Annotated in this window: 49 protein-coding genes, 2 tRNA genes and 1 pseudogene (2 of these 52 running past the window's edge); 21 read left to right on the top strand and 31 right to left on the bottom strand. The window is 40.5% G+C overall.

Annotated elements, in window-relative coordinates; genetic code table 11:
• A protein-coding gene (locus ACNQO6_RS09755; protein WP_440208851.1) for a potassium transporter Kup crosses the window boundary here: on the bottom strand, positions 1–1,396 show its 5' portion. Its footprint begins 485 nt before the window's first position; 1,396 of the gene's 1,881 nt are visible here — the first part of the coding sequence; its start codon is at positions 1,394–1,396; its stop codon lies off the left edge, out of view.
• Positions 1,397–1,519: 123 nt separating this feature from the next.
• On the opposite strand from ACNQO6_RS09755, the gene ACNQO6_RS09750 reads away from it, so the two are divergent.
• Positions 1,520–1,609: transfer RNA gene (locus ACNQO6_RS09750), tRNA-Ser, on the top strand.
• A gap of 183 nt (positions 1,610–1,792) precedes the next feature.
• Positions 1,793–2,974: a tyrosine-type recombinase/integrase gene (locus ACNQO6_RS09745; protein WP_440208850.1), complete on the top strand. Its 1,182-nt coding sequence runs from the start codon at positions 1,793–1,795 to the stop codon at positions 2,972–2,974.
• A gap of 257 nt (positions 2,975–3,231) precedes the next feature.
• On the opposite strand, the gene ACNQO6_RS09740 is transcribed toward ACNQO6_RS09745, so the two are convergent.
• The 8 genes from ACNQO6_RS09740 to ACNQO6_RS09705 form a co-directional block, all read right to left on the bottom strand.
• Positions 3,232–5,124 carry a hypothetical protein gene (locus tag ACNQO6_RS09740; protein WP_440208849.1) on the bottom strand — a complete coding sequence of 631 codons (1,893 nt, stop codon included), beginning with the start codon at positions 5,122–5,124 and terminating at the stop codon, positions 3,232–3,234.
• A complete protein-coding gene (locus tag ACNQO6_RS09735; RefSeq protein WP_440208848.1) occupies positions 5,121–7,673 on the bottom strand; it encodes an ATP-binding protein in 2,553 nt (850 codons plus the stop codon). The genes ACNQO6_RS09740 and ACNQO6_RS09735 overlap by 4 nt, the downstream gene beginning before the upstream one ends.
• 9 nt (positions 7,674–7,682) lie before the next feature.
• Positions 7,683–9,011: a DNA methyltransferase gene (locus ACNQO6_RS09730; RefSeq protein WP_440208847.1), complete on the bottom strand. Its 1,329-nt coding sequence runs from the start codon at positions 9,009–9,011 to the stop codon at positions 7,683–7,685.
• A gap of 170 nt (positions 9,012–9,181) precedes the next feature.
• Entirely contained in the window at positions 9,182–9,409 is a 228-nt protein-coding gene (locus ACNQO6_RS09725; protein ID WP_440208846.1) for a helix-turn-helix transcriptional regulator, read from the bottom strand.
• A 49-nt stretch (positions 9,410–9,458) separates the two neighbouring features.
• On the bottom strand, positions 9,459–10,388 hold the full coding sequence (locus ACNQO6_RS09720) for a recombination directionality factor (RefSeq protein WP_440208845.1): 930 nt from the start codon (positions 10,386–10,388) through the stop codon (positions 9,459–9,461).
• Between the two features lie 210 nt (positions 10,389–10,598).
• Positions 10,599–11,642, bottom strand: coding sequence for a YqaJ viral recombinase family protein (locus ACNQO6_RS09715; protein WP_440208844.1), 1,044 nt, complete (start codon positions 11,640–11,642; stop codon positions 10,599–10,601).
• Positions 11,643–11,813: 171 nt separating this feature from the next.
• On the bottom strand, positions 11,814–12,851 hold the full coding sequence (locus ACNQO6_RS09710; protein WP_440208843.1) for a DUF932 domain-containing protein: 1,038 nt from the start codon (positions 12,849–12,851) through the stop codon (positions 11,814–11,816).
• 58 nt (positions 12,852–12,909) lie between these two features.
• Complete coding sequence (locus ACNQO6_RS09705) at positions 12,910–13,197, bottom strand: hypothetical protein (RefSeq protein ID WP_440208842.1); 288 nt, start codon at positions 13,195–13,197, stop codon at positions 12,910–12,912.
• Positions 13,198–13,556: 359 nt separating this feature from the next.
• Here ACNQO6_RS09705 and ACNQO6_RS09700 point away from each other — a divergent pair, with 359 nt between their 5' ends.
• From ACNQO6_RS09700 to ACNQO6_RS09670, 7 genes are all read left to right on the top strand, one after another.
• Complete coding sequence (locus tag ACNQO6_RS09700) at positions 13,557–15,410, top strand: NUDIX hydrolase (RefSeq protein WP_440208841.1); 1,854 nt, start codon at positions 13,557–13,559, stop codon at positions 15,408–15,410.
• Positions 15,403–16,137 carry a hypothetical protein gene (locus tag ACNQO6_RS09695; protein WP_440208840.1) on the top strand — a complete coding sequence of 245 codons (735 nt, stop codon included), beginning with the start codon at positions 15,403–15,405 and terminating at the stop codon, positions 16,135–16,137. Before ACNQO6_RS09700 ends, ACNQO6_RS09695 begins: the two co-directional genes overlap by 8 nt.
• On the top strand, positions 16,134–16,694 hold the full coding sequence (gene dcd / locus ACNQO6_RS09690; protein WP_440208839.1) for a dCTP deaminase: 561 nt from the start codon (positions 16,134–16,136) through the stop codon (positions 16,692–16,694). Before ACNQO6_RS09695 ends, dcd begins: the two co-directional genes overlap by 4 nt.
• Positions 16,695–17,250: 556 nt before the next feature.
• The gene (locus ACNQO6_RS09685) at positions 17,251–17,505 is read left to right on the top strand and encodes a hypothetical protein (RefSeq protein ID WP_440208838.1); all 255 of its coding nucleotides are present in this window, start codon (positions 17,251–17,253) and stop codon (positions 17,503–17,505) included.
• Between the two features lie 2 nt (positions 17,506–17,507).
• The gene (locus ACNQO6_RS09680; protein WP_440208837.1) at positions 17,508–17,636 is read left to right on the top strand and encodes a hypothetical protein; all 129 of its coding nucleotides are present in this window, start codon (positions 17,508–17,510) and stop codon (positions 17,634–17,636) included.
• Entirely contained in the window at positions 17,637–17,861 is a 225-nt protein-coding gene (locus tag ACNQO6_RS09675) for a hypothetical protein (protein ID WP_440208836.1), read from the top strand.
• 15 nt (positions 17,862–17,876) lie between these two features.
• Complete coding sequence (locus ACNQO6_RS09670) at positions 17,877–18,521, top strand: hypothetical protein (protein ID WP_440208835.1); 645 nt, start codon at positions 17,877–17,879, stop codon at positions 18,519–18,521.
• Between the two features lie 59 nt (positions 18,522–18,580).
• Here the strand turns inward: ACNQO6_RS09670 and ACNQO6_RS09665 are convergent, their stop codons facing one another.
• Entirely contained in the window at positions 18,581–19,891 is a 1,311-nt protein-coding gene (locus ACNQO6_RS09665; protein ID WP_440208834.1) for a hypothetical protein, read from the bottom strand.
• Between the two features lie 86 nt (positions 19,892–19,977).
• Here ACNQO6_RS09665 and ACNQO6_RS09660 point away from each other — a divergent pair, with 86 nt between their 5' ends.
• The 3 genes from ACNQO6_RS09660 (at position 19,978) to ACNQO6_RS09650 (ending at position 22,649) form a co-directional block, all read left to right on the top strand.
• Positions 19,978–20,202, top strand: coding sequence for a helix-turn-helix transcriptional regulator (locus tag ACNQO6_RS09660; protein WP_440208833.1), 225 nt, complete (start codon positions 19,978–19,980; stop codon positions 20,200–20,202).
• A gap of 286 nt (positions 20,203–20,488) precedes the next feature.
• Complete coding sequence (locus tag ACNQO6_RS09655; protein WP_440208832.1) at positions 20,489–21,577, top strand: YagK/YfjJ domain-containing protein; 1,089 nt, start codon at positions 20,489–20,491, stop codon at positions 21,575–21,577.
• Between the two features lie 79 nt (positions 21,578–21,656).
• On the top strand, positions 21,657–22,649 hold the full coding sequence (locus ACNQO6_RS09650) for a hypothetical protein (RefSeq protein WP_440208831.1): 993 nt from the start codon (positions 21,657–21,659) through the stop codon (positions 22,647–22,649).
• Positions 22,650–22,680: 31 nt separating this feature from the next.
• Here ACNQO6_RS09650 and ACNQO6_RS09645 read toward each other — a convergent pair whose 3' ends face one another.
• From ACNQO6_RS09645 to salA, 4 genes are all read right to left on the bottom strand, one after another.
• Positions 22,681–23,412: a Fic family protein gene (locus ACNQO6_RS09645; RefSeq protein WP_440208830.1), complete on the bottom strand. Its 732-nt coding sequence runs from the start codon at positions 23,410–23,412 to the stop codon at positions 22,681–22,683.
• Positions 23,413–23,747: 335 nt separating this feature from the next.
• Entirely contained in the window at positions 23,748–24,638 is an 891-nt protein-coding gene (locus ACNQO6_RS09640) for a LysR family transcriptional regulator (RefSeq protein WP_440208829.1), read from the bottom strand.
• 89 nt (positions 24,639–24,727) lie between these two features.
• Entirely contained in the window at positions 24,728–26,083 is a 1,356-nt protein-coding gene (locus ACNQO6_RS09635) for an MFS transporter (RefSeq protein WP_440208828.1), read from the bottom strand.
• Between the two features lie 43 nt (positions 26,084–26,126).
• Entirely contained in the window at positions 26,127–27,404 is a 1,278-nt protein-coding gene (salA, locus tag ACNQO6_RS09630) for a salicylate 1-monooxygenase (RefSeq protein ID WP_440208827.1), read from the bottom strand.
• Positions 27,405–27,979: 575 nt separating this feature from the next.
• On the opposite strand from salA, the gene ACNQO6_RS09625 reads away from it, so the two are divergent.
• Positions 27,980–28,055, top strand: a tRNA-Thr gene (locus tag ACNQO6_RS09625).
• Between the two features lie 9 nt (positions 28,056–28,064).
• Here the strand turns inward: ACNQO6_RS09625 and ACNQO6_RS09620 are convergent.
• The 4 genes from ACNQO6_RS09620 to ACNQO6_RS09605 form a co-directional block, all read right to left on the bottom strand.
• Positions 28,065–28,487 (bottom strand): GFA family protein, encoded by a 423-nt coding sequence (locus ACNQO6_RS09620; RefSeq protein WP_440208826.1) that lies wholly within the window; start codon positions 28,485–28,487, stop codon positions 28,065–28,067.
• Between the two features lie 7 nt (positions 28,488–28,494).
• On the bottom strand, positions 28,495–29,322 hold the full coding sequence (locus ACNQO6_RS09615) for an SAM-dependent methyltransferase (RefSeq protein WP_396514094.1): 828 nt from the start codon (positions 29,320–29,322) through the stop codon (positions 28,495–28,497).
• Between the two features lies 1 nt (position 29,323).
• Positions 29,324–30,622 carry an FAD-dependent oxidoreductase gene (locus ACNQO6_RS09610; RefSeq protein WP_005282532.1) on the bottom strand — a complete coding sequence of 433 codons (1,299 nt, stop codon included), beginning with the start codon at positions 30,620–30,622 and terminating at the stop codon, positions 29,324–29,326.
• Positions 30,623–31,053: 431 nt separating this feature from the next.
• On the bottom strand, positions 31,054–31,920 hold the full coding sequence (locus ACNQO6_RS09605) for a pirin family protein (protein WP_440208825.1): 867 nt from the start codon (positions 31,918–31,920) through the stop codon (positions 31,054–31,056).
• A 286-nt stretch (positions 31,921–32,206) separates the two neighbouring features.
• Between ACNQO6_RS09605 and ycaC the strand changes: the two genes are divergently transcribed.
• Both ycaC and ACNQO6_RS09595 read left to right on the top strand, forming a co-directional pair.
• Positions 32,207–32,833 (top strand): isochorismate family cysteine hydrolase YcaC, encoded by a 627-nt coding sequence (gene ycaC, locus ACNQO6_RS09600; RefSeq protein WP_004657244.1) that lies wholly within the window; start codon positions 32,207–32,209, stop codon positions 32,831–32,833.
• A gap of 69 nt (positions 32,834–32,902) precedes the next feature.
• Positions 32,903–33,828: pseudogene (locus ACNQO6_RS09595) on the top strand (LysR substrate-binding domain-containing protein).
• 8 nt (positions 33,829–33,836) lie between these two features.
• Here ACNQO6_RS09595 and ACNQO6_RS09590 read toward each other — a convergent pair.
• The gene (locus ACNQO6_RS09590) at positions 33,837–34,757 is read right to left on the bottom strand and encodes a LysR substrate-binding domain-containing protein (RefSeq protein WP_005227817.1); all 921 of its coding nucleotides are present in this window, start codon (positions 34,755–34,757) and stop codon (positions 33,837–33,839) included.
• Positions 34,758–34,893: 136 nt separating this feature from the next.
• Here ACNQO6_RS09590 and ACNQO6_RS09585 point away from each other — a divergent pair, with 136 nt between their 5' ends.
• Positions 34,894–35,571: a hydrolase gene (locus tag ACNQO6_RS09585; protein ID WP_005282519.1), complete on the top strand. Its 678-nt coding sequence runs from the start codon at positions 34,894–34,896 to the stop codon at positions 35,569–35,571.
• A 108-nt stretch (positions 35,572–35,679) separates the two neighbouring features.
• Here the strand turns inward: ACNQO6_RS09585 and ACNQO6_RS09580 are convergent, their stop codons facing one another.
• A complete protein-coding gene (locus ACNQO6_RS09580; protein ID WP_440208824.1) occupies positions 35,680–37,128 on the bottom strand; it encodes an NAD-dependent succinate-semialdehyde dehydrogenase in 1,449 nt (482 codons plus the stop codon).
• Complete coding sequence (gabT, locus tag ACNQO6_RS09575; RefSeq protein ID WP_440208823.1) at positions 37,125–38,417, bottom strand: 4-aminobutyrate--2-oxoglutarate transaminase; 1,293 nt, start codon at positions 38,415–38,417, stop codon at positions 37,125–37,127. The genes ACNQO6_RS09580 and gabT overlap by 4 nt, the downstream gene beginning before the upstream one ends.
• A gap of 153 nt (positions 38,418–38,570) precedes the next feature.
• Here gabT and pdxR point away from each other — a divergent pair, with 153 nt between their 5' ends.
• Positions 38,571–40,070: a MocR-like pyridoxine biosynthesis transcription factor PdxR gene (gene pdxR / locus ACNQO6_RS09570; protein WP_005282511.1), complete on the top strand. Its 1,500-nt coding sequence runs from the start codon at positions 38,571–38,573 to the stop codon at positions 40,068–40,070.
• A gap of 69 nt (positions 40,071–40,139) precedes the next feature.
• On the opposite strand, the gene ACNQO6_RS09565 is transcribed toward pdxR, so the two are convergent.
• From ACNQO6_RS09565 to ACNQO6_RS09550, 4 genes are all read right to left on the bottom strand, one after another.
• Positions 40,140–41,573 carry an amino acid permease gene (locus ACNQO6_RS09565; RefSeq protein WP_343581265.1) on the bottom strand — a complete coding sequence of 478 codons (1,434 nt, stop codon included), beginning with the start codon at positions 41,571–41,573 and terminating at the stop codon, positions 40,140–40,142.
• A gap of 428 nt (positions 41,574–42,001) precedes the next feature.
• Positions 42,002–42,574 carry a single-stranded DNA-binding protein gene (gene ssb / locus ACNQO6_RS09560; RefSeq protein ID WP_005227828.1) on the bottom strand — a complete coding sequence of 191 codons (573 nt, stop codon included), beginning with the start codon at positions 42,572–42,574 and terminating at the stop codon, positions 42,002–42,004.
• 51 nt (positions 42,575–42,625) lie between these two features.
• Complete coding sequence (locus tag ACNQO6_RS09555; RefSeq protein WP_343581262.1) at positions 42,626–43,987, bottom strand: MFS transporter; 1,362 nt, start codon at positions 43,985–43,987, stop codon at positions 42,626–42,628.
• A gap of 157 nt (positions 43,988–44,144) precedes the next feature.
• Positions 44,145–45,227 (bottom strand): DUF475 domain-containing protein, encoded by a 1,083-nt coding sequence (locus tag ACNQO6_RS09550; protein WP_343581261.1) that lies wholly within the window; start codon positions 45,225–45,227, stop codon positions 44,145–44,147.
• A 172-nt stretch (positions 45,228–45,399) separates the two neighbouring features.
• Here ACNQO6_RS09550 and tenA point away from each other — a divergent pair, with 172 nt between their 5' ends.
• Positions 45,400–46,080: a thiaminase II gene (gene tenA / locus ACNQO6_RS09545; RefSeq protein ID WP_440208822.1), complete on the top strand. Its 681-nt coding sequence runs from the start codon at positions 45,400–45,402 to the stop codon at positions 46,078–46,080.
• 37 nt (positions 46,081–46,117) lie between these two features.
• Here tenA and ACNQO6_RS09540 read toward each other — a convergent pair whose 3' ends face one another.
• The 4 genes from ACNQO6_RS09540 to ACNQO6_RS09525 all read right to left on the bottom strand — a co-directional run bounded on the left by ACNQO6_RS09540 (position 46,118) and on the right by ACNQO6_RS09525 (position 49,174).
• The gene (locus ACNQO6_RS09540; protein ID WP_440208821.1) at positions 46,118–46,849 is read right to left on the bottom strand and encodes a hypothetical protein; all 732 of its coding nucleotides are present in this window, start codon (positions 46,847–46,849) and stop codon (positions 46,118–46,120) included.
• A gap of 318 nt (positions 46,850–47,167) precedes the next feature.
• Positions 47,168–47,521 (bottom strand): DUF1304 domain-containing protein, encoded by a 354-nt coding sequence (locus ACNQO6_RS09535; protein WP_343581726.1) that lies wholly within the window; start codon positions 47,519–47,521, stop codon positions 47,168–47,170.
• A 68-nt stretch (positions 47,522–47,589) separates the two neighbouring features.
• A complete protein-coding gene (locus ACNQO6_RS09530) occupies positions 47,590–48,567 on the bottom strand; it encodes a zinc-binding dehydrogenase (protein WP_440208820.1) in 978 nt (325 codons plus the stop codon).
• Between the two features lie 4 nt (positions 48,568–48,571).
• Entirely contained in the window at positions 48,572–49,174 is a 603-nt protein-coding gene (locus ACNQO6_RS09525) for a TetR/AcrR family transcriptional regulator (protein ID WP_440208819.1), read from the bottom strand.
• A 244-nt stretch (positions 49,175–49,418) separates the two neighbouring features.
• Here ACNQO6_RS09525 and uvrA point away from each other — a divergent pair, with 244 nt between their 5' ends.
• Complete coding sequence (uvrA, locus tag ACNQO6_RS09520) at positions 49,419–52,250, top strand: excinuclease ABC subunit UvrA (RefSeq protein ID WP_440208818.1); 2,832 nt, start codon at positions 49,419–49,421, stop codon at positions 52,248–52,250.
• A 109-nt stretch (positions 52,251–52,359) separates the two neighbouring features.
• The gene (locus ACNQO6_RS09515) at positions 52,360–53,214 is read left to right on the top strand and encodes an AbiJ-NTD4 domain-containing protein (RefSeq protein WP_440208817.1); all 855 of its coding nucleotides are present in this window, start codon (positions 52,360–52,362) and stop codon (positions 53,212–53,214) included.
• A 17-nt stretch (positions 53,215–53,231) separates the two neighbouring features.
• On the opposite strand, the gene ACNQO6_RS09510 is transcribed toward ACNQO6_RS09515, so the two are convergent.
• Positions 53,232–54,953 (bottom strand): GGDEF domain-containing protein, encoded by a 1,722-nt coding sequence (locus ACNQO6_RS09510; RefSeq protein WP_440208816.1) that lies wholly within the window; start codon positions 54,951–54,953, stop codon positions 53,232–53,234.
• Between the two features lie 529 nt (positions 54,954–55,482).
• Complete coding sequence (blaOXA, locus tag ACNQO6_RS09505; RefSeq protein WP_440208963.1) at positions 55,483–56,319, bottom strand: OXA-294 family class D beta-lactamase; 837 nt, start codon at positions 56,317–56,319, stop codon at positions 55,483–55,485.
• 689 nt (positions 56,320–57,008) lie between these two features.
• Here blaOXA and omp33-36 point away from each other — a divergent pair.
• Positions 57,009–57,671, top strand: partial view of a porin Omp33-36 gene (gene omp33-36, locus ACNQO6_RS09500; protein WP_440208962.1) — the 5' portion only. The gene runs 306 nt beyond the window's last position; the window shows 663 of its 969 coding nt (coding positions 1–663); its start codon is at positions 57,009–57,011; its stop codon lies beyond the right edge, outside the window.

The following is a 57,671-nucleotide window of genomic DNA, read 5'->3' as shown; positions in this document are numbered from 1 at the left end:
TTTTAATAAATAACTCGATCGGCAAGGCATTGGTTTCCATGCGGTTATACACGATTTCACGACCACGTTTCCAGGTCATCAGAATGGTATATACCACCACACCAATCAGGATCGGTACCCATCCGCCAGAGAGGATTTTTAATGAGGTTGAACCGACAAAAATCAGATCTATGATCAGGAATGGCACCGCAAACAACGCCACTTTCCATGCAGGCCAACGCCACACCCCATAGGCCAGTGTCGAGATCAGGATAGTACCGCAGAGCATGGTCATGGTCACCGCAACGCCATAGGCACTGGCCAGTTCGGCACTGCTTTCAAACAGCAGAATCAGAATCACCACCGAGATAAACAACACCCAGTTAATGAAAGGCAAATAGATCTGGCCCTGCTCTACATCAGAGGTATGGTGCACGGTAAGGCGCGGTAAATAACGTAACTGCATGGCCTGATTGGCCATCGAGAACACACCGGTAATCACCGCTTGAGAGGCAATCACCGCCGCGGCAGTTGCCAGTCCGATCATCGGGAATAAGGCCCAGTCAGGCACCAGCAGGTAAAACGGGTTTTCAATCGCCTTGGCATCACGCAACAGTAATGCGCCCTGACCTGCATAATTCAGCAGCAAGCACGGCAAGACCACGATAAACCAGGCCAGCTTGATCGGCATCCGTCCAAAATGGCCCATATCCGCATACAACGCTTCACCACCGGTCATGGTCAGGATCACCGCACCCATGGTAATAAACGCAACTGTCGGCTGGTCGTAGACAAAATGCAGCGCCCAGTAAGGATTGACCATCATCAACACATACGGGGTCTGAATGATGCTCCATAGTCCAATCAGACCAATGGACGCGAACCATAATAAGGTGATCGGCCCGAAGAATTTACCCATGGTGGCGGTACCATGTCGTTGCACCATAAACAAAGCGGTTAAAATACCCAGCGCAATCGGCACTAACCAACGATCCAGTGCCGGTGTGACCAGACTCAGGCCCTCAATCGCCGACAGTACCGAAATGGCTGGCGTAATAATGCCATCACCAAAGAATAGCGATGCCCCGATAAAGCCCAATGCGATCAGAAAGATTTTATTCTTGTTGCTAAATACGTTAGAACGCAGGTTCAACGCCAGCAAAGACATGATCCCGCCCTCGCCATTGTTGTCTGCACGCATGATCATCGACACATATTTAAAACTGATGGTCAGGTTCATGCACCAGAAGATCAGGGACAGGATGCCGAGAATCGATCCTTCACTGATATCCACATGTCCTGTGACAAAGCATTGCCGTATCGCATAGAGCGGACTGGTCCCAATGTCTCCAAATACCACCCCTAATGCTGCCAGCGTCATCGCGGGCAATGCGGCTTTTTTTGCAGTACTTTGCATATTATGTCGCTTCAAACTAAAACGTTATATGGCGCAATCTTATCATTAGCCAAAAAGTTTTTCTGCAAATCTGTTCATCACAACTTGGCAGCCCGCATTTTTTTGGTTACTATCGCACACCTTGGTGAGGTGTCCGAGTGGCTGAAGGAGCACGCCTGGAAAGTGTGTATACGTTTGCGCGTATCGAGGGTTCGAATCCCTCTCTCACCGCCAAGATTCTGTTTTAAAAATACCGAAGCATACCTAAAAGGCTTAAATCACAATGATTTAAGCCTTTTTTAATGTTCTTTTAAATCCTTGGCTATCCTTGTACTCCTGAAACATCATGGGGGACAAGTGGGGGATGATTTGGTTATACTATAAATCGTCCCCCAAATTCCAAAGAAATAGCTAAAAATGCTGACAGATGCTCACGTTAGAAAAATAAAACCGCTTGAAAAGAAAAAGCGTTATGCCGATGAAAAAGGGCTGTACCTTGAGGTCACGCCTTCAGGTGGAAGGTTCTGGCGATTAAAGTATCGCTTCAATGGTCGTGAAAGTACTTTAACTATTGGAAGCTATCCTGAAATCTCATTAGCTCAAGCTCGTCGCACCCGTGATGAAGCTCGTATTCAGCTTTATAAAAATATTGACCCTAATGCCATAAAGAATGACCGCCTTCAGCAAACTGATGAAAGTAAGCTATTCAAAGTCCTTGCGATGGAGTGGATGGAGGATCGTAAAGCCGTTATTAAAGAAGCAACTTATCTACGTGATTTATCTGTTTTCGAAAAAGATATATTCCCTGCATTGGGTAATATGCCCATTGATCAGATCAAAGGGAAAGATGTACTGGCATGTGCTAAAAAAATTGAAGCACGTGGTGCGCAAGAAATGGCTAAACGCTCCATTCCTTTAGCTGGGCGTATTTTCCGTTTTGCGATTCGTAAAGGATTGATTGAGAATGATCCAACACCTCATCTTCACGAAGCCTTAAAGCCTCGTAAAGTAAAGCATATGGCTCGATTGGATATTTCGGAGTTTCCCCCTTTTCTTGAACGCATGGATCGTTACCATGGTAATCCAGTGATCAAAACTGCACTTCAGTTGATGACTCTTACTTTTGTACGGACTGCTGAACTCAGAATGATGGAATGGAGTGAAATCGATTTTGAGAACAAGATATGGCGTATACCAGCCGAAAGAATGAAAATGGCTTTGCCTCATCTCGTTCCACTATCTAGGCAAGCAATTGAACTACTAGAGAGTTTATTACCTCTTACAGGCAGAAAGCAGTATGTTTTTTATAATCACAGCACAGCTAACCCTATGAGCAGTAATGCAATTTTGTGCGTGATCCGTACGATGGGCTATAACGGCAAAATGACTGGACATGGTTTCCGTGGACTTGCTTCTACAACATTACATGAGCAAGGCTATATGCACGATGCGATTGAAATTCAGTTAGCACATAGGGTTGGTAATGCTGTTTCACAAGCATACAACCATGCTCAGCATTTAGAGTATCGAACGAAGATGATGCAGGAGTGGTCTGATTTTATTGATGGGCTGAGGAATAAAAATTTACGTATAGAATGAATCAGCTAAAATATTATCAACATCCTTAACAATCTGCTTAAAGTATATACCTAAAATAAGAAAAAATAAAATTCCTAAATATTTAAAATTAAGGGGTTTTCATATAATCAGCTTAATATCTGCTGAATTGAATCAGCAGACATTAAGTTATTATCCTAGGAATATTTTAAAGATATTTCTCCAAAATTAAACTAACCCGCCTTATATTTATTCAATATACAAACATGAATATATACAAAAAATATCACAAGAAGGTCTTAAGCAGTATAATCTAATTCATAGGCTGTTCTACTCATTACATGCATATATTTTTTTAATATTTCTGAAGCATAAGGTTCTGCAATATTACCAATCCTTTGGATTGGCCAAGAAATATTATATTTTTTACTTCTAAACTTAAAAGTAGGTAATATATCTAAAAACAATGACAATTGTAAATTTTTATTGCTTTCTAAATAGAATTTACGATTTTTTCCTTTCAAACCTTCTAGAAGATTAAAATGATTATCAAATATAACTCTCTGATTTTTGAATTTTTTCTGTAAAGCAACAGTAAATTGATGATTATAACTTTGTGAGCTATTAAAACTCAGCAAACCATGATCATTAAATGACACCAAGTCCAAAACCTCTAAGTTAATATTTACTGCATTAGAAAAATTGACAAAATATTGCGTATTATCAATTAAAAAATCTAATTTCATTTCTTTTAAAGCGACATATCTTTTTTCTAGATTATAATTCCGCTCTAATGCTTTTTCTAAACTTTTAGAAATTTTTAAGTTTTCAGATTTGGTAGACTTTAGTTGCTTATAAATCAACTCATAAGCATCATAAATATCTGATGAGTTCAATGGGTCTCTCTGAATAAATTTTGGGATTTTTTCATCATTTAAATTAAAATTCGTTAATTGAATATTTTTAGTTCTAAGGGGAGCAAAAATTGCTTCTTTTAAAACTCTATTGCCATCTATCCCTCGAAGGGCAATATCGCAGGGCTGTGCTAATAGAACAAATTTTTCCTTCCTCCCATGAAGGTCAACTTCAAAAATATCTCCACAAGATAATGGGCTAAAGTTTTTATTGACTAAATCTTGATCATTAAAAATTTCTAATTTTCTAAAAAACTCTAAATTAGGATGAATTTTAAAATCATCATCAAGCTCAATAGGTATATGCTTAAGCTGTCTAAGCTTCTCCAATGTCGTTTGATGCTTCCCTAAATTAAAGAAATTTTTGATATTAAATTTAGTATTAGAAATAATTGCCCTTTCTATTACATGAAGTTCTGACACACCTTCAGTTTCACCTTTTTCGAAGATGTACTTGTCAATATCTTCTGGTCTTAGCTCCAAAAGCATTTTATGAGTTTCAGAATAAACATCATTTAAATATGGTCCAATTTTATTAAGAATATCAACTAAATTTTTCCTTAAAGTAACTTTTTTTAATGCAGATTTTAGTGAGTTATCCAATAAAAATTCATCGTATAGTTTCTCTTTAGCTATAACAGAAAATACTATATTATCTTTAAATTCCTCCCTTTCTGAATATTCTTTTTCATACACAGCCTCGGTTTTTTTTGTAACATTGTAACTCAGAATAAATGCCGTGCCTTTTGATTTTTTTCTGACCAAGTGTAATAAAATCTCTAACCCTTTTAAGGGGTTACTTTCCCCCTCACTTAAATCTATCATATAGAGAATATCTTTATCATCTGGTATATTAGATATAAAGTGATAAGCGTTGTTAAAATTCAACCGATTAGTTTCATCAATATCCAAAATATCACACACTCTATTAATTATATTAGGTGATAACTCTTTTTGGTGTTCAGAGTTCAAGAGTGTTTCTTGCTCTAATACTATATTTTTAATTTCCAGCAAGTCATGTGTAGATTTACTTTCCAAAAAGTCCATTAAATCATTTCGAAAACTTTCGAGAAATACTTCATCAGAATCTAAATCTTTTAAAGCCGCATAGTTTGCCAGTATTTCATTTATTCTACTATCAGCAAAGACATATTTTAAAGAGGTTTCAAAATTATTAACAATTAAATCTGCGACCTCTTTAGAGGTAGTATTGAAATGATCATCAATCCAGACAATTTTATTATACCCTAAAAATTTTGCTGTATCTAAAGCATTCATATAATTACCCCACTCAAATCTACAAAAAATTTATAACGATTTTCAAATTGATTTCTTTTTTTAAGAAGTTTTATATCACACCCCTCATCAATTAATAATTGTTTAGAAATAAAAAGCCCTAGACCTTGACTCTCATTATCATCATGAGGCTTAGCCGATACAAACATATCAAATAGACTATCTTCTATTTTACTATCAACACCAATTCCAGTATCCCAGAGGATGAATCCTTTATCGGTAAATTTAATATAAATCTTCTTAGGTGTATAAATTTTAAATACACTCTCACTTCTTCTTAACCAGTAGACACTATTACGGACTAAATTATCTAAAACTTGTAATATTCTACTTTGATTACATCGAACTGTGAGCGAATCTTCAGGATTAAGTAATTCAATTTCTATTTTTTCATGTACCAGACCAAAAGTCCGAGAATCAATATATTCATTCATGAAATCTAGTAAAAAAATATTTGATTTTATACGTCTAGCCCTTGGAAGCATTGGATCAATTAAACCAACTGTATTTGTCATACTTGCACATGCACTACGCACAGCCCGCAATTCTGGCAGGAAATCTTTTTCTGTTATATTTTTTAGTTTACTAATTTTTTGTATGTTATTCATACGCATACGTATTTCTGTTAAATGTATTCGCATTTCATGAGCTAGACCTCTGGCACTTAATCCTACCGCAGCACTTTCATATAAATTTAGCTTCTGTTCATTAGATATTTCTATATCATTTTTAACTTTTTCAATAGCTTCTTTTAATAAAGGTTGTTCATCTAATATACTATGGATTTGGTCCATTGATTCAAGTGTTGCATTAGTCAGCTTTTCTACTTTAGAAAGAATATCATTTTTATCTGATAGTTGGTGAATTTCATCTTTAAATTCGTAGAACTCATTTCGTAATAGGCTAGATGCAGACCTAGCTATTTCCTTAGATTTTTCCTGATTTTTTGCTGAGGTTGAAATACGCTCTAATGCAGGTATATTAATCACTGAAGCTTTATTAACTTTATTATCAACATATTCTTTATATAGTTCATCCAAACCACGTCTAGTATTATTTAAACAGTCATTAGCAAACTTTTTGCATCTTTCTGCAATAATATAAAACCCATTGTATACACTATTTTCTACAAAGCCTTCTCGATCAGATTTCTCAGTTAACTTATAGTTTTCTTCACCAGTTAAGGCAAAGTATCCTATCGTATTCTGTGGGCGCATATGATATGCACTTCCAGATGTCGCACTTGCAGATAGGTTCAACCAATCTCCATGAGAACGAATTAAGAAACCATCTCTAAGAATGGAAACCCCAGACATCTTTTTTACTAAATCTTTATTAAATTTTAGTCCGCTTACATCTAATGAATCATCATTAAAATCAATGTGAAAAAAGTAGAAATTGCCCATAAAGTTACCAGGTAAATCGACTTCATTATGATTATTTACTATCTCATTCCAACTAATTTTCTCTTTCAGTGTAATGAAATACTTAGAATTATTATTTTCCACCCATTCAAACCGCTTCATATTGGATGCTTTTTTTAGATAACTTAAAAAAGACTCCCCATCATCAGGCATAAATACTGTATCAATTTTTTGCTGCCTATTTTCATTACCCCTAGCTTCTGTATAGAGTTGTTTTCTAATTTTTGCTGTTGCTTCTAAATATGAATTCCCATCCTCTTCTTCTTTCCATTCAAAAGAAAAATCAGCAACGGTGCGTTTAAAAAGTTCCTCACCTATCGCTGTTAAATTTTCTGTTTGATTATCAATTGTAATCCCAACAGGAAAGGTAGATGTTGCTTCGAATGGCGATATCAATTTCATTAAACTTTGGGATAATTCAAATATTCGTGTATTTTTCTTCCAATAATTTAGGTCATTTAAACCAAGAATAGAAACACGAGTACCTTTAAATTTTTCAGTATTAGGCCGAGATTCTAAGATAACGGGAATTTTATCAATAGTTTCCGCTGTCTCACAATCCTGCCATCTAAATCGAGCAGAGTATATTTCTGATGTAATAGATGTAGCAGATTCAATCAATAAAATATCCCCCAACTTCATCGTAGATAAACGTCCTAATCCCTTGTCACCAAGAGGAGTACGGCCTAACTTTGTTTTTTCCTTAGGACCAGTGTCTAATGATCTTTTAACAGATGTACTAATTACTAACCAAGAACTTTGAATTTTTTCTGCGGAAAGCCCATCCCCCCGATCTTCAATAGTTATTTTACCCTTATATTTTAATAACCTCTTATGAATATCTTTGGGATCTTCTAATACAGCTACAACACCTTCTGATGATTCCAAAAAATCGGTAAAATCTATATTTGTTTTGTAGTCGACTATAGAATCTTCTATTTTGGTATCAACGTTAATTAAACATAATGGTGAATCAGCATCATAAGCATTTTTTACACATTCTAGTATTGCTTGCTCGGTATCAGTAATAAGCTCACGTCCAAGTTGTATAAGAACATGAGTGCTTACCCTTAAAAAAGCATTATTACCACTTTGTAATTCAGACATTACCACCCCTTATTTAAATTCTGCAATTAATGTCACTTCATTATTAATTGTTTTACTAAAATTATTACGTGCAGGCATTCGCTTACCAGGTAACTTCCTAGTAATTGAGGTAACAATCTGCCCCCCTAATGCCCTAACCATATCTTCTAATATTTCATCAAAGGGTACGGTTATATTAGCTACTGTTCTGTTACCTGTTGTAAATATCCAATGTGCTGTTTTACTTGTACTTTTAATATGGATTAAAGCCTGATAGAAATCATACATAAAACTAGTTACTTTACGATAACGATCAATTTTCTCTTGTTTTTTTACATACTCAATTAACTCTCTATATGTTGGAGATAAATCAATTAAAAATTCCTCTTTTAAAGAAATATCTTTTAAAGCTCCTCCTAAGCTATCTTTATCAATACTATTACTATTTAGAAAAGAAAATTGACTCGTTCCCTCTGGTAAATCTTCTAAGGGAATCCATTTTAATGATAGAAATGAGAATTGCCCATATGGAATAGTTGTTTGATTATCGCCATAAGGTGGTGATGTAACTAGAATTTGATGCCTATTCTGATATGTTAACTCTGCTGTGCGAATATCGCTCAATATTAAATTTATATTTGAACTTTCCCGAAAATCCACCTTATTTTGATGATACTCATCAATCTGATTTAAAACATTATTTAGATGTTCTTCAAATATTTTTATAATTTGATCAGCTGGAATGTATTTTTCGATTTTTCTAATATGGAGTTTATACGTACTCGTTCTACTATTAGATGTCTGACGAATTGTTTCAGAAAATATAACCCATAAGATTTTACGAGCTTCTAATGAGTCAATTGCTTGGATAGCTCTTCTTAATTTTGATAATACAATAGCACTACTATCTAAAAACCATTTTTCTCTTCTTGGAAAGTCTACATCTATTAAATGACTAGTATCATTTTTAAAGTTTTCTACTACCTGTTCTGCAATATTCTTAAACTCAATTTTCTGATCAATAATTGCTTTTACTTGACAAACAAGAATCGCTAAAGGATTAATATCTACACCTACAAAATCCAAGCAACGCAACGTAGCTTCTGTCAAAACTGTCCCAGAACCTACGAATGGATCAAAGATATAACTATTTTCGGGAACATAATTTAAAATGCAATCTAAAATATTACTTTGCATACTTGGCATCATCATAGCAGGATATCGCAATAAACTATGAATATTAGGTCGTGACTTAACCCCCATTTTTCGCCAAGAATCTGGTTGTTCTATAGATAATTTTTTTAACTCGTCTTGCAATGAAAGATCTGAATTTAGAATGTCCTCCTTTAAAGCTAACATTGAAAATGTCCTGTAAACCAAAAATAAAATCTAATAGATTGTATGGTAACAGCATAAAAAAAGCTATTAACACATTCAATATAGTTTAACAATCATTTTCAAATAATAAAATTTCATTGCCCCTCAATTCTTTCAATTCTACAAAAAATAAGGGAGCTTTCGCCCCCTAACTATCGACTTGCCAACCTTCGCTCAATCCATTGATTTACCTCAAGTGCCGACCAACCAACACAATTCACACTCAACTTAATTGGCTTAGGAAATGTTGCATCGTAGCACTTAGATTGAGGGTTAAGTTTTTCATATATAACTGAATGGCTTACGCCCGTAACTGCAATGACTTCTTTAATCCTAATGATTTGGTTCATGTGCAACATCTGATCATCCGATAAATACATTTAATTTCTCCTACTACTATTAAAAATCGAACCAAGCTTAGAAAATGGACTAATTCACCGCCCTCACACTCTTCTGCAAACCTTGCTGAATATCCTGAACAAAACCATCTGTTTGATTTAATTTATATTTAGCTTTGGTTTTCGTTTCACACTGCACTTGCTCAACTTCGGTTGCCTCATCCATATAAAACTCCTCCACTAAATCTAATCCTTCCTCACTATTCACCTCAAAACCAGCATTGGCGAAACCTTGCCGTGCTATTTGGTCGAGTGCCTGCTGATTAAACCCATCCTGCTTACTTTGCAGATCAATGTCTTTCGCCATCTGAATGGCGTGTTGAAGATTGACACCTTCTCTCAAAGTTAAATCCACGTAATACACAGGGGTTCGATAGCTTTGTGTGGTTGATTTTCCCCTCAAAGTCAATTGCAGTGGCAAACATGAAAGTAAGCCATTAGAAGCAGCATGGTAATAACTCAGTCTCGCTGCCAAAGTCCGAATGCTATTAAAACCAGTAGTTCTAAAAATGAATGTGCCAAGTTCATCGGATTCATCTAAATTGACATGTAAACGTCCATAAGGCTTACAGTTGCCGCCTTGTGCCAAAGAACATAAATTAGGTGAAGGGCATGGATGTTGTTCTACACCTTGATTGGTCAGTCGCTGGCAGGTTTCACCATTCCCTACACAGATCGGGCGACCTGTTTGACGATCAAATAAGCTGTATTCAGCACGCAAATTAAGTTCAGGATCATTAAAGATCATGCGTACTGGAATGGTTCTGAGTTTTTGGTTTTGTGCTTTGGCTCTGAGCTGTTCATCTAGGGGATGTTTGATCCATCCCTCCTTACCTTGGATTTGACTGGTAATAGTAAACTGATCATCTTTTTCAGGGAGTCGTTTACCGTTCTTTTCGACCACTTTACCGATACTAATTCTGCCAAGTATTGGCGGTGTAATTGCTAAACCTTTGATCATGTTGTTTGTCCTATAAATAAAATTTTACTGATTACCCCTTGCTATGTAAGTAAACAGAAATATGAAAAGCTACGACTTCGCAAAAACCGCCATTGTTGGTCTACCACTCCTTCGGGAGTCGGTAGATCGGAGGTGGTTTTTTTGCGCTTTTGGGAAGAATGGATATTTCATCTATATAGTTAGCGATATAGACGCTTGGTTTCGATAGGGTCAGTCATCATCGCTATAAATTTGAAAACGCCGTGAACCCACTTTATTTTGTGGAAATTGATTGATCAGCTCAGGATGAAGTTTCAGTAACGCTTTGCTATCTAAGCCGATGGAATCTTTAGATCGTTTCCACGTCACTGAACCATTGGCAAAAGTGGCTCGCTCTGCATCCTTCATTAACATTTGGATTTGATGCTTGGTCTCGTCAAAATTGTTTTGGTGAACTTCGATATGATGCTTCTCTTGAAGCAGTTGAGTGAACAATTGATTGGCTTGTTCGTTTTGAGTGAGGTCTTCCACGGTTAATGGCACATGTTGTGGGTAGAGCTGTTGAATGGCTCTGGCTGCCGATTCACTGGCATCGATATCAGGCGGTGTATCTTTTTCGACACATTCCCAAAAGTAACGTTCAGCATTGATAATGTGTTTGATCACGGTTTCACTGCGTGTGACTTTATAGATACGAGTTTCATGTCCACAGATCAGCACACATATATGTGCTGCCTGTTTACCTGTCACAGCCAATTGATGTTGTACTTGGCAGAGTACATATAAAGGCACACCATCTCGCCACAACTTAGCACCATGTTCTCCTGCGGTTTTACATTCTAAAATCTGGACTTCATCACTGCCAACCACCGAGTAGTCCAAATTTGCCAGCATAAAATGCTTATCTGCCTCGGGATGTTGCAGCACTGCATTGATGCGACGTACCTTATTGTTGGTGTGCATGCTGTAGTATTCAGCCACTAACGGTTCAAGCTGTTTACCCCAATATAAAGGTGCATGTCCTGAGCTTTCATCTTCAATAGATTGTTTGACTCGTCCCGTTTTGATCATCCATAGTTCAAGCATCGACATATAGGGATTGAGTCCACACGCTGCGGCACAATCACTACTACCGATGCCTTGGCGACGTACATCAAGCCATTCTGCTTGGGTCATGTTTTTGGTATTGACTAAGCGTTTGGCGGTAAACAATTTTGGTGCGATAAAGGGTGTGCTTGCTTGTTGTATGGATGGGTTTAATATTACTGTATTCATGTTTTATTCCTGATTTTTAATAAGGGGGGATTCGATTCAAATGACAAATTTCGGGCATAAAAAAACCACAGCCGAAGCTATGATTTTCATAATTTTTAAAATTTAAGATTCTCTTTAAAAATGCTTAGTTAGGTCTAACTTTCCATGACTGAAATTTAGTTTTTCACATGATCAAATCATGCTTAACGCTTGTTCCAATCCTCGTTGTTTGATTGATGCACCTGCACCAAACCAAGCTGAATCAAGTCGATGATCAGTGCTCATAGCACGACGTTCATGGTCGATAAATTCAGTGATCGAGCACAGTAATCCATAGGCGGTATCTTTGGCTGAAGAGAGATTTGCTCCTCGTCCCTGACCATTAAACATCTCCATGGCTTTACTCATCGACTTGGCATTCGGTTCAGATTTTTCCTTGCCCTTAGCTTGTGCTTGAGTGGCAACATCTCGATAGAACTGAATAATGTTGTCTTCTTGGTCAGTGATGCTCATCGTGGTGTTATTAAATACCGCATCGAAATAAGCAGCAGCTTCATACTGGGTGACTTTACGTTGACTGAGTTGTTTCATCTCATACATGTGCTCATCCCATGTACGGACTGAAATACCCAATTGCTGTTTGACCTTATCTGCATCAAACTTGGTACTGTGGGGAACTTTAACCACGCCTGCACTGCTATTTTGTCCTTTTAGTGCAATCGCCAACGTGTTATTACACACCACTCGAATGGATGTAAATTGTGCAGTGGTGGCGAGTGTTCCATCACAAGCTGTAGCCAAAAGAATATAGCCATTGCTGACATCCTTACCCTTTAACATGGATGTTTGTCCTGTACGTGCCAGTGCCCAGAATTTCTTCCCTCCTTTGAGTACACCTGCGGTTTCAAGCTCAAAGCCTGATTGCTCAGTCAGATCACGATAGAATTCTAAAATTTCTCTGGGCTGGACTTCCTGAAAGCGTTGGCTGACGACTGATAGTGGTGCATGGGTATCAGAGCGATATAAAACACGTTGTTCTTCATAGGGCATGATGATGCTTTGTCCTCGTTCATTCTGTGCCATATAACTGACATTGGAGGATTCAATGCGCCAGTCCATGCCTGCTTGCTGTGCCCAAACTTCGATGGGTTGGTTGTGAGTCAGTTGATTGCCGAGTCCATGCCAAGGGGTTTCACCGACATGCGCCATTTGTTCAAGTTGATGTGCCATCGTTTTATTCCTTTTAATTTGAAAATGAAATTTGAATATGTGTTAATACTGACAATCTTTAGTGCAAAAGATGCGTTGGAAACTTTTGGTAGCAGTTGTGGCAGAAGCACAAATTGTGTTGTGGTGGCGTGCTTGGTTCAGTAAATGAATTCAACACACTGCCCAATATTGTTCCTGCGATTCCACCGACAATCGGCGGTAGATTGAAAGACTTCGCTACCGTAGCTCCAAATGCAGCTAATGTGGCTGGTGTTCCAATACTAGATAAAGCGGTATTTGGTTGTTGTGTAGTTGCCTCAATCAACATCACATTCGTTGAATGACAAAATGGACAGCTCAAGTTCATGGCTCGACTCCTAAATTTTGGGCACAAAAAAGCCTGCTTGATGGCAGGCTCTGTTTTCATATTTTCATGTAATCTCAAAAGAGCTTCATGATTCTCATTATGATGTTATGGTTTTAAAATTATTTGAAATAAGTCAAATAAGAAAAAAGATAATTTGAGTAGTATAATTTTTCGGTTTATGAATGTTGATATGTTTTAAGATATTTTACTTTCATGAGCAGCCCTACAATTATTGTAACGATCAAAACCCAAAATTATTTCGCATTAAATCTTTAATTTGCTTTTCTTTACATGTGTTTACGTTATAATCAACCTCTATCAAAGACTTTTTAACAAACAAATCATCTATAGAGCAAAAAATGAATTTCTCAATTCGTCAACTTTCTATTTCATTATTTGTTATTATTATATTAATAACAGTTTTCCATTCAATATTAAAATCTGGTGACTTCACAAATGCTATTGTTGCCATAACGATCGCAGGATATTTTTGGCTTTTCACAGGAACAGATAAAACTGAATTATTTTTCTATCATTCTTCTAGATATAAATTAAGACGTGATATTTCTAAAGTAATTAAGGAGTATGAAAAGAATAAATCCTTTGATAACCTAACAGTGAAAATTAAAAAAATTATTAAAAATTATTTTAGAAAAAGAGTTCTTGATGAGAAATTCATAGATTCCGCCAATAAAGAAGAGTGTTTTGCACTAATGATTGCATTACAAAGTGAAGATAAATACTTTAAAACAACTGATACTTTAGATCTAGAATATTTCAAGAAAATTGCTCATAATGCGGCACAACTCGAAAGTTATAGGGAAGCATTATTAATAGAATCCCTTAAAGGAATTAAACATTATATAAAGGATAACAAACTTATTTTAGATAACAAAAGATATTGCATTGGTGATGAATTAAAAAGTCAATCTGATTATAAGTTTAATCAAAAACTCCTTAAAGCAAATCAGGATGAGCTAATAATATTCAGCACCACCTCACAAATATCTTCAGATATAATAAAGATAATAACTCATCATAACAAAAATCTAGAAAAAGTATCTTTTTTTATATGTAGCCCATTTACAAGAAGACATCAAGCGATAAAAAACATGTCAACAGAATATCAAAACCCTAAATTTTCGACACCTATAAGTCAATTTATAGAAGACAATAATGGTACAATAAATCCTAAACTAGATACAGTAAGAAGAGTATTAAAAATTACTAGCTCTATAAAAAATATTGTAAACATAACTTCAAGAGAAAAAATAAATCTTGATTTGTTCCTTTTTAAAGAATCATATCCTGGTATAAAAATTAAAATGATTTTAAAGCAATGCTACGTACAGCTACAACCTGGCACATTATCATATGCAAACAATCTTTATCGTTTTGGTATAGATAGTGACTCAGCTGATCTATTCCAAAAAATATTAACAAGCATAGAAAGTTACAAAAATGATAACGAACTAATTGAACCATTAAAAACAAATACATTTAATATCAAAAAATTTGAATCAGATGTTATTTCAGAATTATGCTTATGGTTATTTGAAAATGGGGTTACCCATTATGATATTATTTCTCACAAAGAAAAATTAAATACTAGTATTGATGATAAAGCATCTAACTACTGGCTTGATCTAATAGCATCTACGCTATTCACATCAAGAATAGAAGTGAAAAAAAATTTGCTAACTGCCCAAAATTATATTAATGACATTTCCGAAATAAAATCAGATAGCAGACATAAAGAAGGTCTCTTTCAAGGTTTAAAAGAAACTGGCAGTGAGTTCCACATCACAGTAGCAATCCTATTTAAAAACAAAGATAAATACTTATTTATTAAAAAATCAGACCCTGCTTATAATAAAAATTATAGTCTTGTTGCTGGTCATTTAGAGAATAATGAGACTCCATTAATGGCTATACAAAGAGAAGTAAAAGAAGAGTTAAATATTATTGTCAAATATCCACAGCTTCTTCAAAAAGAAGCCAATATAAATGAAACATGTAGATATGGTATTAATATACATGATTGGTATATATTTACTTCTGAACAGATTGAAATTGGACAAAAAATCACCCCTGATAAATCTGAGATAGAAAATATCGAATGGATGACAATTGAAGATATTAAAATGAATAAGAATGAATTTACTAAAGGTGCTTTTTTTATATTAGATAAAATGGGGTTTTTTAATGACTAATGTAATTATTCGCCTCCCAGGAGGTGGTAGAATAAAGAAAAGTGATGAAAAACAACTCATCGAATGGTGGGACTATAGAAATCATTTTATTGAAAATAATTTCTATAGTGAACTCAAGGAGATTATACAAAAAAATCAACATGCTAAATTTTACTTTATTTCTGGAGGGGTTGGTGCTTTTATTTATACAGATTTATGTAAAAAACTAAATAACTCTGAAACTTTAAGAGCACAGATTGGTTGTGACATTGTAAGTATAATGCACAAGATTTTAATTAACTCTTTAATAGAAAATAGAGTTGACGTTTTTCCGAATGAAATTAGCATTAAGGATCTAAACTCTCTATCTCATAAAAAAAATAGAGTTTTTTTTATAAAACCTGATATTAATTTTTTATCCACAGATAGTTTAGCCGCTTCTGTCGCAAACATGATTTCAGCCGAGATTATCATTTATATCAAAGAAGGATCTCCTATTTATCATGCTGGCTTCAACGAACCCACCATTATGAACCAATGGAGAATAGCTGACATTAAAGAAAGAGCTAAAATTATCAAAGGAAACTATATCATAGATAGTGAAGCATTAAACACAATTGAAAGTTTAATCAAAAAAAACTGTTCAAAAGTTTTGATATTAAATCCATCACAATTGATAAAACTGGATTTAATTAATAAAAATTATGGTTTCGGTCAATCAGAAGATTTTTGTGAGGTAATAATATGATTTTTTCAAATACTGATATTAAAAACAGCATAAATAGTGGTAATTTAATTATAGAAAATTTCAATGAAGAATGTATTAGACCTTCTAGTTATTTATTGAGAATTGACTATAAATTTTTAAAAATTAAAGAAGGTAATGAAGTTATAGATACAAAGAATGATGACACTACTATTTTCTTTGAAGAAATATTGGCAGATGAAAAAGGAATGATAATTTATCCTGGAGAATTTCTCCTTGCATCATCAATTGAAAAAATATCTTTTGACGAATCCATTTGTGGAGATCTATTTCAACTATCGTGCTATGCAAGAATAGGGCTTCAATTAAATTTTAGTTCTTGCCATGTTGCAGCAACTTTTGGAAAAAACAATCCTTCATCTATTACATTTGAAATATTTAATAGCTCAAAGCGACCTATAAAAATCTATCCAAATGTTAAATTTTGTCATCTCCGTATCCAAAGACAATTATCTCCATCTTCCATACAATATAATGGAATATATTCTGGAAAAAATGATGCTATGCCATCCAACTTTAATAGAAAACCTGCAAAATAGTTTTTATTAAATAGTAATGTTAAACTTTTTAAATTAGAAAATATTACCAAATTCTTTAGATGTCGATTTCTAATATTGAAAAGCTTGATTGACTAAACCCTCCCTTAATTTTATCATTCGACTGCTGACCTACATCGTCAGTCGGTTTTGACAGACCGTATAGCCAACACACTAAAAAGTTTATCTTTTTGGTGGGTATCCTTGCGTGCCCCCCTCTGCGGCGGAACGGGAGGGGGACACCTTCAGGTGTGCTGAGCTTTGGCTATCAGTCTGTCAACCCTCTTTCGTTTCGCCACCATTATTTGACAGTAATGTGGTGAAGCTTCTTTCATAGCCAAAGGAGTCATTACCCATGACTAAGTTTTTTCTATCTTTATTGTTTTCCTTAAAACGATTTTCTCTTCCTTTGTTGCATTAGCAGCTTTCATAAGTTTTTGCTTATTTGACTGATCTAAACGCTATCTAGCCTTGGAAGGCTTTGTCGCATCTACACTTCAGTTCATTCAGCAAAATTTATTACACATTAAATAACACAATAAAAAATTAAGGGGACATGATGAAAATTCAAACTTCACTCATTGCTGTCTTAGTTGCGCTTCTAGCATCAGGCTGTGCCAGCAAAACAGAACGTCAGTTTATCAGTGGTTGTAAAACAGGTGGCATTGATGGCAGTACCTGTTCATGTATTTACGACAAACTTGAAAATAAATATGGAGAAGATGGACTTAAAGAAAATCTCTATACCTTGCAACAAACTGAATCCTTCCAGAGAGATATGGTCAATATCTCCTATCAGTGCATGAAGGAATAACCATGAGAACACTTGCAGGCATCATCTGCGTGATTGCAGTGATTTGCTTTTTAGGCTTGCCATTTATTGGCTTCATGATCGTGATGGGAATTTTTATCGCATTGGCAAAATATGCAACTAGGGGAAAGTAAATGAATTCAAATGTTAAATCATGGGTGATCAGTGGCTACTTAGTGATTGGTTCTTTCTTTGCCATCTATCAACAGTTTTGGGGGCAATACAACTATAAGCCATTTACCTACAATTTAGGGCAAGGATTATTCTGGCCTGCGGTAATGTTTCCCACTGTAGGCAAATTCATTGGTGGCATTTTGATTCTATGTTTGGTCGGATTTCTGACCATGCGTTCTAAGTAAGTGGGTAGCTAGAATATGAAAAAAATATTTCCAACGTTGGTACTTTCTACCCTACTCATAGCGTGCAGTCAGAACAATCAGCCAACTCAGAAAACTACAACGGATCAAACATCCAGTTCACCTGTCCAGACAGAGCAATCCAAATATGCTCCATATAGCAAGGAAGAAGTAGAAGCCAAAGTAAAAGCCTTAACTCAGATTGTAGAAAATGATACCGAGTATCTGCCTGCGGCAGTTAAAGAAGCTCAGTCATTACTTGAGAGTTGGGAGAAATATCCTGAAGCTCTTAAATCCATGATGGAGTCTGATCTTGATCCAAACAATCCTTATTACAGCAATAATATTCCCATGGAAACGGAACAGCCTGCATTATCTGTTCGTGCTCAAATTACCAGTCGTGAGTCTCAATCTGCCTTTAATGTACAAGGAGCTATTGAATATATTTTAGAAATTCAGTCAACTAACGATCAGCCTTTTGTTTTACAAGGTATGAGCATTAATCGTGGTCGTTGTGGTTATTACACCGCTGACTTTCATAGCAAGATGCCTGTACAAATGAGTTATAGTTCAACGGTATCCTATTTACTGAAATGCCGTGGTGATCAGGTACTTGAAGCGGAATTGATAACCGATCAAGGGAATGTGAGTTTGTCTTTCTAATGTCAGGCTATAAAATATAGGGAGCACGGCTAATGCTCGTGTTCTCTATTCTAATAATATTACTTACGTTCACAAAAATGATAATCGCCTAATTTTTCTGAAATTTTAAGAAAATCCACTACATGAGATTTATCTTGAACGGAATTTTCTTGTTTTAATATTTGGGGTGATTGATGTAAATTTTTTCTTCTCTTAAGATTCTTTCTAATTGACTCATGCTTTAGAGATAAACGTATCTCACGGTTAGTTAATTTTATCTCTACACCTTCCAATCCCTCTTTATAAGACGGATGCTCAAACTTATAACTACTATCTGCTATTTTATTGAGCTCAGTAGTCAAAGCCGTATATAAAAATTTGTTAAACCCATTTGGTTCAGATAGCCCATTTTTACAATATTCATCTTTTTTAAACATACAGAAATATTCGAGTATTAATGTTTCATATGCAACTAATGTAGACTTCTCTTTCATATGTGCATTTTTTTTAGAAGTTAATTTTTCTGATAAAAATTCAAGAATTTCTTCCAGTTCTTCAATATTTTTCCAATTTTTTGATGTTAGGTTTTTATTCAATAGTAAGTACAGAGCATAATAATTTGAAAAAAATATTTCACGGAATGAAGAGTCTTCACCTATGGGAATTTGAAAATGTAAGATTCCTTCCTGCATTTTCACAATTTTATTTTCACTATCCCGCCCAACTAAGTTACTCCAAGACAAATGGTTTAATGGTTGCAATAATACTGAGCTGATACCACGTCTTAATGTATCTATTGGAGTTAGAAAATTAACTAAAGAATAGTAATTTTCTAAATTTTCCTCCCTATAAGATAGAGTTTGCACTCCCATAAAAAACTCTAAATACATAGGAATTATATATTTATCTAAATTTAACTGAGTGCGATAGCTCAAAGCAGCTAAATCATAGCAACTAGCTAATTGCTGCACCCTTAAATATATAGCATTAAAATCAGCATTATTTCGAATTAAAGAAAATACTTCCAAATAAACTGAATGAAACTCTCTAGTAGAATTGAGATTAAACCAATTATGGATCGGATTTTTAAAATCTTGTCCATATTGAGCATTACCCCAAAAACAGGCTATCACCTCGCAATTAAAATAATCTTGAGAATTTAGATTTAAGATTTGTTCTACCTTAACCATAAATGGATTTAGGTTTTCCTCAATAGTAGCCCATGATTTTTTTAGGAATAAATTCAGAACGTATTCATTTAACTCTTTCAATGAGTTTAATAATTCAGGCTGAGATTTAAGTAGAGAAAAATAATCAAATTCTTGTTCAATAAAGCTTTGAGTGCGTATTAGACATGCTGTCTTAAGCAGTTCTTTTTGCTTCTGATTCATTTTTCCCCATTCGGAATTAGATCCGCTGTTTTTTGTCCGAAGACTTGCTGTTAATTTTGACTTATTCAATCACGGAGTCAAATCTCATGCAATCAGATATATATCCAAGACCAACCATCCTTCGATTCAAAGAAGTAATTGGCTTTACGGGTGTAAGTCGCTCAGTCATATATGAAAAATTAAATAAGAAATCGAAAAGTTACGATCCATCTTTCCCAAAGCCCATCAAGCTCAGTTCCAATGCAGTTGGGTGGTTTGAGCATGAATTAGTTCATTGGCTTGAGCTTAAAGCTAAGCAACGTACCTGCTAACTTTCCAAATCGACTTTCAACTGCAAAGGTCGATATTTCTGAAAAATAGATGAAATGGATTGTCGGAATTATGGTTCTCATATTTTTCAATAATTTAGGATTTTATATTTAATTAATAAGTACTAATAATCAATATATTCTATTGATAAATAATACTTTTAATTAAATTTATTATTCATTCAACAACTCTTCTAAAACCTACATCAAATATATCACGACTCATACCAAGGCTATCCATGCCTTGGTAGGGATTCACTTACTTAAAATTTACCTAAAAGAGCATTATATGAACACAGACCTAAATGATTATCCTAATGATAATTATGAAAAATATTCCATACATGAGGTGGATGATAAAAGCATTGTAATAATTGATGATCCAGAAGCATTACAGAAGGATAGAATCATTCAACTCATAAAAAAAACGCACAAAGATGGAAAGATTTTTATTTACGTTATTCATCCCGATAAAAAGCAATCTTACAAAATTAATCACAGGCCTTTACATGATGCATTAAAAAACATTGATCCACGATTTATATATGATTTCACTTACACGAGTGCTGAGACTGACCTATTTCGTAAGATATACCTAGAGTGCTTCCCTGCACATATTGTAAATGATACATCTACAAACTTTTGGCAACTTGCTCACAATGAGCCAATAGCGATCAGCCCAACTCATTACAAGCCTAAAGCTCAAATTTTAAATGAGTTCTACCAACGTCTCTTCAAGGCATTATCGAATGATATAGACTATAAAAAAGCAGTAGAACTACGCAAAGAAAAAAGCTTAAATCAGAACAAGAAGGCTAAAAAGCTAATCCAAAAATTAATTATTAAGTTCAGTAAATTACTGGTAATTCGAATTGATTTCTCCATCAATCGTAATTTTCAAATCACACTTGAACTATTGAAAAAATACTTGAGCATTTTCTTAAAAAAGCTCCATACACCAAATGACGAAATACCTTCGATTGTCGGCTATATTTGGAAATTAGAGTATGGCATACAGAAAGGCTATCATTATCATTTTATCTTTTTTATGGATGGTAATCTCCATAAACAAGAGACTTTCTTTGTAGATCAACTCGCTAAATTATGGAAAGAAATCACCCTAAATAAAGGCACTTACCATAGCTGCAACCACAACAAGGGTTCTTATAGAAGACTCGCAATTGGCACACTTGTTCATGATGACCAAGAAAAAATCAACGCACTGTTTATGATCGTGGATTACATAACCAAAGTTGACCAATTCATCATTGAGAAAACACTTACGAACTATCGTACGTTTGGCTATAGCACTCGTAAGTATGAAAAAAGTAATGCTGGGAGACCCCGTAAGCTCAACACGGGATCAATATCAAACTAACTCAAAACATTAAATCATGCTCTTTAAGTCAAAGAGCATGGTCTCCTTATTTAAAAATAACATTACGGTGAACATACTAATGCAATTTACGAATACGACAGAAAGTACCAATCTACCTAATTTTTGTTTGGGTGAGTTGAACCTATCCATCATGCAAACAGTTTCAGAAATCGTGACGAATCCCAACTATCACCCTTTCAAGCAAAAAACCAAAAAAAATAGTCAGACATTTATCCAATACTATGTCAGTAATAGCCCACATACAGATCATGCTTTTTATTATTTGCAATCTATTTATCCCATCACTACTCCGCTATTACAACATCCTGCTTTCAATATCAGTCAGAGTGTCAAGGCTGTAAATCAGGCATATACGAATTTGGGTTACGTTTCGGATAGACCTATTAATCCAATGCTATTACACAATGAACATTATGTTGAGCAGATAAAACCTGTTGTAGATGCATTCGTATATGAATTGAAAAATCATTCAACCAGTAAAAGTGCAATTGACGATCGTGATAAGCGAATTACGTTAATCAAAGAAATACGCAAAGCAAATGTACCTGTGATGAAAAAGCTATTTAAAACTCAGCAACGGTTTAATCTTAATGTTTTCACTTATACATTTCACATGGAAAAATGTGAATTTCGTGATAAAGCATTTGTAGAACGAGGACTTGCGAAACAAATTTCAGATATGATTGATCAATTTCATGAAAATCATGAATCAGAGATATTAGCTTTATTTTTTTGTGTACAACGTAATTTATCAAATAACTACGTCTTAACTGTATATTGTGCTACAGAACGAGAATGCCAACCTCTTTCAATGAAAGATTGCATTCAATTACGAAATGGCAACTACATAATTGTTGCACCAACTTCCAATATTTCGTTAAGTATTGATGAATTCAGCTATCTAATGGATATTCAAGGCGTAGTCGGCATAAATGAAAAGACATGGAAAACTATTTTTGGACAACAAGTTGAAAAATACAAATATGTCTATTATGAATCTGAATTCGTATTACCAAAATTCATATACATAGAGTGTGACAGCAAAAATTGACGAGGAAGGGCTTTGCCCTTCTTTTACTTTGTTAGATTCCCAAAACTGTTTGATATGGCTTAAACCCTTCCAATACAACACCAGCAACTAAGCTATTAAATGGCTCACTATTGCCATACGCCATCCATTGATCCAGAGCCTCATAGTAGGCTAAGCGATTTTCTACAGTAATCACACTCGGTGGGTAACCTGCTTTCATCAATTCAAGATTCATCAACAATCGAGATGTACGTCTATTCCCATCCACAAAAGGATAGATACCCACAAAATCAGCATGAACTTTGGCTGCTCGCTCAATTGGATGCAATGTATGAGCTTCCATGTTATACCAATCTATAAATTGAGTCATCTTGTCATTGAGCAATGTGTGATCTGGAGGATTGGTGGTAGCACCTGAGATTAAGACATTTTGCTGACGATATCGTCCTGCATTCTCATCATCAATATTTTTTAAAATCAATTGATGAATATTACGAATTTGCCACTCTGAAAACGCTTCTTGTTTTTTTATAATATCTTCGACATATAAAATTGCATCACGATGATTGATCGCTTCAAAATGCTCCCTTAACGCTTTCCCACCTACGGTAATTCCTTCTAGAACTACTTTGGTCTCTAATAAAGTTAAAGTGTTACCTTCGATGGCGTTCGAATGATAAGTCCAACGTAAGATCAAGTCTTCATGTAGATTTTTAACAATTGCAGGTGAAAGAGGTCGATGCTGATCTAATTTAGCTTTTAAATCATCAATGATCTCAAACATGGTTTATCTCTACAGATGCAATCAAATGATCATACATGAAAAAGTCATAGCAATGAAATCTGACAGCTACAGCATCACATTGATGTATAATAAGAATGGTTCTTCAAATGCTAATCTAAATTTTTTATAGGCTGGGGGACGATTGGGGGATCAAATAAAATTAATTATTTTTTATTTAAATATTATCAATTACTTAGTCTTTAAATATGACTCCCTCTCTCGCCAGAATTTTGATTCATGTGTTTGCATGAAATAAGAAAGCTTAAATCGAAGGATTTAGGCTTTTTTACATTATATATCTTCCGAGATCACCAGATATAAAAAGCATCTCCCTCCTATAACTGTTGAAATATAGTTTTAACAGATTTAACCAACCATTTCCTAGCAACTATATCATCACTACGTTTAAACCAGTTCAAGCTCACTTTAAAGGAGTCAATAGCAAAAGGTAATTCAAACATTTGGACATTACCATGAGCTAAATAGTGCCGAGCTGCTCGCGATGGCAATGTCACCAACATATCTGAACTCTGCAAAACACCTTGTAGAACACTAAAATGTGGAACCTCTAAACGAATATTTCGCTTTAAATCCATTGTTTTTAAATACTGTTCAATTTGGACATGCCCTGTTGATGACTTAATGGCAATATGATCTTCTTGCAAATATTGTTCTAACGTCAGTTGATGCTGTAGCCTTGGATGATCAGCTCTCGCAATACATACATATCTTTCTTCAAATAAAGTGCGTGTTTCTATTTTAGGCATTATGGTCTGCGTACTATTAAATACAGCCAAATCTAAAAAACCATCAATAAGCCACTGTTCGACCTTAGACGACTGAATCTCCTCAATCTCAATTTGAATATAAGGGGCTGTTTTCTGCAAAAAAGCCATAAGACTCGGCAACAGGCAAATTTCACCAGCGTCTGAGAGACCAATTCGGAACGTTTTATTTGAGTTTTCAGGGTGAAATTCCTGTGCTTGAGCAATCGCCGATTCAATATTAAAAATTGCTTGATGAAAAATCGGATAAAGCTCATGTGCAACTTTTGTCGGCTCAACCCCACCTCGACTTCGGATAAATAACTCGTCATTTAACTGACGGCGTAAACGGTTCAAATTATAAGTCACAGAAGGCTGACTCAAATTTAATTTATCAGCAGCCTTACTAATATGACGAGACTCATAAATACAGACAAAAACTTTAATCAAACCTAAATCCATGGTTCTGATCCTTTAAATACTCTAAACAAAGACTTTAATTGTTTTGTTTAGAGTTTAGTTCCTTTTATAAGTGTAAAAATGCCTAATTCTTATGAAGATATACTTGAATTTAGCATTACAGGTTTACTTCGACTACAAATACTTATGGCGATAACACTTAAAGTTGCCAGCACGCAAGGAATGGCTAGCGCGATAAAATTATATTGAATTGGTAGATGTAAACTTAAAAGCCAGCCGCATAAAATTGGACCTAAAATCGCTCCAATACGGCCTACACCCAAAGCCATACCAATGCCAGTACTGCGAATTGGTGAAGGATAGAACTGAGCCATATAAACGAGCAGTAAAATTTGCCCACCAATAGAAGCTGCTCCTGCAATGGCAATACAGAGATATAAAATGACCATAGGTAAAGCATAACTCAGCAAGTAAAGTGAAATTGCACCCGCAAAGAATAGCGAACAAATAACTTTGCCGAGATGAAAACGATCGGCAAAGTAACCGCCAGCGATTGCACCCAACATTCCGCCCAAGTTTAACGCCAGTAAAAAGACCAGACTGGTTGATAAATCATATCCAGCGTCGACCATGAGTTTGGGTATCCAGTTACCAAGCGCGTACACCATGAGTAAAGCCATAAATACACTCAACCAAAAAAACACAGTGACTAAAGCACGATTCTCTGTAAATAGAGCAAGCAAAGGACGAGCGGCGGTTTGTTGATTTTCTTGATGTAATACGATGCTCGTATAATCAGTTATGTTTTGTTCTGGTGCTAATTGTTGAAGTAAATCACGCACCTCATTCCATTTTTTCTGGCGAACCAGATAATCAATTGATTCGGGTAAAAATTTCCAAATAATCGGTAATAAAATGAGTGGAATACCCGCCAAAACAAACATGATTTGCCAACCAAACTTAGGCACCAACCACATGCCTAAAAGCGCTGAGCTCATCCCACCAATCGCATAGCCGCTAAACATGAGTGATACTAAAGTTGATCGTAATTTCTTTGGGGCAAATTCGGTCATTAAGGCAATAACATTCGGCATTACCCCGCCCAAACCTAGGCCAGCAATAAAACGATAAATGGCAAACGCTTTAGGACTATTGGCAAAACCACATAACACCGTAAAACCACTAAAAATAAAGACACACAGCATAATTAAACGCTTACGGCTAAAGCCATAGGACTCTAATTTGTCGGCTAAACTACCGAAAATCATGGCACCAAACATCATGCCAAATAATGCAACACTGCCCAGCAATCCAGCAGTCATACTATCTAACTGCCAGTGTTGCATAAGCTTGGGCAAGGCAACACCATAAATGACTAAGTCATAACCATCAAAAATAATAATGAGCGCACTCAGCAAGATCACCCGCCAATGTAATGGCGTTAATCTTGCATCATCAATCAATTGATTTGCATTTAGTTTTTCCATAATTGCTTTCCTTAGCAAATTGTGTGTAAAACAAAAATTTTATTTAATTCGTTGCCATTCCTAGCTGGTGTAATTGTTGCTTTGCTTCTGCAACATCCTGTTCGAGATCGTGTTGCCATAACCAGTCAAAACGATGCTCAAGATGTTCGCCAATTTCGGCAAACGTTGGGTACTGAGTCGAATAACACTCATAAATTTCGCCAGACTCACGAGAAGTTTGTTGAACACGACAAGCACGTTTTAAACGAAGCTTTTCATAGATTGAAGACACATCGGTTAACTGATCTGCTTGTAAGTTTTTTGTCGACAATAAGGCCGCAAGAATCAATGCATCTTCAAGACCTTGGCCTGCTCCTGCACCTTGGTGAGGTAACATGGCATGTGCAGCGTCGCCCATGACAATGACATGACCTGAGGTACTTTGATACGTCGAAAGTTCTTCAATTTCATGTAAGGCCCAAATGGTAGGCTGTTCAATTAAACTGAGTAATGTTTGGCAGCTTTCACTCCAGTCTGAAAAATCAGAAAGCATCTGTGCTTTATCGACAGGTTTAGTCCACGGTGTATCAGCTGGAAGTACTGTATCTTCACGGTTTGAGCAGAAAGCAACGATATTAATTTGCTCACCCTTACGAATTGGGAACGTTAAAATATGTTTGTCTTTACCCAATAACATTTGGGGAATATCTGCTAAATCTGTATCGCCATTTACTTGTTTCAAAGCTTCTTTAAATAAAACGTGAGAAATAATGCCACGATATGCCCAAGTTCCTGAAAAACGTGGATGAACTGGTGACAATTGATGAGAAGTTAAAACATATTGGCGAACCACGGAACGGATACCATCAGCACCAATCAAATAATCGCACTCATGCTGACTACCATCATTAAAATGCAGAATCACCTGATCGTTTTGTTCTTCAATCGCCTCAAGACGTTTAGAAAAATGGACATTTTGCGTAGGCATGTGAGGAATAATGGCATCTAGAAAATCTGCACGATGAACAGATGACTGTCCTACACCTTCAGCAATAGATGCAGATAAATATTCATCGTTATAACCATTGCGCCATTGAAACCAAACATCCTGGAAGGGAGCCGATACTTTATCTGCAATTGCGTGATATTCGTTGGCTAAACCTAACAGTTCAATCGCTTTGACTGCATTGGCACCAAAAGAAATCCCTGCCCCAATTTCAGAGAACTGAGGTGCTGATTCAAACATTTGGACATCTAAATGGACGTATTTACTCAAATTACTTGCTAAAGCCAGACCAGCAATACCACCACCGACCACGGCTATTCGAATATGTGTACTCATGTGTTTGTTCCTTAAACATCATTCTCGTTTTCACATATTCATTTTTGAGAACTTGGCTTACAAAGTCCAATTAGTATTTTTTTTGTTCAATTATTTAAAAATTAAATAACTTATTAAAATAAGCGCTTAAATAATGACTCTACCCTTTTCATAAGAAAGCTATTTTTATTCTTTTACTTTTCATATAAATTTTTAAAAATTCTTTCATCATCAATCCGTTAATATTGACCAATTTTCCATTTACTCCAAGGATTTATTTAGATCAGCATTTTTTATTTTCAAGCTATAGATCTAAAGAAGAATAATCAATTAAACAAATAACGAGTCTTGCCTCTTGGCAAGCAGTATTTGCGATTAGCTCGTTGTAGCCGCCCCCATCATAACGAATATTATTTCAGCCTCATCTAACTTGTTTTGCTCATACGCATCTAAATAAACCGGAGAACTCTCTCACACTCCAACAATAAAGCCCAGGCTCAGAACGGGCAGCCAATCGAAGCACTGATTAAATTCATCCGTTTGCTTATTTTTTCGCTTGTTTTTTTAAACAGATTCTGTAGAATTCTCGCCACGTTGCCGGCATAGCTCAGTTGGTAGAGCAACTGACTTGTAATCAGTAGGTCCACAGTTCGAATCCGTGTGCCGGCACCATTTCTCGCTTTATTCTCTTTTCTTCCCCATCATTTTCTCAAAATGCGAAATATGCGGATTTAACAGATCCCATTCATTGGCATGACTCACAAAACATTCTGCTTGCGGTTGATACAGATTTGGTTCATCCAGCGTTCCTGCACGAATTGAAATCATCTCCGGTACCAGCTCAGGCAAACCAAACATTTGCGAACCGCAGGTTGGGCAAAAGGCACGGCGAATCGGCTTGCCAGACAATCCCAGAGATTCAAAATATTTCAGTTCGCCTTCAATTTTCAGTTCAGATTGATGAAAGAATGCAATCGGCGCATAAGCACTGCCCGTGGCCTTCTGGCAATCACGACAATGACAATTAAAACGATAACGTGGCGCGACTTCCGCCTGATAGCTCACCGCCCCACACAGGCATGAACCTTTATATTGATTTGGCATCTTGTTCTCACTGTTTTACTGCACTGACCTGAATATAACGTACTAATCCATCCTGATAGAGTTTTCGGCACAACTTGGCAGTCATCTCGATTTTGAACTGGGCAAAATCAAAACCATGCTTTTCAGCTTTTCGCGACTCAATATATTGAGCAAAACCCTTTAACACCGGTTCGGAAAAGTCCTGAATCTGAATTTCGCCAAAACCCTGATGCGCCAAGGTCTGCTCAAGCAGCTGCTGATCCAGCAGCTGCTGCCAATGCACATCAGCACCTTTTAACAGATAGCGATATTGCTGCTGTTGAAGATATCCACAGTTTGCCCAGTTCTCTGACCACATCAGCGTATGAAAAGCGATTCGGCCTTTTGAATTTAAAACTGGGGACACGGCATCGAGAAATGAATTCAAATCACTGTGATAAGCCGCATCGATACACAGCACCGCATCAAATGAATTCAAAAGTGGCAGTACTTTTAAATTCAAAAAATTTGCACAATAAATTTGAACTTGCGGTAAGTATTTTTGAATTCGTTGCACACAGGCAGGCTGCAGTTCAACTGCACTGAGTTGCTGAATCTGGTACTGCTGTAACCAGTGTAATAGACTCGCCCCTTGTCCACAGCCCAGATCTAAAACACGATCTGTTGATTTGAGTTGTAGTGAGGCAGCAATCTGATCGGCCAGACTTTGGCAAGCCAGCGCATAGTCCTGCTGCTGGTCCTGCCAAAAGCCCAAATTGCTCCAGGCAAGCGCTGCGTCATCTCCGAGATGCCGGGCATCAATGGCATATTTATGCCCGATAACTTTTTCAATCAGTGCCTGCTTGAAGGAGCGCATATTAATAACCGAGTTCGGGTGCAACCTTCACTTTTGGTTTTAGCCCAACAAAAGGTAACGGCGCACCTAAAATTTCAGAAATGTGCATGGCCGAGGTCACCGCCGATTCTAAAATTGGCAAACCATCACATGACCACGAACCACAATAAAACACTTTACGGTTCTGGTCTAAATGACGCTGCTGGATCTGTTTATTCAGCGCGACCGTTTCCGAGTCCACTACGGCACGAGTCAGTTTGACCTTGGAAATGATTTTCTTCGGATCGATGTCAATGACTGGACACCAGGTCTGGAACACGGCATTTTTACCGACCAGCGTCGGTTCAATCGAGTTAATCCACACGGTAAATTGCTGACGGGTAAATTTACGGTCCATCATATAGCTGAGTACTGCCCAGTCTTTACGGCGTTGCGGCATCACAATCGGATCGGTATGAATGACCAGATCACCTTCTTCAAAACGGAATTTTTTCAGCAAGGCAATATCTTCAGCAAACTGCGGCTGTTTCAGGAAGCCTTCAATCGCTGGAGTTGGTGTAGCAATCACCACACGGTCAAACAGCTGGCGCTCGCCCTGATCATTTTCTACCAGCACTTTATCGCCCTGCTCTTCCACCGTTTTCACCGGTGAGCCGCTATGGATCTCAATGCCATCAATCAGGCGGCTGACCAGCGCGGGCGTGCCGCCTTTCATCCGCAATAAGGCTTCCCCTTCGGTCAACTGGCGAATAAATTCCAATAAAGGTTTGGCTGGCCATTCACCAATGGTCTTGGGATGACAGGTACAAATGGTATACAGCACCGGCATCACCGTACCATGCCAGAACACTTCCTCAATATGATATTGATTCATAAATTCGGCTAAGGTAATGTCCTGCTTGTCTGACTTAAAGAATTGGTGTACTGCCGTTTTCAGCTGCAACATGCCCTTGACCAGACGCCAGCCATATTGCTGGATACCTTTACGGTTATTAATGATCGGGAAGTTACCAATGCGGCTGCGTGAGGTGGTCAGCCAGGTCTCTGTTTTATCTTCAAATAACCAGCTGCATGCCATAAAAGTACGGACAGGAAAGGTTTCAATGCCTAAATAGCTGGCCAGACTCAGGGTGTTCTGCCATAGCTTTGGATTCATGACACGCAAAGGGGCATCAATAATGCCACCATCAAAGTCAATACTATGACTATCCATGCCTCGACCCGCGAGTGCTTCGAATATCGTTACTTTATGTCCTGCATCATGTAGGATTCTGGCTGAGGCAAGTCCTGCCATTCCACTGCCGATAATTGCAATATCCAAAATTATGTCCCATCAGTTGATGATTTTTCTTGATTATGACTGATAGTTCGCCTAAACACGGTATTAAAAAATACCAGATTCAGCATTTCAGCCGCTGTTTTATTGAATTTCATTGTTCATTTATTGTTACATTTTATCACAATTCTGATTCTGCACTTAAGCCAATGAAACTATTCAAAAAATTACCTTTTAGGCCACAAAAGTATACAGAACATTCTTTATTTTTTCATTTTCAATGCCTTAGGGGCTTTGCAAAGCACAAATTTAGCGCTATTCTTTTGATATAAGAACGAGAACAAAGTCACATAATAAGCTGAATAACTATAAGTGACAATAAATTAAAAAAATCAATAGAGGACCCTTATAGCGAAAGCCCGGCACACTTCAAGGTGTGACGGGCTTTCTTACATAGGCTGGATTTAACTGTGCAATCAAGCGTCCATATGGCCAAATTTACCGCTATTGAAATCACGTACAGCTTCAACGATTTCGGCTTTGCTGTTCATGACAAACGGACCATAACCTTCAATCGGCTCATTCAGTGGCTGACCGGTCAGGATCAGGAATTTACTGTCCTGTTCCGCCTTGAGGCTAAACTCGATATCTTCACGACTCAGCACCACCAGGCTCGGCGCTTCAATGCTTTGACTGTCATTTAGGCTCACTTTTCCAGACAGCAATACCAATAAGGTGGTATGGCCTTCGGTCACATAAAAGCTGTGTTGCTGACCCTGTACAATCGTACCATCCCAGACATTGACCGGACTAAAGGTGGTCGCGGCACCATCAACGTCCTGATATTGGCCTGCGATGATGCGCATTTCACTACCTGCATCGTCCAGGGCAATGTGCTGAATCTGGTCGGCTTCAATGGCCTGATATTTTGCTGGCGTCATTTTGGAATGTGCAGGCAAATTAACCCACAGTTGTACCATTTCAAACAAGCCGCCCTCATGGGCAAATTCAGGCGAATGAAATTCCTGATGCAGAATCCCGCCACCGGCCGTCATCCATTGCACATCACCCGCTTTAATGGTTCCGCCACCACCACTGGAGTCTTTATGGGTCACTTCACCTTGGTAAGCAATGGTGACCGTTTCAAAGCCACGATGCGGGTGTGAACCCACCCCATGTTGCGCTGTAGTTGGATCAAAACGATAAGGCGCGGCATAGTCCAGCAACAAAAATGGACTCAGGCTTTGGCCTAAACGGTCATACGAAAACAGGTTATACACCGGGAAACCATCACCGACCCAGTGCATGTGTTTGTTCTGATACACACCAAGAATTTTCTTCATCTGGTTTCTCCTATAGAGTAGAAGTTCTGCTGTTGGATGCTATTTTACGCCTGCAACAGGGGGGCTTATAGCCTCAGAATGGCAACACATTATTCTATCTATAGGACAATTTAAAATTAAAAAGCTTATTGAAAGCCAAATATAATCAATCATCCTATTTTTGATATTGTTTGTCTCATTTTTTGTGCTTCATCTGACTTAAAAATTTAACTAGCATAATTTCAAGCAGTACGGACATTCATATTCTTATCCGTCTTCTTCTTTACAACAATATGAGGATACAACAATGGCTAAAGACTATATTCGCCTAGACAAAGACAATGCAGCGGTTCTTTTGGTCGATCACCAGGCTGGCCTACTTTCACTGGTTCGGGATATTGATCCAGACAAATTTAAAAACAATGTGCTGGCCTTGGCAGATGCCGCAAAATACTTCAACTTACCGACGATTTTAACCACCAGCTTTGAAAATGGCCCGAATGGTCCACTGGTGCCTGAACTGAAAGAACTGTTCCCAGATGCGCCTTATATCGCCCGTCCAGGCCAGATCAATGCCTGGGACAATGAAGACTTCGTCAAGGCGGTGAAAGCCACCGGTAAAAAACAATTGATTATTGCCGGTGTGGTGACAGAAGTCTGTGTCGCTTTCCCTGCGCTGTCTGCCTTGGCAGAAGACTTTGAAGTATTTGTGATTACCGATGCCTCAGGTACCTTTAATGCCCTCACTCGTGATGCCGCATGGGATCGCATGTCACAAGCCGGCGCACAGCTGATGACCTGGTTTGGTATGGCTTGTGAACTGCACCGTGACTGGCGCAATGACATCGAAGGTCTGGGGGCTTTATTCTCGAATCACATTCCGGATTACCGCAATTTGATGACCAGCTATTTCACCAATACTGCAGAAAAATAAGCCGCCCTATTAAGATCAGGACAGTTAATGCTATCCTGATCTTGTCGTATTTACCGGATCTGCTTTGCCTTGATCAACTCATTTGATGACTTTCATTATTTCTATCTGGTGGTGAAACACGGCGGATTTAGTGCGGCCAGCGAAGCTGAAAATATCAGTAAATCCAAGCTGAGCCGTCGCATCATTGAACTGGAACAGAAGTTTAATGTCAGCCTGATCCAGCGCACCACCCGGCATTTTAAGGTCACCGATTTGGGCCAGGAATTCTATGAAGAATGTTGTAAGGTAATTGCCCAAGTGGAATGTGCCGAAAATGTCTTGCTGAAACAGAAAAATGAACCGCAAGGCATGGTCAAGATCAGTTGCCCACCCTTGATGATGCATTTCCAGATTCGTAAATTACTGAATCAGTTCTTAAAAAACTATCCCAAAGTTGACATCTCTCTGGAACTGACCAGCCGTCGTGTCGATGTGCTGCATGATGATATTGATATCGCGATCCGTACCAGTTTTGAACCGAATCAGGATTCCAGCCTGATTGTCCGTGACGTGATTCGCACCGAACATTGTCTGGTGGCAGCACCCGAATTACTGCAAGGTCAGACCATCCAGCATTATTCAGACTTACAGCACTACCCGAGCGTGGCGCTTGGCATACAAAAACATCAGTATTACTGGCACTTATGTCATGTAGAGCGGGATGAAACGGTGGATGTGCCGTATCAGCCGCGGGTCAAAAGTAATGATCTGGCAGCGTGTATTATGCGGTGCGTGATGGGCTCGGTATTGCAGACTTACCCTACCTGACCGTGCAGGCCGATATTGAAAAAGGCAAACTCATTCATTTACTGCCCGAATGGAAATCCAATCGCGGTACGGTACAACTGGTGTATGCCTCACGTAAAGGCCAACGTCTGGTGGTGGAAAAACTGATTGAGACCCTGATGCAGGGCCTGCGTGAATTGGCAAAAACTGACAGTGGCTATTCGTTATAGGACTCTGATTAATACAACACCGAGTTGTGCTGTTTCAGTTCGTCAAACTTTTTGACCAGAAAATCGATCAATAATTTCATCGAGGGCAGCAAGCCGCGTCTGGAGGTATACACCAGATGGATCAGCTCAGGCTTGGGCTGCCATTCAGGCAAGACATGAATCAGGCGCCCCTGTTTAATATCTTCAGCCACCATCAGTTCCGGTAATTTAGCGATACCCAGTCCTTGTAAAGTAGCTTCTCTTAATGCTGTTAAATCAGTAGTGGTCAGCCGTGGATGGCACTGTACTTTCAGTTCCTGTTGATCCTGCGAAAATAATTGCCAATGATATTCAGGTGCAAAAGACTCCATCATCAACACCGGAAACTGGGTCAATTGCTGCGGTTCACTGATCGAATAAAACTGATGTAACAGGTCTGGACTCGCGACAATAAACTGCCGTGCCAGCGCCAGTTCCCGCACAATTAAATCGCTGTCTGGCAAAGGCAAAGTTCGAATCCGTAGCGCCAGATCAAAACGTTCATTGATTAAGTCAACCCGGCGGTTGGTGGCTTCCACATGCAGGCTGATCTTGGGATATAGCTGCAAAAACTCATTCAGCATCTGGCTAATATTGATATGCAATAAATTGGTCGGGCAAGACAGTTTGATCAGGCCGCGTGGTGCAGCGGTTAAAAACTCGATGGCCTCCTCGGCTGCCTCAGCTTCAATCAACATGGCCTTGCAATGCTGATAATAGATTTTACCCACTTCGGTAATCGAGACTTGGCGGGTGGTCCGGTTGATCAGCTTGACCCCGAGACGTTCTTCCAGATCGGCGATGCGGCGACTCAATAAGGACTTGGTGACCATCAGTTCCTGACTGGCGGCAGAAAAGCCACCGCAATCGATGACTTTGACAAAGAAATATAAGTCATTTAAATCTTTCATCTTATTTGCTCAACCTGTCAGTACTCAGCAGCATTGTTCTTTTGACATGACAATATATCCTATTATAGATATTTTTCAGTCATCGTCCTGTCTATATTATTAATTATACCCCCTAAGACAAGATGAGGATACAACAATGACAACACCAGCAAATTTCAATGGTCAGGCACCTGTGATTGATGTCAATGATGCCGTAATGCTATTGATCGACCACCAAAGCGGCTTATTCCAGACCGTCGGTGATATGCCCATGCCCGAATTACGCCAACGTGCCGCAGCTTTGGCCAAGATTGCCAGCTTGGCCAAGATTCCGGTGATCACGACAGCGTCGGTGCCGCAAGGTCCGAATGGGCCGCTGATTCCCGAGATTCATGCCAATGCACCGCATGCGCAATATATCGCCCGTAAAGGTGAAATCAACGCCTGGCACAACCCGGACTTTGTCAATGCAGTCAAAGCAACCGGTCGCAATACCTTAATTATTGCGGGAACCATTACCAGCGTGTGTATGGCTTTCCCTGCGATTAGTGCAGTTGCCGAGGGTTATAAAGTGTTTGCCGTCATTGATGCTTCGGGCACCTATAGCAAAATGGCAGAAGAAATTACCTTGGCCCGTGTGGTGCAGGCAGGTGTGGTGCCAATGGATACCGCAGCGGTGGCCTCTGAAATCCAGCGTACCTGGAACCGTGATGACGCACTGGAATGGGCACAGGTCTATACCCAGATTTTCCCGGCCTACCAGTTACTGATCGAAAGCTACAGCAAAGCTCAGGCTGTGGTTCAGAATAATGAAATACTGGACTCGGCCCGCTAAGCCTAGTCAGAGTGAAAAAAGCCAGTCATGAATGGGCATGACTGGCTTTTTATCAAACTTGTGCTATGTAGAACATTGCTAAACTAAGACATAAAACGTTTTTAGGTCTTATTCAGATAAATCCACACACAGATACTTCATTTCGGTATATTCCTCGATACCGAATTTTGAACCTTCGCGGCCTAAGCCCGACTGTTTCACACCACCAAATGGCGCAACTTCATTGGAAATCGCACCGGTATTGATGCCGACCATGCCGTATTCCAGTGCTTCACCGACTCGCCATTGACGGGCTGTACTCTGGGTAAATAAATACGCCGCCAGACCGAACTCGGTATCGTTCGCCATTGCCACCGCTTCGTCTTCGGTTTTAAAACGGAATAACGCAGCCAGCGGTCCAAAGGTTTCTTCTTTCGACACCTTCATGTCTTGGGTAACGTCCGTCAACACGGTCGGTTCAAAGAATGTTCCACCCAAAGCCGAACGTTGTCCACCAATGCGTAGCGTCGCACCTTTGCCAGTCGCATCGGCAATATGCGACTGAACTTTGGCAACCGCATCTTCATCAATCAACGGTCCCTGAGTTGAACCTTCCTGACGGCCATCGCCCACTTTCAACTTAGACACCGCTTCCACCAGACGATCTGCCAAAGCATCGTAAATGCTATCTTGCACATAAATACGATTGGCACATACGCAGGTTTGTCCGCTATTGCGGTATTTGCTGGCCATAATGCCCTGCACGGCCTGCTCAAGGTTAGCATCATCAAATACCAGTACCGGTGCATTCCCCCCCAATTCCAGCGAAAGCTTTTTAATGGTTGGTGCGCACTGCTGCATCAAGATACGACCGACCTGGGTTGAACCGGTAAAACTGAGCTTACGCACAATGTCGCTTTCGCATAAAGTCTTGCCGACTTCAATCGCATCACCACTGATATTGATTAAGATATCGGCTGGCAAGCCGGCCTGTAAGGCCAAGACTTCGAGGGCATAAGCGGTTAATGGGGTTTGCTCTGCGGGTTTAACCAGCATGCTACAACCCGCTGCAATTGCAGGTGCTGCCTTACGGGTGATCATTGCCGCAGGAAAATTCCACGGTGTGATGGCCGCCGTTACCCCAATGGCCTGTTTAATCACCAGCAAGCGCTGGTTCGGCTGGGTGGATGTGAGAACTTCACCATCAATACGGCGTGCCTGCTCTGCAAACCAGCGAATAAAAGAAGCGGCATAGGCAATTTCACCACGGGCTTCCGCCAGTGGTTTGCCCTGTTCAGCAGTAAGAATCTGCGCCAGGTTTTCCTTATGCTCAAGCATCAGGTTGTACCAGGCCAACAATACATCGGCACGGACGAGGGCGGTTTGCTTTTGCCAGGCTGCCTGCGCTTGGGCAGAACGCTGGATCGCCGCATCAACGCCCGCTCGGTCATAGCTTTTGACCCAAGCCAAGGTATCGCCGGTTGCTGCATCGTTGACTTCAATATAGTCACGGGATGCAGGCTGATTAAATGCAATATCGGGATGTTTTAACAGATACTGCAAATTGTTTTGAATCATGCAGATTGCTCCATTGCTGTTATACGCTGTGGATTTAATGCCACAAAACCTTGTTTCAAGATCTCTAGACCTTGACGGAATTGTGCAGCAGGAATGGTTAATGGATATAAGAAACGAATAACGTTACCGTATTTACCGCAAGTGAGCAGTAACAAACCGTTTTCCATTGCATAATTTTGTACAGCTTTTGCTTGCTCAGCCGTTTCCAGTTCAACCGCCACCATCGATCCGAGTGCACGAATATCGGTAACCACCTCACCTGATGCCTGCTGGATCTGTTTAAGTACAGCGACCAGCTCGGCCCCCAGTTCATTGGCACGTTCGCACAGTTGCTCTTGTTCAATCGCATCAATCACCGCATGGGCTGCCGCAACCGCAATCGGGTTGCCTGCATAGGTTCCGCCCAGACCACCCGGGTTTGGCGCGTCCATCACGTCCGCACGCCCCACTACACCTGAAATCGGGAAACCGCCACCCAGACTTTTTGCCATGGTGATCAGATCAGCTTTGGTCTCGAAATGGTTCATGGCAAACAGTTTACCTGTCCGTGCAAAACCGGTTTGGACTTCATCCGCCACCAGTAAAATACCATGCTTGTCACATAAGGCACGTAAACGCTTTAAGAACTCGGCAGGTACCACATTGAAACCGCCTTCACCTTGCACCGGCTCCAGTACAATCGCCGCCACGTCATGCGGGGCAATGTCTTCACTGAAAATATCTTCAACACTGGCAATAGCTGCATCGACGCTGATGCCTTTGGCTGGCACAGGGTAACGGGCATGGAACACCCCTGCCGGCATCACCCCAAAATCACGTTTGTACGGCGCAGTTTTACCGGTCATGGCCATAGTCATGAATGAACGGCCATGAAAACCATTACCAAAGGTGATAATGCCATGACGACCAGTATATGAACGTGCAATTTTCACGGCATTCTCAACCGCCTCGGCACCGGTGGTAAAGAAAGCCGACTTGGCCGTCCCTGCAATCGGCGCGCGCTCATTAATCCGTTCAGCCAAGGCCACATAACTTTCGTAAGGCGTGACCTGATAAGCCGTGTGGGTAAACTTGCTGAGTTGCTCAGTCACTGCGGCCATCACTTTGGGATGACGATGACCGGTATTCAACACTGCAATCCCGCCGGCAAAATCGATAAAGGCATTGCCGTCCTTGTCCCAAATGGTGGCATTTTCGGCTTTTGCCGCATACCACTGACACATCACGCCCACACCGCGTGGTGTGGCTTGCTGTTTACGTGCGTTAAGTGCAGAATGTTGATTGTTCATTTAATTCCCTCATATTTTCATCGTCAGTTACAGCGTTGCCCGACATCCAGCTCGTTTTTTTCAGGATGTTTTACAAGGACTGTCTATAGCTGTAATTTCGCGCGTATGAAGGCCAGTGACGAGAGCCACTTTTAAATTGAAGGAGAGAGCCAATTGCGTAGTTTACTTGGAGATCATTTATTACAACGTCTCCAACAGGACATGGAAGGAAAACTACACCAACGCCTATTTCGCTGTTTACGCGGGGCCATTATCGAAGGCGTCATCCAGCCGAAAACCCGCTTGCCTGCTTCACGTGACTTAGCCAGTGAAATTCATGTGTCCCGTAATACGGTGCTTTCAGCCTATGAGCAACTTCAGGCAGAAGGCTATCTTGAGGCACGTACCGGACATGGCACCTGGGTGGCAGAACAGCTTCCTGAAGCCTTTTTAAATACCAAAATCAATAAAAAACAAGCGCCTGTTGCCCAGCAAGAAACCTCGGTGGTACTGTCACAACGTGGCTCAAGTTTATTGGGCTATGCTGCGGCTTCTCCACACCAGTGGGGGGCATTTGTCCCGGGTGCCCCTGATGTCACCGAGTTTCCACATCATATTTTCAGTCGTATCCAGGCGCGCCTCAGTCGTGAACCCGATATCAACCGGCTGATTTATAGCAGCGCCGGTGGCTGTATTGAACTGCGCAGCGCCTTGGCCGACTATCTCCGTGTTGCCCGTTCCGTGCAGTGCGATGCAGACCAGATCATTATTACCGAAGGCATCCATCAGGCCATTGATCTAGTTTCACGGGCGCTCAGTGATATTGGTGACCGTGTCTGGATTGAAGACCCGGCCTATTGGGGGATGCGCAATACCTTAAGGATCAACGGGCTGGATATTCAGGCCATGCCGGTGGATGCAGAAGGGATTATTCCGGAAGAACAGCCTGCCGAACCGCCTAAACTGATTTTTGTGACGCCTTCACATCAATATCCACTCGGTTCGCATTTAAGTCTGGACCGAAGAAAACAGTTGATCCAGATCGCCCGTCAACATCATAGCTGGATTGTGGAAGATGACTATGACAGTGAATTCCGCTTCTCTGGCCAGCCTTATCCTTCCCTGCAAGGTCTGGAAAATGATGCGCCTGTGATTTATATGGGCACCTTTAGTAAAACCATTTACCCTTCATTACGGATTGGTTATGTGGTGGTGCCGAAGCCGCTATTTTCCCCTTTACGGATTGTAGCAGCGGAATTATATCGGGGTGGACATCTGCTCGAGCAGAAAGCCTTGGCTGAATTTATTCGTGAAGGCCATTATGAAGCGCATATCCGCCGCATGCGTTTGCTGTATGGCAAACGCCGTGACTATCTGGTGAGCCTGATTAACCGTTATTTGGGACCGGAATTTGTGCATGAATATGATGAGGCAGCCGGCTTACATCTGGTACTCAAGCTTCCGGCACAATGTGACGATGTCGCGGTTGCCGCCACCGCACTGGAACGTGGCGTCAAGGTACGCGCACTGTCACAATATTATATGCACTCCCATGCCCATGCCCAGCGTGGACTGCTAATGGGCTTTGCCTGTGTCAATGAAAAAGATATGGTCATGGCCTTTGGTGTGTTATTGCAATGTCTACGTGAAGCAGGGGTTGCGACCCTGCCTTAAGCACCAATGAAAAATAGAGAATCTCGTTCCCGGGATTCTCTAAGGATTTAAACGATGATTCCTACATGTTTAGATCGATTGTTTTTTCTGGATCAGCGCATTGTTGCTGACTTTAGCCTTATTCAGTTTCTGTACCAGCACCCCAATCATTACAATCGACAAAGCCAGCAAGGACGTGTAGATCACCTCTTTAAAATAAGTCCCTTCAAACAGCATCACCAGCAGTGATCCAATAATGATAAAAATCACGGCATAAGTTATCCACGGGAACAGCCACATTTTAAAATCGATCTGTTTGCCTTCACGCTGATACTTTTTACGCATCCGTAACTGGGAACAGGCAATCGCCAGATATACATATAAAGCCACCGTGCCTGTGGCCATCATCAGCACATCATAAACATTCATACTTTCAGTTGCGGTTAAATACACGGCAACAACGGCAAATAAACTGGAAAATACCACCCCGATCCATGGACTGCCCTGACGGTTGGTCAGCGCCAGACATTTGGGTGCATCGCCACGCTTGGAGAGCGAAAATAGCATGCGCGAACAGGTGTACAGTGCCGAGTTAAAGCAGCTACATACCGAGGTGAGTACCACGAAATTGACAATATGCCGTGCTTCAGGAATCCCCAGTGCCGTCAGGGTAACGCTATACGTGCCCCAGGTCGGATCCTTTAATAAAGGATTGTCATGCGGAATCAAACAGACCGTGATCAACATGGAGCCGACATAGAACAATAAAATCCGCCAGACTACTGAATTAGATGCTTTGCGAATCTCTTTTTCCGGGCTTTTGGATTCCGCAGCCGCCACCGTGACAATTTCAGCACCGACATAGGCAAACATCACTCCCAATAACGCAGTAATCACTGGCGCGATGCCATTCGGCATAAATTCTTGTTGGAATAACCCCATTGAACCTGCTTGAGCCAGTTCACCCCACGGCCACAGATGAAAAATGGCTAAACTGCCAATCACCAAAAAGATAATAATCGCTACCACTTTGATCAGGGCAAACCAGAACTCAAATTCACCATAGCTTTTGACATCTTTTAGATTGACCCAGACCAAGGACACAATCACCAGTAGCATATAGCCCCAGATCGGCATAAACGGAAACCAGCTATGCAGAATCTTACCGGCGACATAGGCCTCCCAGCCCATCAACAGGGTCCAGAAACACCAGTACAGCCAGCCAATTGAGAACCCGGCCCAACGTCCAATGGCACGATCGGCATAGGTCGAAAATGAACCGCTATCCGGATTCATCACTGCCATTTCACCGAGCATGCGCATGATGAACAGCACCAGTAATCCGCCTAAGGCATAAGCCAGGATAACCGCGGGACCTGCGGCGTAAATGACATTACCGGAACCGACAAATAATGCACCGCCAATCACTCCAGCAATCGAGATCATGGTGAGATGGCGCGACTTTAATCCACTTTGTAAGCCTTGGGCTTGCTTGGCTTCGGGACGATCAGGATGTGCTGTCATTATTGTTCTTCCTTCACTTCAGGCGCATCTTCCGGTCTCAGAACAGTGCATTCTGAAATAGAAAATACCCTCAAAAAATTTAGTCGTTTTGTTCATCATCCATGCCTGGATCTTTCTATGACTAAACCGACGCTTCCGTATGCATACGTCCAATAGATTTAATGTGTCGCTTCGGCAGCCAAGAAACGAGAGCCATTTTGAGAATAAAACCGAGGGCCAATTGCAGGATTTCTCCTCACAATCGGGACTTTTTTAAAGTGTATTTTTAAGGGCGTTCTTGTTTTGGTTTTTAGCAATAAAGCATTGAATTCTTTTCAAAATATGAGCTAACAAGAGGATTTTGCGGATACCTGATGCAAGGAAAATAAGACAATAAAAAAGCGAGGTATAACCGAAGTTATCCTCGCTTTTGAACATCTGCTTTGGGCTTAGAACGGTAAGTCGTCGTCTAGATCCGCAGGTGCTGCAGCAGGTTGCGGTGCTGCTTTTGGCGTATTAAAACCATTACCTGCTTGAGGGCTGCCCGCATAATTACCTTGGTTGCCGCCGTTAAAGCCGCCATTCTGGTTGTTATTGTTATAACCCGTGTTCTGGTAGCCACCACCTTGATTATTATTGTTGTTAAAGCGTGGTTGATTGAAATCGCCGCCGCTTTGCTCGCCTTGCTGACGCGTATCCAGCATTTGCATCTGGTCGCCACGGATTTCGGTGCTATAACGTTCCTGACCATTCTGGTCGGTCCATTGACGGGTACGTAATGAACCTTCGATATAGACTTTTGAGCCTTTACGCAGGTATTGCTGAGCAATTTCACCTAAACGGTTATGCAATACAATACGATGCCATTCCGTTTGCTCTTTACGTTCACCTGTACTCTTGTCCATCCACGACTCACTCGTTGCAATCGAGAACTGAGTAAGCGACCCGCCATTCGGGAAGGTTTTTGTTTCTGGATCTCGTCCTAAAGTACCTACTAAAATAACTTTATTCACACCACGCATTAGCTGTCTTCATCCTATATATTTATATGTTTCACTTTATAAGAGTTATGATCAAATGGCTACCTCTTTGCCAATCAAGTGCGTTAAATCTTGTCGTCCAGCATCATCAATGCACTGTTTATCGACTTTAATATAAGCAACTTGTTGCTCAGGCATCACCACGACTTCTTCAATACCACGAATTGCCAAAAGTTTTGAAGTCCATTCGTCTGTTTGTACCGTCTGAGGTAAAGGCAATACAATTGAGGACAGATATCTTGGCTGTGCCAACCCAAAACTAATCAGCAGCCATATTATAGCAATCCCGGTCAGCACACTCCACCCGAGCGCAGTATTCTGCATCATCAAAAGTTGCCCGCCCAAGGTACCGCCAAAGAAAGCGCCGAGGAACTGGCTGCTGGCATTGACCCCCATCGCAGTCGCTTTGGACTGGATCGGCGCAGCCTTGGACAACCATGACGGCAATAAGGCTTCCATCACGTTAAATGCAATAAAGAACAGGCCTAATCCAGCCAGTAACACGTATTTTGATTCATAGCCAAAAATCAGGATCAACAGGCCGCCAATAATTCCCGCAATGGCAGTAAGAAAAATGCCCCGCATTTTGCGATATTTTTCCGCAATGATAATGCTTGGAAACGCAAAGAACAGACTGATCAGCAACAGCGGCAAATAGACGAATCCGTGCTTCGCCAATGGAATTTGTGCATATTCAATCAACTGTGAAGGCACATAGATAAACATAGCGGTCAGCAACAGATGCAATGCAAACACCGAGACATGCAAGCGATTCAATTCACCCATCTGGATCACTTGCTTGAGCTGATTCAGATAGCCCTGCTGGTAGTTTCGATGATGACGGGTGACTTTAGGCACCAACAGCAACATCAAAATGGCCGCCAGCCCCATAATCGTGGTCACAAAGAATAGCCCCGAAATACCGACCAGACTGGTCAGCCACGGCCCCAAACTAAACGCCACCACAAAAGACAGGCCAATACTCATGCCCATCGCAGCCATGGCTTTGGTCCGTTGTTCTTCTCGGGTCACATCCGCCAGTAATGCCATCACCACCGCTGAAACGGCACCGGCACCGGCAATGGCACGACCGATAATCACGCCATAAATGGTGTCCGACAAACCCGCAATTGCCCCACCGATTGCAAACAGCAACAGGCCAAGCACCACCAGCGGTTTACGGCTAAAACGGTCTGCCAGCAAACTAAATGGAATCTGTAAAATTGCCTGGGTTAAGCCATATACCCCGACCGCAAGACCGATAAGGGCTGGCGTGGCGTATTGATAGGATTGTCCTGCCACTGAAAAGACAGGAATAATCATGAACAAGCCCAACATGCGTAAGGCAAAAATGCTACTTAAGGCAAAGGTTGAACGGCGTTCTAAAGCATTCATTGTTGATAAGACACTATAACGGGCTCAGCGAATTATAAGCCATTCGCCTGCAAAGGTTGTAAGTTAGATCATGAAAATCACAATCTTTCTTCAAGGAAAAATAAAGGAGCGAATATCGCTCCTTTATTTAACATAGCTGTTCAAGCTGAAAACAAGCTTAAGAAGCCTGTTGTTCCCGCTTGCTGTACTGAATCGAAGCAATCACCGCCCAGACAATAAAGGCCACCCCGATCAGGCCAGTCACCACTTCAGGAACATGTAAGCCGGTACCGCTGGCAATCATGATAAAGGCCAAGGCACCAATGGCATAATGTGCGCCATGTTCCAGGAAGATATAAGCATCCAGAGTACCTTTCTCGACCAGATAAATGGTCATCGAACGGACAAAGATCGCACCGATCGCCAGACCGAGCATGATGACCACCACATCACTGGTAATCGCAAAGGCACCAATCACACCATCAAAACTGAATGAGGCATCCAGCACTTCAAGGTAAAGGAAACCACCAAAACCGGCTTTGACCACACCCGCAGCAGCACCATTTGAATCATGGGTGACAGCATTACCCTCATCATCAATTTCAGGTTCGCCACCCAATAAATGACTCAACACCTGAACACCGATGTACACCACAATCCCCCAGATTCCTGCCATGGTGACCGCCAGACGCACCGATTCATCGACGTTTGCCGCCATGATGATCATTGCAATCAGGGCAAGGAAAACCGACATCGCAGGTACACTGGCCAAATGTGCCAGTTTGGCTTCTAACCATTTAAACCAATGGGTTTCTTTGCCATCGTCAAAGAAGAAGTTTAAGAACACCATCAATAGGAAAGTACCACCAAAGGCTGAAATTTCAGCATGATGGGCCATTAAACGTTCGGAATAGGTTTTTGGATCATTGAGGGCCAGTTTTGCCACTTCAATCATGCCCATATCCGCAGTCACGGCCACGATGACTACAGGGAAAATCAAACGCATACCGAATACGGCAATCAGAATCCCTACGGTTAAGAAAATCATTTTCCAGAAATGATCCCAACCACGTAGCACCGAAGCATTTACTACCGCATTATCAAACGATAAAGAAACTTCCATCACCGCCAGAATCGCAGTAATGGTCAAGGCTTTAAGCATGGTAGCTACGCCTGCTTCAGGGCCGTGCGTATAGCCCCAGTAGGCCGATAGTGCAAGACACACCACCGTAAAGAAAATTGAGAAACGAAAATGCTTCATGAGCAGCCTTTTATTCAAATAGTCGGGTTATAAAAATGTGTCTATTGTAGGCGAGTTTGCATTGAAATAGACAAAAGATTGTTGCACTTATTTTGAAGAAAATTTTATCTCCGGCAGACTCTGTTATAGTGCTGACAGCAATATTTACCATGTTTTTTAATAGGTTCAATCCATGACGTTTTCTCAAGATGTATGGCAACGCAATCAAGACTTATATCAAAAAATATTAGCATTACCTTTTAATCAGGAACTTGCAGCAGGGACATTAGATCGCAAGATATTTTGTCATTATGTGATTCAAGATGCGCACTACTTACTGGCCTATGGTCGGGCATTGGCTGTGGCTGCGGCAAAAGCCTATGATGCCGATGATGTGATTCAGTTTTCAGAAGCCGCAAAAATCGCCATTATTGTAGAACGCAGTTTGCATCATGATTTTATGCAGGAGTTTGATGTCAGCAAGGCCGAGTTTGAAAACACACCACTGACTCTGGCCTGCCATCATTACACGTCTTTCCTGACGGCAACGGCGTGGTCTGAAAGCTATCCTGTCATTTTGGCTGCCTTGCTGCCATGTTTCTGGATTTATGCCGAAGTGGGCAAAGACATTATCAGCCAGTCTGTTGATAATAATCCTTATCAGGCCTGGATCGACACCTATGCGGGCGAAGAATTTAACACGGCCGTACGGAATGTGATTGCGACCATAGATAAAGTCGCTGCTCGCTGTGATGCGGACACCCTAGCCAAAATGCATGCGGCCTATACCATGGGGGCAAAACTGGAGTGGTTATTCTGGGATAGTGCTTATCAACAACGTCAATGGTTAGGTCTGGATCAGATAAATCCATAACCAAGGAGGCATACGCCTCCTTCTTTTATGAGCAAAGCTAGTTTCTACGCCATTTGCCCCAGTTCAGAAAAATAGCGGCCCCCAGCAGGGTCAGGAAAATCAGGAATTTGGCTTCAAATCGGGCAATATTGAATTGCTGACGATGACTTTTCTCCTGAAACGACTGCTCAAGCTGTTGGGTATCCAGCGGATGAATGTCCAGCGCCAGTAATTGCGGTGTTTTTTCTGCCTCGCCAATCACCACATAAGCCGCTTTAATTTCGAAGTCCTGCGGGTTGGCAATCCCAAAACTGATTTTGGCAGGTGTGCTGGAGTTATATTCCGGAATCCAGTCCATAATCTGGCCATATACACGCACATTATCAGTTGTACCCAAGACCGGGTCTTGTATGTTTTTACCGGTTTGCTCCTCAATCTCATCCACCAGATCTTCAAATTCATGAAAGGAATAGTTCTGGCGGACCGGTAAATGATTTGCGACCAGATTCACCCGCTCTGTCGGATTGGCAGGATGCGCCTTATTAATCATGCCTTCACCTGTCACCACAAAATCGGCCTGACTATTATTCGAGGCAGATTTGGGCACACCGACCAGATAAAAGGCGGTCCAGAGCTGTGCGCCCGAATTTAGGTTTTTCAGCTCCAACTCATACACTTCATCGTGATTTAAATTAAAGACCTGATCAAACCCAATAATTTTTGTTTCCTGTGCCATGAGACTTAAACTCAGACACATGCCCCACCCCAGTACCATCAGTTTTCTTAACATTATTATTGCTCATGTGTTCTATGTTATTCATTTTAATTTATTTATTTGATACTACAGAAGATAATTCCTGATTTTCTTCTGTCAGGATGACCAAAAATGACAGCTTGTAGCATTCTGTTATCCTTAGTTCCCAATCTGGTTCAAGATCACCCTGTGCGGATTGCCTGCAAGAGGTCCTGCCCTGAAATACAGACATAAAAAAGCCCCAATTAAGGGGCTTAGTCGTATATCGTATCGTCCGATATACTGTATGAGGCTCATCTCAAACTGGGCGCATTAAAACATAAATCCATCCCGTTGCCTACTGATACCTCTCGGCTAAAAAACATTCACCACAATTAAAGCAATGAATGCGGGGATGGCCTGAATGTAAATAATCTTCTTGCTGGCGGTTACCCCCCCATAGATGCCAGCGATCAACACACAGCCCAAAAAGAAATTGGCGATCGCAATGGCATAGCTCTCAGGTGCCAGCAATGACCAGAATAAACCGGCTGCAAGAAAGCCATTATATAGTCCCTGATTTTGTGCCAACACTTTGGTGAGCTGTGCTTTTTCCAGACTATTGCCAAAGGCTTTCAAACCATAGGGTTTGTCCCACAAAAACATTTCCAGCACGAGAATATAGACGTGTAATAAGGCGATAAGTCCAATGAGCAGTTGTCCAAGCATCTGATTATCCTTTTTATAATAACAACATCGGGCTGAACCAGCCGCTCGGCTGGTCATTGCTTTTTAATTTATGGCTTCAACAACACTTTACCTTGACGGGCACCCTGTGTGGCTTTGAGCGCTGCCGTTTGAATTTCGTCAAAGCCAAATACGCCTTCAACAGGCAGAATCAGTTTCTTTTGCGCCGCCAAGGTCAGGAGTTCGACAAATAATGCCTTTTTGCGTTCTGCTGGCATTTCTTTGCTCACCACACTGGCCCAGAAACCTTTTACCGTCGCCTGTTTAAAGATCAGGTCACCTGACGAGATCTGCATGGTTTCCCCAGTCATGCTACCAAAGGAAACCAACAGGCTATTTTCACTCAGCAAATTCAACATTTCACCACTGGCACTGCCACCAATGGAATCCACTCCCGCAATTAAAGGCTGATCTGCATGGAGGGCCTTGACTTTTGTTTTCCAATCATCCTGATCCGTTGCCACCACATGCTGGATGCCAAGGGCCTGCATCTCGACAATCGCATCGCTACGACGAACCAGATTAATGACTTGCAGTCCACGCGCCTGAGCGATCATGGCAACCGTTTTTCCCACCGCACCATTGGCGGTGTTCTGGATCAGCCATTGACCCGGCTGTACATTGACAAAATCCAGCAGCATCAAGGCACTGATCGGCATGCCGATCAATTGAGCTGCTGTTTCATTATCAATGGCATCATTTAAAGCAATGATAGCGTGTGCCGGTGCAATAAAATATTCTGCCCAACTGCCATGTACACCAGCAACTGCCACACGTTGTCCTAACTTACTTTGATCAACGCCTTCACCTACCGCATCGACGATACCCACCGCTTCGCTGCCCCCAATGGCTGGCAGTGTAGGCTTATAGCCATAGCTACCACGCACAGTCCAGACATCATGGTTATGCATGGGAGACAGGATGGTTTTAATACGAACTTCGCCGGCTTTCGGTTCAGGTCGCGGCATTTCTGCCAGCTGTAACACCTCAGCAGGTTCACCAAAACTGTGATGGATAATACTTTGCATCTTTTTATTCCTTAATCGGTTGTAACAGCTGTTGTGTGGTTTCCAAGGCCAGATGTAGCGGTGCTTTGTCTTGGGCTAATTTGCTCATCAGGGCCGCACCCAGCCATAACTGATACATCACCTGAGCCGTTTTAAATGGTTCAATGTGCATTGGAATGGAGCCTTGTTGTTGCCCTTCTTGCAGTAGCAAGGCCACACGTTGCGTCAGTCGATGCACACCGAGATTGAGAATTTCACGCATGTCCTCCGATAAATCGGCCACCTCTGCACCTAATTTCACAATCAGGCAATTCTCGGCCCAGCTGCCATATATAGGATCATCAATCCAGGCCTGCCATAACGCCATCAAACGCGCATAGGCATTTTGTTCCGTCTGCTGCCAAAGCTGCTCGACCCGAACTTTATAGTCCGCCATGTACTGTTCCAGTAAGGCACAGCCGAAGGCTTCTTTAGAAGCAAAATAATGGTAGAACGACCCTTTCGGGACATCACAGGTCTTGAGAATCTCTTGCAAGCCCACTCCGACAAAACCTTTACGCAACACCAGTTCAAAACTGGTATCGAGAATATGTTGTCGTGTGGCTTCACTTTTAGCTGATCGTTTCATAGGCATACTATAAATTAATATTAGACCAGTCGTCTAGTAACTTATGTATTTTTATTCTCTCTCTGTTTATGAGTAGTAATCCGCGGTATTGAATGCTAAAAATACAAGGCATACTGCATAAGACAAATGTGAACCAGTTCATTAACCGTCACAATTTGTCGTTTTAAATGTTTTTATACCACTTGAACAATTTTAAATCGTTATCATATACATGTTTTCATGTTCAGCTTATTGAGATGTATTTATGAGTCAAAGTCATATCCGTATTCGAGGCGCACGTACCCATAATTTAAAAAACGTGTCGCTCGATATTCCACGTGACAAGTTTGTGGTGATTACGGGACTTTCTGGCTCAGGAAAATCATCCTTGGCCTTTGATACCTTGTATGCCGAAGGCCAGCGTCGTTATGTCGAATCTCTGTCGGCCTATGCACGCCAGTTCCTGTCACAAATGGAGAAGCCGGAAGTCGATTCGATTGAAGGTTTATCGCCTGCGATTGCCATTGAGCAGAAGTCGACTAGTCATAACCCACGTTCAACCGTGGGAACCATTACTGAAATTTATGACTATTTGCGTTTGCTCTACGCGCGTGTCGGTACGCCTTACTGCCCTGAACATGACCTGCCGATGGTGGCCCAAACCATTTCGGAAATGGTCGATGTAGTCAAGAGTCTGGAAGAAGGCACTGCTTTGATGCTGCTTGCACCTGTAGTGCGGGAGCGTAAAGGTGAGTACACCCAACTGTTTGAACAGTTACAGGGTCAAGGTTTTGTTCGTGCCCGTGTCGATGGTGAAATCATTGATATCGATACACCACCCGAGCTGGACAAAAAGAAAAAGCACACCATTGAAGTGGTGGTGGACCGCTTTAAAGTACGTGATGATCTGGGTAACCGGATTGCAGAATCGTTTGAAACTGCACTACGTCTAGGTGGCGATATTGCGGTGTTATCCTGGATGAATGGTGAACATCCGGAACGTGTGTTCTCGGCTAAGCATTCTTGTCCTGAGTGTGATCGTGCCGTCGCTGAACTGGAACCACGCCTGTTCTCATTTAACAATCCCTTCGGTGCCTGCCCTGTTTGCGATGGTCTCGGGACCCGTAGCCATTTCAGTGCTGATAAACTGATTCCCAACCCAGAGGTTTCGATCAGTCAAGGCGCGATTCGTGGCTGGGATAGACAGCGTCCGTATTACTACACCATGCTGCAAAAAGTCGCGGATCATTTTGGTATCGATCTGGATGAACCGTGGAACAAACTCGATAAAGATACACAAAAGAAATTCCTGCAAGGCACCGGCAAAGAGAAAATCGACCTGAGTTATATTGATGAGCGTGGTCGTAAGCACAGCCGTGTACAAGCCTTTGAAGGCATCTTGCCGCATCTGGAACGTCGCTACCGCGAGACTGAATCGAATTATGTCCGTGATGATCTGGCGCAATACTTGTCGAATGCAGCGTGTGATGCTTGTGGCGGTTCACGTTTGAATGAAATTTCCCGTCATGTTCGTGTTAAAGATAAGACCATCGCTCAAATCACTAAAATGTCGATTGGTGATGCAGAAAATTATTATCAGGACCTGAATCTTGAAGGTGCCAAAGGTGAAATTGCCGATAAAATCTTTAAAGAGATTCGTGAGCGTTTACACTTTCTGGTCAGCGTTGGCCTGAATTATTTGAGTTTGGCCCGTTCAGCCGAAACCCTTTCAGGTGGTGAAGCGCAACGTATTCGTCTGGCTTCTCAAATCGGCGCAGGTCTCATGGGCGTGATGTATGTGCTGGATGAACCTTCAATTGGCCTGCATCAACGTGACAATGACCGTCTGTTGCAAACCCTGATTCGCCTACGCGATTTGGGGAATACCGTACTTGTGGTTGAGCATGATGAAGATGCCATCCGTGCCGCTGACCATATTATTGATATTGGTCCAGGTGCAGGGATTCATGGCGGTGCCGTAATTGCCGAAGGGACTTATCAAGAACTGGCAGATCATGCCGACTCACTGACAGGTCAATATCTGTCAGGTAAGTTAAAAATTGAAGTACCGAAACAACGTACCCAGTCTCCTCGTCCGGATGAAGTCATTAAGCTATCTGGTGCCAGCGGACATAACTTGCAGAATGTTGATCTAACCATTCCCTTAGGCATCATGACCTGTATCACCGGGGTGTCTGGTTCGGGTAAATCAACCTTGATTAACCGGACTTTATTGCCGTTGGCAGCGACTCAACTGAATGGCGCAACCACGCTAACTGCCGAGAAGTTCGATTCAATTGATGGCTTACAACATTTAGATAAAGTGGTGGATATCGACCAGAGTCCAATTGGGCGTACCCCACGCTCCAATCCTGCCACCTATACCGGTTTATTCACACCGATTCGTGAGTTATTTGCTCAAACACCGGAAGCCAAAGCGCGTGGTTATAGCGCAGGCCGTTTCTCCTTTAACGTCAAAGGCGGCCGCTGTGAAGCATGTGAAGGCGACGGTATGATCAAGGTGGCGATGCACTTCCTGCCGGATATGTATGTGCCTTGTGATGCCTGTCATGGCAAGCGTTATAACCGTGAGACTTTAGAAGTCGGTTATAAAGGCAAGAACATTTCTGATGTCTTGGAAATGACGGTGGAAGATGCAGCGGAGTTCTTTAGTGCCATTCCGGTGATTCATCGTCGTTTAGATACTTTAACTCAGGTGGGCTTGGGCTATATCCGTTTGGGTCAGGCTGCAACTACCCTTTCTGGCGGTGAAGCGCAACGGGTGAAGCTGGCACGTGAGTTGGCAAAACGTGATACAGGTCGAACCTTATATATTCTGGATGAGCCGACTACAGGTCTGCATTTCCATGATATTGCCAAGTTACTCGATATCTTGTACGAGCTCCGCAATAAGGGGAATACCATTGTGGTGATCGAGCATAATCTGGATGTGATCAAGACCGCTGACTGGGTGATTGATTTAGGTCCTGAAGGTGGTTCTGGTGGTGGTCAAATCATTGCCGAAGGTACACCTGAACAGGTCGCCGAGGTTGAGATTTCACATACAGGTCGTTTCTTGAAGCCGATGTTGAAGTGATGGATTTTCCCACACTAAACTTACTATAAAAAAGCAAGAAATCCCCCCTCTTTTAATAAGAGGGGTAATGCACTGTAAAATTTAATAAGAAGAAGTTCTGAGGAAAATAATGCAATTTTCAGAAAGATATGGGTTTAAAACAGTTCGTGAGACCTTACTAATTGATAAAATGACAGAGGATTTAAGGAATAGAATTTGGTCTGAAATTTATACTCAATTTCTAAAAAGCTATGAAAAAAATACAAACCAAGAGGCAGAGATTTACTCTTATCTAGTCGAAGATATCTGGAGTAATTTTTGTAAATTACCTGTAGATGATATGAGTAGTGTCTATATTGATCCATACCGACGGAAAAATATTACGACAATTAAGCAAAATATTTTTGATGCGAAATGGTTTTCAATTTATGAATTTTTAGAGTTTATACTTATAAACCCTTTTACCAATCGCACATATTATCAAAAATCTTATACCCAACTAGTAAAAAATATATCTATTATTTTAGAACAAGAGTCTTCTGCATATAGACTTGTAAATGGTTTACTTGTTCAAATAACTTCCGAACAAGAAATTCAATCCATTGAAGAAGCATTAGAAAACACTGACCAATATTCTGGTGTTCAAGTGCACTTAAATCAGGCATTAAAGCTTATGTCAGATCGTCAGAACCCTGATTACAGAAATTCGATTAAAGAATCAATTAGCGCTGTCGAATCAATCTGTAAAATTATCACTCAGGAAGATAAAAATACTTTGGGTAAAGCACTCAAAATCATTGAGGAGAGATATGGTTTACATGCTGCTCTTAAAAGTAGTTTAAGCCAACTTTATGGTTATGCCTCGGATAGTGATGGTATACGCCATGCAATGCTAGAAGAGTCGAATTTATCTTATATCGATGCTAAGTTCATGCTAGTTTCTTGTACAAACTTCATAAACTATTTAATTGAGAAGACAAAATAGGTTGGGGGTAAGAGAGTTTACCCCTCCACTACATTCTTCCCTTTTGCCTTGGCTTTTAACAGCGACTGATCGGCCTTTTCTAACAGCGCTAACCAACTATTTGCCCCGATCGCAACCCCGATACTCACGGATACCTTTATCTCCTCCGCGAGACTCGAAAGAATAATATTTTCCTTACTAACGCCTAAACGAATATTCTCTGCGATTGCTTTGGCTGCTTCCATTTGAATATTTTCCAGCACAATAAGAAACTCATCGCCACCATAACGCACGATCAGGTCAGCAGCCCGTACATGCCGTTTAAGCTGATCCGCTATCATGGTAATCACCTGATCACCAACAATATGCCCATACTGATCATTCACGAACTTGAAATTATCAATATCAATCGCGATCACACAAGTTTGAGACAATCCCTCAGGTTGGGCTTCCAGCGCAGCAATATATTCTTCTAATGCCAGTCGGTTTGCCACGCCTGTCAGTACATCAGAGTTCGCAATTTGCTTGAGTTGTAACTCCATGGTGTCGCGCTGTTTCAGCATCCTTTTAAGTTTATCGATGGCTTCAAACAACGAAAAAAACTCCTCCTTGTTTTTCCGCATTTGCGACAGTTCATCAGACGTGCCCGAAAGACGCAGAATCATATTACGTGCATTGATTAGAGGACCGAAGACCCTGCGCTTGGCATAAATCATGGTAAAGATAGCGATGAGCAACGATAAGCTGGAAATACACAGGGTAAAGATAAATTGCAGTTTTGCACGCCGGTTTTGATCTTCTGCAACCGCAATACTGTCGTCCAGAATATAATTCTGCAAATCCATGACAGTGGTGAATTTTCCGACCATCTGGTCGGTCAGTTGCGTTCCTGAAATAAAGTAAGCCTGATGATTTTTACTTTCATCCAGTAACTGCTCAATGATGGGTAGTCCTTTATCTAGAAATTCGGTCTTTACCCGTAAATATAACCGGACATATTCAGGTGTTTTTGATTGTTCTGGCTGGATGGTATCAATCAGGCCCCAAAGATAAATAGCCTGATGCTGAGTCTGTAATGAACGTGCCCGATTCTCATCAGAAATTTTTTCGTCAAATGTCACAGGTGCCATAATATTTGAAGCGACCCGCCCCGCCTGATCCCGCATATCGGTTAAAATCAGAATGGAGGTAAAATAGTTCGACATTTTGCTATTTTTACTATTCGACTGCACCATCAACCATTTTAAAAGTTCACGACTTTCATCCCAGACATCAAACATGGAGAGAATAGCGCGATCAAACTGGATCGATGTTCTCTGAGACTTTGGGGTATCTGCATACGCGTCCACCACAGTTCGAGCCTGAGCAAGTTTGGTCTTCAAATCTGTATCTAAGTCTTCGGCAATCATGCCAAAACCATTATGTTTTAAGATCTCTATGGTTCGATCAATTTGCGTATCGACAAGCTTACGGTATTCCAGCAATTCCTGACGATTTTTAGCCCTATCTTGTGGCTGGCTCGACATCAGCTTATTTGAAGGGGCACGCTCTCTGGAAATTGTATTCGCAGTCTTAACCAGACTACGTAGGCTAATAATTTCAGTCAGTGTTTGATTTGTTCTTATATACTCTTGATAACTATTAATAATTAAAGGAATGGAAAGATAGGATATAGAAAAAATAATCACAAGCATGCAGAGAAACAGGCGACGACTAATTTGCTCAGAACGTAATTTCGAGCTTTTCAAGTGTTGCCCCATTAACACACCTTACACTTTTTCAAGAAATGATCTCGATTGCATTTTCAACAGATAATAATTTTACCTGAATTTTAAATCACACTACCACGATTATGCAGAGTTTTCTGTGCGTATTAATCTACTACAGAGAGATTCTCCACTTTTACAAGCAAACAATAAGATCTAAGATTATTTATTGAGAATAGTTTTTATTTATATTTCCTGTATAAAATTATATTTACCGTGTTTAATAATTATTATATTAATGATAAAAGTCAAAAAGTTAGATCACATCTGAAGGTTTATTTTATCGAATTAGATCATCTAATCTTATCTTTCAGTTTACCTATCCTCGATTTTTTTAATCGAGAAACCCTATCTTTAAAATAAAAATTATCAATTTCACAAATTACTTTCCAAAGAACATAATTTCATCAAACACCAAGATTCTTTCTTTTAAACAGAAACCCTCAAGGATGTTTTCTCCCCAATGTGAAACATCCTTTTTCGAACCCAGCTTGATCTTAAAAGCTGGGTCTTTTTTTTAATATTATCGGGGCAATAGGCCCAGTTGTTGTAAAGCCTGATACACAATAGCTTTACGTGCTTCTGCATGTTCTGCCTTTTTCATTTCCATATTCAGTGAGAATGCAGTGATCTGACCGTTCGGTTGTTGCACCCAACCCGTCCACCATCCGACTTGAGGGTTTACATCCATTCCCCATCCGCTCTTGGCATAGATTCTAGTTCCCTGAACATCCTCAATCAGCAACATATCTTTAACTTGTTGCTGGGTCGATGAGTCAAATGGAAGTTGTTTTTTCGCCAAGGCATAGGCAAATTTTACTTCCTCCACAGGCGTAATTTCTAAAGGTCCCACTAACCAGAAATTATCGACTTGCGTCCCAATCGACTGATTACCATACCCGACTCGTTTTACTTCACTTGCCATTAATTTCAGACCGATACGGCGAGCCAGTTCCTGATATACAGGCACAGCAGAAGCCTGCATGGCTTCTGCCAGAGTTAAGTCTTTTTCCCAACTGGTAAATGCCCGCTTCTGTCCATCCCATTTAAACACTTCATTCGGTGAAGTCTTATGATGCTGGATACCAATCAGGGCATTCAGCATTTTAAAGGTGGAAGCAGGAATGTAACGCTGATCGGCCCGGTTAAGCGCATTGCCATATGTTTGAATAGCTTTGCCATCATAAGTGACCAGTACACCTGAAGTCTGGATATTTTCAAATGCAGTTGCAATCTGATCTTCAGTCTGTTTCTGCACGACTAAAGTTTGAACGTGTGGCTGAATATTTTGGCAGCCCAACAGTGTGATCGAGGGCATCACAGCTACATATAGAGCGAGTAATTTTAATTTTTTCGGCATGACTAGAAAATTGAACAACACAGAAAGAACCTATGACTATAAGCTTTTTCATGTATCTATACTGTAGCGTTATTTACTAGACAGAATGGGCCATTGCAGACAAAAAAAAGCTCAGCCTTGGGGAAAGCCGAGCTAGTAAAACATTGATGTTTAAAACATCAGAATACTCAAGAAAATGTTATGAGATATTAAAATGCAAATTAGATACCTCTTGCTCAGTATTATGTGAATTACTTCTCGAAAAGTAAAGTTGATTAAATAGATCGGAATTAAATTTCCAATCGTTTTTGTTAATTGGTTATTAAAAATCAGACTTATCGGATATTTTGGGTTATATTAATTTACGCTGAGCGTCGCCTTTTTTTGCATACCCCATCGCACAATATCGAAATAAGGCCATTTTAGCTCACGCTTTTAAGTTCCTTTTTATGACAGAATAAAGACTCATCTTAACGAAAAAAACGATTACAATAATCGAACAAACCAATTAAACTATTTATTTACGACATACCTATTACATTCTATTAAAAGACAAAATATAAGCTTATCTATTTGTTAGATATATGATTTATAAATGGTTGACAACAACCCGATTAAATGTTCACTTTTTAAACAACAGCAAATCACATTTTGCTCATTTATCGGAAGGGCGAATTTATTACATTGACTTCATAAATTGTTACAATACAATGGCTCCAACTTTACTCTTTCTTGTTTCAAAGCTGGAAATCATTATGAAAAAACTCGGTTTAGCCACTGCTCTAGTTTTAGCCATGACCGGCGCTCATGCATACCAATTCGAAGTTCAAGGTCAATCTGAATTCATCAATGCAACTGATGCAAATGACAAAGACTTCACTGGTGCTGCTCAAGGTACTTACTACTTCAAAAATGTAGATGCGTCTAAAGGTCCTTTAGCTGAAGCGGCTTTCTTAAACCAAGCTTCTAATGTTTCTGCTGCATACAACTATGCAAAATTAAGCGGCGACGAAGTTGCAACTGTTAAGAACAACTCTTTCGGTGCAAAAGGTGAAGTTTATCTTCCTACTCCTTATGTACCTGCTTATGCAAGCACTGCATATAGCCATTCACAAACTAAGTCTGAAGGCGAAAAAGACAATGGCGACCGCTACTCTGTAGAACTTGGTGCTATGGTTTTACCTAACTTCTTGGTTGCTGTTGGTTATACTCGTGTTGCTGACCAAATTGCTTTTGATGCAAACAAAGCTGTTGAAAATGGCGTATTCAGCGCTGTTGCTGATGCTGCAACAATTGGTGGCAAACAAGACGTTGTAACTGCACGTACTAAATACGTTGGTAACATCGACGGTACAAACATGGCTTTAGGTTTT

It is taken from the genome of Acinetobacter calcoaceticus, from assembly GCF_051947995.1.
Taxonomy (GTDB): domain Bacteria; phylum Pseudomonadota; class Gammaproteobacteria; order Pseudomonadales; family Moraxellaceae; genus Acinetobacter.
Note: the sequence above shows the minus strand (reverse complement) of the source record. Positions and strands in the feature narration are given on the sequence as shown.

Bases quoted from the DNA above. Each gene is read 5' to 3' on its own strand.
- ACNQO6_RS09660 (WP_440208833.1), top strand. From the start codon at position 19,978: ATGCAATCAGATATATATCCAAGACCAACCATCCTTCGATTCAAAGAA.
- ACNQO6_RS09705 (WP_440208842.1), bottom strand. From the start codon at position 13,197: ATGAACTTGAGCTGTCCATTTTGTCATTCAACGAATGTGATGTTGATT.
- ycaC (WP_004657244.1), top strand. From the start codon at position 32,207: ATGGCTAAAGACTATATTCGCCTAGACAAAGACAATGCAGCGGTTCTT.
- ACNQO6_RS09515 (WP_440208817.1), top strand. From the start codon at position 52,360: ATGCAATTTTCAGAAAGATATGGGTTTAAAACAGTTCGTGAGACCTTA.
- ACNQO6_RS09510 (WP_440208816.1), bottom strand. From the start codon at position 54,953: ATGGGGCAACACTTGAAAAGCTCGAAATTACGTTCTGAGCAAATTAGT.
- ACNQO6_RS09590 (WP_005227817.1), bottom strand. From the start codon at position 34,757: ATGAAAGATTTAAATGACTTATATTTCTTTGTCAAAGTCATCGATTGC.
- ACNQO6_RS09530 (WP_440208820.1), bottom strand. From the start codon at position 48,567: ATGCAAAGTATTATCCATCACAGTTTTGGTGAACCTGCTGAGGTGTTA.
- ACNQO6_RS09735 (WP_440208848.1), bottom strand. From the start codon at position 7,673: ATGTCTGAATTACAAAGTGGTAATAATGCTTTTTTAAGGGTAAGCACT.
- ACNQO6_RS09700 (WP_440208841.1), top strand. From the start codon at position 13,557: ATGAATTTCTCAATTCGTCAACTTTCTATTTCATTATTTGTTATTATT.
- ACNQO6_RS09650 (WP_440208831.1), top strand. From the start codon at position 21,657: ATGCAATTTACGAATACGACAGAAAGTACCAATCTACCTAATTTTTGT.
- ACNQO6_RS09695 (WP_440208840.1), top strand. From the start codon at position 15,403: ATGACTAATGTAATTATTCGCCTCCCAGGAGGTGGTAGAATAAAGAAA.
- ACNQO6_RS09580 (WP_440208824.1), bottom strand. From the start codon at position 37,128: ATGATTCAAAACAATTTGCAGTATCTGTTAAAACATCCCGATATTGCA.
- ACNQO6_RS09680 (WP_440208837.1), top strand. From the start codon at position 17,508: ATGAGAACACTTGCAGGCATCATCTGCGTGATTGCAGTGATTTGCTTT.
- ACNQO6_RS09655 (WP_440208832.1), top strand. From the start codon at position 20,489: ATGAACACAGACCTAAATGATTATCCTAATGATAATTATGAAAAATAT.
- ssb (WP_005227828.1), bottom strand. From the start codon at position 42,574: ATGCGTGGTGTGAATAAAGTTATTTTAGTAGGTACTTTAGGACGAGAT.
- ACNQO6_RS09730 (WP_440208847.1), bottom strand. From the start codon at position 9,011: ATGTTAGCTTTAAAGGAGGACATTCTAAATTCAGATCTTTCATTGCAA.
- ACNQO6_RS09670 (WP_440208835.1), top strand. From the start codon at position 17,877: ATGAAAAAAATATTTCCAACGTTGGTACTTTCTACCCTACTCATAGCG.
- ACNQO6_RS09585 (WP_005282519.1), top strand. From the start codon at position 34,894: ATGACAACACCAGCAAATTTCAATGGTCAGGCACCTGTGATTGATGTC.
- ACNQO6_RS09725 (WP_440208846.1), bottom strand. From the start codon at position 9,409: ATGTATTTATCGGATGATCAGATGTTGCACATGAACCAAATCATTAGG.
- ACNQO6_RS09665 (WP_440208834.1), bottom strand. From the start codon at position 19,891: ATGAATCAGAAGCAAAAAGAACTGCTTAAGACAGCATGTCTAATACGC.
- ACNQO6_RS09715 (WP_440208844.1), bottom strand. From the start codon at position 11,642: ATGAATACAGTAATATTAAACCCATCCATACAACAAGCAAGCACACCC.
- blaOXA (WP_440208963.1), bottom strand. From the start codon at position 56,319: ATGCCGAAAAAATTAAAATTACTCGCTCTATATGTAGCTGTGATGCCC.
- uvrA (WP_440208818.1), top strand. From the start codon at position 49,419: ATGAGTCAAAGTCATATCCGTATTCGAGGCGCACGTACCCATAATTTA.
- ACNQO6_RS09550 (WP_343581261.1), bottom strand. From the start codon at position 45,227: ATGAAGCATTTTCGTTTCTCAATTTTCTTTACGGTGGTGTGTCTTGCA.
- salA (WP_440208827.1), bottom strand. From the start codon at position 27,404: ATGAGTACACATATTCGAATAGCCGTGGTCGGTGGTGGTATTGCTGGT.
- ACNQO6_RS09605 (WP_440208825.1), bottom strand. From the start codon at position 31,920: ATGAAGAAAATTCTTGGTGTGTATCAGAACAAACACATGCACTGGGTC.
- ACNQO6_RS09525 (WP_440208819.1), bottom strand. From the start codon at position 49,174: ATGAAACGATCAGCTAAAAGTGAAGCCACACGACAACATATTCTCGAT.
- ACNQO6_RS09635 (WP_440208828.1), bottom strand. From the start codon at position 26,083: ATGGAAAAACTAAATGCAAATCAATTGATTGATGATGCAAGATTAACG.
- gabT (WP_440208823.1), bottom strand. From the start codon at position 38,417: ATGAACAATCAACATTCTGCACTTAACGCACGTAAACAGCAAGCCACA.
- ACNQO6_RS09620 (WP_440208826.1), bottom strand. From the start codon at position 28,487: ATGCCAAATCAATATAAAGGTTCATGCCTGTGTGGGGCGGTGAGCTAT.
- ACNQO6_RS09645 (WP_440208830.1), bottom strand. From the start codon at position 23,412: ATGTTTGAGATCATTGATGATTTAAAAGCTAAATTAGATCAGCATCGA.
- ACNQO6_RS09640 (WP_440208829.1), bottom strand. From the start codon at position 24,638: ATGGATTTAGGTTTGATTAAAGTTTTTGTCTGTATTTATGAGTCTCGT.
- ACNQO6_RS09745 (WP_440208850.1), top strand. From the start codon at position 1,793: ATGCTGACAGATGCTCACGTTAGAAAAATAAAACCGCTTGAAAAGAAA.
- ACNQO6_RS09710 (WP_440208843.1), bottom strand. From the start codon at position 12,851: ATGGCACATCAACTTGAACAAATGGCGCATGTCGGTGAAACCCCTTGG.
- ACNQO6_RS09555 (WP_343581262.1), bottom strand. From the start codon at position 43,987: ATGAATGCTTTAGAACGCCGTTCAACCTTTGCCTTAAGTAGCATTTTT.
- ACNQO6_RS09535 (WP_343581726.1), bottom strand. From the start codon at position 47,521: ATGCTTGGACAACTGCTCATTGGACTTATCGCCTTATTACACGTCTAT.
- tenA (WP_440208822.1), top strand. From the start codon at position 45,400: ATGACGTTTTCTCAAGATGTATGGCAACGCAATCAAGACTTATATCAA.
- ACNQO6_RS09685 (WP_440208838.1), top strand. From the start codon at position 17,251: ATGAAAATTCAAACTTCACTCATTGCTGTCTTAGTTGCGCTTCTAGCA.
- ACNQO6_RS09740 (WP_440208849.1), bottom strand. From the start codon at position 5,124: ATGAATGCTTTAGATACAGCAAAATTTTTAGGGTATAATAAAATTGTC.
- dcd (WP_440208839.1), top strand. From the start codon at position 16,134: ATGATTTTTTCAAATACTGATATTAAAAACAGCATAAATAGTGGTAAT.
- ACNQO6_RS09675 (WP_440208836.1), top strand. From the start codon at position 17,637: ATGAATTCAAATGTTAAATCATGGGTGATCAGTGGCTACTTAGTGATT.
- ACNQO6_RS09615 (WP_396514094.1), bottom strand. From the start codon at position 29,322: ATGCGCTCCTTCAAGCAGGCACTGATTGAAAAAGTTATCGGGCATAAA.
- ACNQO6_RS09540 (WP_440208821.1), bottom strand. From the start codon at position 46,849: ATGTTAAGAAAACTGATGGTACTGGGGTGGGGCATGTGTCTGAGTTTA.
- ACNQO6_RS09565 (WP_343581265.1), bottom strand. From the start codon at position 41,573: ATGACAGCACATCCTGATCGTCCCGAAGCCAAGCAAGCCCAAGGCTTA.
- ACNQO6_RS09720 (WP_440208845.1), bottom strand. From the start codon at position 10,388: ATGATCAAAGGTTTAGCAATTACACCGCCAATACTTGGCAGAATTAGT.